We start from the raw sequence: 50,285 nt of genomic DNA on the forward strand, positions 1-50,285 counted from the left end.
TTGAACACGACGTCCGGGGGATTCTGTCATATGAGCAATTCCTGTTTTCATATTGATAATTGCGCCATTACCGTTTAACTGATTCGCACCTCTGGTAATGTGGACATTGCCAACGACACGTGCAATGCCTGTATCTGGTACATAGACACCACGATCGCCACGAACCGTTTCAGTTTGCGTTCTGACGACAACATTGCCAAAAGCATTGACCTTTTCAAGTTTACTAGATCGGGTCATGTCATCATTATTATTAGCGGGTGTGTTTGCGGGTGTGCTTTTTGCCTTTGGATCTTTTTCATCAGTGGGTTTGCTATATCCTACCAATACGTCAGCAGTGATACGACGACCATCTTTCAGATTTGTTACCGATGCGTCACCACGTCCAACAGACATACGAGTTTGAGAGTGATATTCCATAGCATCTTTGGCAGTCATTAAATTCTGAGGTGTTGTCAGTTTGAGATTTTTACCTGTTAATACCAATGTTGCTTGGTCGATATCATAAACGGCTTTGTCCCCCCATGCCTGATCTGTATTCGTATAAATATGTACATGGCCATACGCATTTAAACGATAAATTTCATTCGAACCAGAATCATTTTTGGTAATATCTCCACCATTTTTTTGTCCAGCATCCCCTTCGGGTTTGGGCTGTTTATTATCATCTGATCCTGCTTTTTTGCGATATAAAGCGACCAAACGATCGGCTGTAACGGTGACATTTCCCCTGACGGCTTTGGCTTGGTCATAGGCGGTGACAGATTTATTATTTTGATCCCAATCAAATCCACCCAGAGCAGTCACTGTAATTTGCCCCCCATGGGATAAATCAATATTTTGAGCCAATACAGGGGAGAGATTGAATAATCCCACACCCATCAAAGATGTAAAAGTCAAAAATAAAGAGCGTTTCATATTCATGGGGATTATTCCGACGTTTTAGAAGGTTGCGAAGGAGGAGAGGAATTCTTGTCATCATTTAAAATAAGGCGTCCAGGCCCTTTAAATTGAGCAATGTTAGTATGCATATCTAAAAAATAAGCCTGTGCATCTAATTGACCGAAAGGTCCTTCCGCATGTATCCAGTCATTTGCGGTAATTACAGATTGTTTTAAAGCGACATCAGCAATATCGCTATACATAAATAAACCATCGTCACGATATAGTACAACATTCTTATATAAATTTAAATCTTGTTCATGTTGCATATAAATACCATTATTGGCTGTAACCATAATCCAATCATTATTTTGTAATAAAATATCTGCCTTTGGATAAGCAAGACGAATCATATTACTGTTATTTGAATTTTGAATTACTTTACTAGAGGTAATAGTATAGGGTCTATCAGAGGAATCGACACCATGAAAAGTAGCGCCAACCATCGTTCCACTTTCGACTTTAATTCGTGATAATTCGTTGACAACGGCCTTATTGGTGTTGATGAAACGATCGATTTCTGGCCATGCGGCAATAGATCCCAGCAATAACAAAGCAAGAGCAGGCAATACCCATTTAGTCCATTTGATAAGTTTCTTACGTCGTAGAATGTCTTTTTCATTTGGCACTTGTCGTCTGGTAACGACAGTATTCGCACGCTGTTTTAAATATTTTTGCTTTTCTTGAAAGTCGGTTCTTTCAATTTGTGCGGATGAATTTGGTTGATCTTGTTTCTTTTCGGTCATGCTATTCCTGCACGTAAAAGATCGTGAATGTGTAAGACACCAATGGGTTGATGCTGTTGGTTGGTAACAAATAAGCAGGTTATTGGATGTTGATTATTATTCATTAATCTCAAAGCTTCTGCGGCTAATATATCTTCTTGAACAGTCATAGGATTAGTATTCATAACATCTTTAGCGGTCAATTTACGGATATCTTTATCTAATGTTCTTCGTAAATCGCCGTCTGTGATTAAGCCAACTAGTAATCCTTCGGTAGTGACAATACCAATACACCCTAATGCTTTTCTTGTCATTTCCATAATAGCCTCAAGAATGGGCATATCAGGTGATCCCAAAGGAATTTCTTGGTTTGTGTGCATAAGATCACGCACAGCCTTTAATTTACTGCCTAAACGTCCGCCTGGATGATATATCCCAAAATCGGACGCAGAAAAATCACGTTTTTTTAAAAGCGTAATTGCCAACGCATCTCCAAGTGCCAATTGCATGATTGTACTCGTCGTTGGTGCCAATCCATATGGACATGCTTCTTTAGATTTTGGCAAAGTCATCGAAATATTCGCTGCTCGAGCAAGGGTTGATTGGGCATTAGTGGAAATTGCAATCAAAAAAATCCCAAATCTTTTAGTATGTGAAATTATACTGGCCAGTTCTGCAGTTTCACCAGAAGCAGAAATGGCAAGGACAACGTCACCAGGTTGAATCATTCCTAAATCACCATGGGCAGCCTCAGCAGGATGAACAAAAAAAGAAGCCGTTCCCGTAGACGCAAGGGTAGCTTGTACTTTTTTGGCAATATGTCCTGATTTTCCAATCCCAGTTAGGACAACGCGTCCTTGTAATGTAGAAATTTTTTCGATAGTTTGATTAAATGCTGCTGATAAATTATTATCATTCTGCAATGAAGTTATAAGCTCTTGAATTCCTTGTTTTTCAACAAGCAAAGTTTCGCAAGCAATATGAATATCATTATCAGTGATAGAAGTCATTTATTTTTGCACTTAAAAAATAATGGGTCGAACATGAAGGTTATTATATAAAACGATTATGAATTGCGATCAAATATAACTTTACTAATAACTGCGATGTTGGAAAATGTCAGGCTCTTCATACCCCAAAATATCTAAGTCAGCACGGGTTGATAAGAAAGAAAAACAAGATTGCGCAAGTTCTAGACGATTTTCACGGATCAAAAGCTCTTTTAAAGCAGTCCATAATTGATGTAAATATAAGACATCAGATGCAGCATAAACAAGTTGTTCAGTGGTAAGGGTTAATGCCCCCCAATCAGAGCTTTGTTGTTGTTTGCAAAGTTCGATTTTTAAAATATCTCTACATAACGCAGCTAAACCATGTTTATCAGTAAATGTTCTTACCAATTTTGCAGCGATTTTTGTGCAAATGACAGATTGTAGTTTAATATTCAACGAATGTTGTAAAATACCTACATCGAATCTGGCAAAATGCATTATTTTTGTAACCGCCGAAGAACCTAAAAGTTTTTTAAGGTTTGGGCAGGCTAAAAATCCTTTTCCGCCAAGATGTTCTGGGATGAATTGCACCAGATGAACTTGACCATCTCCGCTGGAGATTTGCACTAAGCATAAACGATCACGATAATGTTTCAAACCCATAGCTTCTGTATCAATAGCCACGATTGATCCCAAATCCAGATCATTTGGTAAATCATGTTGATAAAGATGAATATAGTCAGGGATTGATGTTTCGTTTATAGCCATAAAAAATTCCAATGAAATGATTAAACTTATTTATTATATAATACGTGTTGAATAAAATATAAACGTTTTTATTTGTCTATATCTTGACTTGAAACTTGCCCTAATTGACAGAGTAATTGCCAATGCTCAGGTGTGATGGACATGACTGATAAACGAGATTGTTTAATCAGGCTAATTTCTTGTAATTCTGGGATTGTTTTAATTTGTTTTAATGTGACGGGAACTGGAACAGTGCATACTGTTTGGACATCGACGCAGCACCATTTATGATCTGGGTCGGTGGGGTCTGGATAAAATTCTTTAACGATACGGACAATTCCTACAATCTCTTTGCCCACATTGGAATGGTAAAAAAAGGCTAAATCACCTGCTTTCATAGATTGAAGATTTTTTTTGGCTTGATGATTTCGAATGCCTGTCCAGGGTTCTATGTTATTTTTCAATTGTTCTTGCCATGAATATGCATCAGGTTCTGATTTAACTAACCAGTAATTCATCATTTTTTCCTTATTTTCGAAATTTTCTAATGTATATATTTTATGTAAAAGGATATTACATCGTTTCGTCAGAATATATATGTTTTATAAAAGAATAAGGAGAATTTAAGATTATTTTATAGCTAAATCTTTGAAATTACATACATACCAAATCGAGACTGCTTCAGCACGTTTTGCTAGGCGAGGATAAAAGAAAAAATATGTAGAATATATTCCGCAGCATCTGGTTATTCAATTTTGAACTACCACAAACCAGCATTTGCAAAGCAGAACGGGATGTAGAGATGTTTTAAGCGACAAAAGCACCAACACGATCGCAAGTTAACTCTCTACTGCGAGAATAAGCTTTGCCTAGGAAATGAATGAGATGTCCAGGAAGTTGTAAAAAATGTTTCAAACCATTCAAATGATCCGTTACATGATAACCAAGCTCATGATCGATCACAAACCAAATCTATTCATCATCATCATTAGTTTCAATGATTGCTGATATAATGCTATTAGAGTTGTAAATAAGAGCTTGTGGAGCTTTTTTAAACTAACCTATCTTGCACCATAAACAAAATGGTCAAAAGATTTGTGAGATATTTCCTTGAAGAATATCTATCACGAAAGATGGTACAAATAACCCTCATAAAATACAATTAAAAACAAATAAAATATTGTCATATTTCTTTACTTTACGGTGTCTTATATCTGCTATTTTAAACTACACAGTAACCTCTTAATACTTGAATATTTTTGATATTTTATTTTGAAATATATTTACTTAGGGTTACGTAAAAAAAGTTATTTATTTTATAATTCATCAAAATAGTTACGAAGATGAAAATTTTGTGTGATAAAAAAATCACTTTTTTCATATTATGTATATGTGATGGTTGTGTTTCCAGGATGTTATTGATAATAATTCTTAATAACATAAGGTAATAATAATCATTCTTAATATTATGAAGAGTAGCAGCGTATGGAAAAAGTTGGTATAAAAAGGATTGTTCAGCCCATTTCTTTGGCAACGGTAATGGTCGGATTGATGAATAGCCCTGCCATTGCGCAGGAAACAGATATCAATCTAAAAGAGGGAAAAGAGGTCGAAAAACAAGAGAGTGTTGCTGAAAAATCTGGTAATTCTACAACAAATGAACACATTCTCGTCCGTGGAAAAAAAACATCAAATATTTTAACTCATGAAACTGGGGTTGATTTGATGCCACAAGATGTGATGCATACTCCACAAAATATTAACGTTGTGCCACAAAAGATTTTGCAAGAGCAAAATGTCAAATCACTCGAAGAAGCATTAAAGAATGTTCCCGGTGTTACCTCATCCGTTGGTGAGGGACGAGGAGGAATGTCAGGAAACCAGTTTCTCATCAGAGGGTTCCCAGCACAAAATGACATCTACGAGGACGGGTTAAGAGATTTTGGCGTTTATACCAGAGATAGTTTTAACTATGAGAGCGTAGTTGTTATTAAAGGCCCTTCTTCTTCTGTCTTTGGGAACGGCACCACTGGTGGGGCGATTAACGTTGTTACTAAAAAACCTATTCTAAAAGATCGTTATGATGTTAATTTTACAGGAGGAAATGGTGATTATTACCGTGGTACGGTTGATATCAATAAAAAAATCACAGATTCAATAGCCGCCCGTATTATCGGTGTAGGGAATAGTAATAATGCAGTAGGTAGAGATTACATCTATTCTCATCATTGGGGATTAGCACCTTCGATTGCTTTTGGTCTTGGTAAAAAACTTAGTTACGTTGTTCAATATGTATACCAACAAGATGATCGTATTCCAGATTATGGCGTTCCCGTTGTAACCAAGCCAGGCACCAGTATTGCAAGACCTATTACTGAATATGGTATCAGAAGGGGTAATTGGTACGGAAATAAGATGGACAGTGATCAAACACAAGACCATCAATTAACGGGACGCTTAAAATATGATGTAACCCCAGATATTGTAATTCATAATGATACACGTTATGGAAATTATCGTCGTGAATTCTCTGTGACACGCCCACAATGTCAGGCTGCAAATTGTGTGAGACCATATTTCTCCGGTCGTCCGCAAGATGCGATTATTTCAACAGCAGGTCCATCCCCTTATCGTCAACGCACATGGTCGTTTCAAAATGTATTATCCACAGTTGCGAATTTCCATACATGGGGCATAAAGCATCAGCTTATTGCTGGGGTTGATTTTTCTTATGCCAGTGAAAATAGGGCATATGGACAATTTTCATCCCCATTACCGAATAATAGCTTGGTTAATCCAACACCGAATATTAATTATCCAATTTCAATTTTACCAGGAGATCCAAAGGCAACTTCTGGCGATCCAGTGTTAAGAAAAGGACATACACGTGATGTTGGTGTCTTTATTTACGATCAGTTTTGGATGACAGAGCAATGGTCAATTAAAGGCGGTGTGCGTTATGATAACTGGAATGCCAAATATGGTACAGAAGGGGGCGCTGGCATGTGGGGTGCCAATAATATGGAAACGACAAATAATATCGTAAATCCAACGGTCAGTCTGATGTTTAATCCAACAGAAAATCAAATGTATTATTTTACATGGGCGATGTCTACGACGCCTTTGGGGATGTATTTGACAAATTCATATGCGCCTATGCGTGATAATCAAGGGGGAATGAAACCTGAACGTAGTCGTTTATACGAGTTGGGGGGTAAATGGAGCCTACTTAATCAGCGTGTTGGCATAACCGCAGCTTTATTCCGATTGGATAAAAGTAATCAAATTGTCAGTGATCCAATTTCTGGTGATGTTACCAGCTCAGGAGATACGGTTCGAAATGAAGGAATCGAGTTGGGAATCTCTGGTAATGTATTGAAAAACTGGGATGTTTACGGTGGATTTGCTGCTTATCATAGTGATGTAAAATCTTCTCAAACTGCGGGTGCTAAAGGTAATCGTGTTCAGTATGTCCCAACACAACAAGGGAATTTGTGGACGACATATAAGATTATGCCAGACACACCTTATAATTTGACTGTTGGCGGTGGGGTGACTTGGCGAGGCAATGTTTGGTTAAACAATACGAATAACGCAAAAGCCCCTGCGAATGTCAGTATTGATGCGATGCTTTCTCATCAATTTGATGAACATTGGAAAGTTGCATTTAATATTTACAATATTACTAATCGCTTGAATTACGATTCTTTGTTTGGGAATCGCGTTACGCCGTCTACAGGCAGAGCATTTTTATTTAGTTTAAATATGTTGCAATAATTTAGCGATATATAATGCAATCAGGGGGAGCAAGATTGAAACATGATTATTCATATTCCAGAGGTTTTAAACTCAGAAGAATTATCCTATGTGCGTTCTGTATTTGCCAAAGCGACTTTTGTTGATGGAAAAGTCACCGCAGGCGAACAATCAATGCAGGTAAAGAAAAATGTGCAAATTGATCAGTCTTCTCCTGAAAGTAAAGAATTAGGAGAAATAGTTCTGAAAGCATTAGGGCGCAACCCGATTTTTAACTCAGCGGTGATGCCGTATCGTGTGGTGCCTCCTTTGTTTAATCGATATGATACGGGGATGGAGTTCCCCGATCATGTTGATAATGCGTTGCGTCCTATTCCAGGAACAAATATGCGTATTCGAACGGACGTGTCATCAACGTTATTTTTAAACGATCCCAAAGAATATGAGGGTGGAGAGTTAATCATTCACGATCACAGCGGGGCTCAGGCAATTAAACTGCCTGCAGGGGATATGATTGTTTATCCCACGTATAATCTTCATTCTGTCAGTAAGATTACCAAAGGCAGTCGTTGGGCATCTTTTTTTTGGACGCAATCTATGATTAAAGAAGCGGACAAACGCAAAGTGTTGTTTGATCTCGATATGACAATCATCAAACTTCGTACCAGGATGAATGATAATGACCCACAGATCCTAGAATTAACGAATGTGTATCATAATCTCATGCGTTTATGGTGTGAGTTATAATCAACTTAATTTTGCTTTTAATCCCACAATCAGCTTGTGGGATTGATTTTTTTTGATTGGTTTTTAGTTTTCTACTTGTTTAATGATTTGATCCATATCTTTAATTTTTAAGTCTTGCTTTAAATAGGATTCTTTATCAGAAAGTTTAATATCTAAGGACTGTATAACTTCATAAGACAAAGTACCTTGAGAGATTGAAAAATCCATCATATGCCCGCCCAAAGTCTTTTCTGTGTTAATAAAATGCAAATGAAACCCTGCAACAGAAATATTTTGAAAAAATTCAGGCGTCCAAAAACCGATCAAAGAACCTTCTTTATTTTCAAAATGATCGACCACTTGATCTTGCGAAACTTCAAGAGCTGTTTTGTAGGCTTTGTTGTGGTTTTTTGGTCTTCTTATTTGCATTGTATCAAAAACACCTTGGATTTTAACTGCAACAAAGACATTGTCCAAAAGGGTATATTTGGCAAGCTCGTTATAAAGATTACTTTTGTTAACATCCGTAAAATTGACGATTTTATCGGGATTAAAGGTCGTAATCTGAGCAAAAGGCATATGCTCTTGGTCTGACATATCTCTTAATGGTGTATCGCTTTTTGCTTCATAAAAGTGACAGCAATCGATAATGACTTCACCCGCTAGTCCATCAGAGCAACCTAAGCCAAAATCACCATATTGTTTAATTTCAGAGATAGGAAATAAGCCTTCAAATACACCAGCCATTAAAGAGTTAATACCAGAAAATTGATGAATATGTTTTTTCATTTGAATATACCTTTTTCTTATTTATTAATAACGAACCAAACCACCATCAATATTGAAGGTCACACCATTCACATAATTCGCTAGATCAGAAGCTAAAAATACAACCCCATTAGCGATATCTTGTGGAAAGGCATGTTTTCTAAGCGGAATAGATTCTATGGCTTTTTTGTAAATTTCTTGATCCATATTTTCGCTAATAATTGAAGTGCCAGTCATGCCAGGGCAAATCGTATTGGTTGTTATATTATATGGACCAGCTTCTCTGGCGATGCCTTTGCTGAAAGACATGATAGCGCCTTTGGTAGCTCCATAACAAGTATTGCCCAGAAAACCACCGCCAACTTCTCCAGCGACTGAAGAAATATTAATAATTCTGCCCCATTTATTTTTCATCATGTGAGGAAGGGTTTTTTTTGTTAACATAAAGACACTTTTTACATTAATATCAAATAGTTTTTCCCATTCACTGATAGAAACATTAATAACATCACCAGTACAAATAATTCCAGCGTTATTAACCAGAATATCTAAAGACTTATCTTGTTTAATAATATTATCAATAAGGATCGTTGTGTCTGTATCAGAAGAAACATCACAATAGATAAATCTTGCATTATAATTTTCTTGTTGAAGTTTTTTTACGGCTTCTTCACCAGCAGCTTTATTGATATCACTGATAATGACCTGAGCACCTGCTTGGCATAATGTTTTAGCAGTTTCGAAACCTATACCTTGGGCCGCACCGGTAACCAAAGCAACTTTGTTATTAAGATCAATTTTCATGTTCATATCCTTATAGTGAGTTGATATGTTCATCATATCGTTGATAGAATTGTCCTCAATCTATAAAAACTAAACCTTGGTGAAGCAGAACTTAAACAGGATGATGATAGTGAATATTCCCTTAAACTTATTTAATGTGTTTTTAGCATCTGCTGAGCAACAATCCTTTAAAGCTGCTGGTGAAAAGCTTTGCTTAACAACCAATGCGGTCAGTCAATCCATTAAAAAACTAGAGGATCTTTTGGGTGTATTATTATTTCATCGCAAAACAAACGCGGTGGAGCTAACACCTTCAGGCGTTGAATTACTGGAATATGTTAAGGCTGGAATCAATGAGATCGAAAAGGGCATTCAGTACATTACCAAACAGAATGATACGATTTCTATTTTTTGCCCTCCTGGTATAGCGTCAGAGCTGTTATCGCCATTTATGTTCAAAATTATTGCAGAGGGCTTTCAAAATATACGCATTGAATCTAATGAACAATTTTCCTATAACACTTACAGTCAATATGACCTTGCCATCATCCTAGATGAAACCGAAAAACAAGCTAAAAATACGCTTTATTTAGGGCCTGATTATTACTTTCCCTTTTGTCATAAAACGATATATGACCAAATTAATTCTATTGATGATTTGTATAAGATGTTCCTTTTTCATCATGATTTCAGCAGGATTAGTTGGAAGGAATGGTTCGCGTATAATGATATTACCTATACACCCCAGAAAACCCTAACGTTTACCCGAGCTGCACAACTTTTGTCTTCAGTAGATAATGGGTTAGGGGTTGGGCTTGAATCCTCTAGGTTATTGGCGAAAAAATTAGTTTCAGGTGACTATCGTTTATGTAACTTGCCCAACCTCAAACCAGTTAAAAAAGATATTACGTGGCTTTATATCAACCCCAATAAAAAAGAGAATAAGCAAATACTCTTCTTAAGAGATCTAGTATTAGAATATTGTTCAACAGACATAGAGGGGAGGCTAAAGTGTTTAGGTTAGATATGATTATACAATTAACCAATCAAAGCTATAATATGTTTAATATTTTTAGTGATTTATAAGTTAAATCATTACGTAAAGAAAGTGGAAGATTAGGTTTCATTTTAAGGTTTAATGAAAAAGAAATTTTATTGCCATTAGGCTTTTCAACCCATCCTGTTAACCAACCTATCCGTGGATTTTTATTCACGCCTAAGCCACTTTTTGCGTAAATTTTATTTCCATTTTTCTGAGTAATAAAGACCATTTGTTGTACATCGTTTTGTACTTGCTTTTTAAATGGCAGTTGTTGGTATGCAAACTGATAAGCAAACTGAGCCTCTTGCACAGGAGTTATTTTTAGTGGTCCTACTAACCAAAATTCATCAACTTGATTACCAATTGTTTCATTTCCATAGTGGATACGTTTAATTTCTTTTTGCATCAAAGATAATCCTGTTCGGCGTGCCAATGCCTGATAAACAGGCACTGCAGATAGTCGCATTGCCTCGCCAAGGGTCATGTCTTTTTCCCAAGAGGATAGCATATGTTTTTTGCCATCCCATTTAAAGATTTCATTAGGATTGGCAATATTATTTTCCAAGCCGATTAATGCATTGACCATTTTAAAAGTAGATGCCGGAACATAATAGGTTTGAGCTCGTTGTAACGCATTTCCAAAAGTTTGAATTACATTTTTATTATCGATAACCAAAACACCTTGAATATGTGCTTGATTAAAAAGTTGTTGGATATCGTTTTGTTGCTTATGTGTATAGTCGATATTTGTTTGTTGGCTATGGGCAACAGGCACGAATGCACAAATACCATATATTGCAACAACCGTCTTTGAAAGCATCCATGTTTTTTTCATTTTGATCTCTTATTAAATATTTATAACTACCGTTTATCAAAACATATTTAATAATCGATAAATATAATCTAAATCTTTATTGGAACGATTAGGATCATCCGCTCTCTTTCTCAGTTCTTCTTCGATTTGTCTTGCATTGGATGCATTTCCTGATAAATCAATTGGATTATTATCTTGATCCTGAGATCTGCCTAGAGGATCGTGCTTTTTATCAGGAGAAGCTTTATTTGCAGAGGAGGGATCTTCCTTAGGATTACTTGCGCTGAAAACAGGAAAGAAATTAGTGAAGCGTTGTGCTTGTTGTTTCATCGTTTGCTTTGCTGATTGCTTACCTTTTTGTAAATCAACAAGCGCTTTTTGTTGAGCCTCCGAGGCTTTGAGATCATCTTTATTTTGTAAATATTGGTGTGCCGTATTCATGTCTTTTTGAGCATCATCAAGGCTTTTAATCGGTTGCTTCGTAATTTCTTGCATTTGTGCTTGCAGCTTTTTTAATGAATCGATTAAATCTTGTTGTTCTTGCGTGCTTTGTTCAACAGATGGGATAGATTTTTCAGCTTTCTCTTCTGTTTTTTGAGGCGTGATTTGTTTTAGTAGTTCGGGTGTCGAAAGTTGATTTAACTCTTGGTTAGGACGCAGTAGAATAGGAACGGATTTGTTCAATCTGGCATAAGTTTGGTTTAATAAATCTTGTTGTTTTTTGGTCAGTAATTCGAGTTCTTTAGTCAGTTTTTCCATTTCTTTTTGAGATTTAACATGGTCTTCCAGCTTTTTTAAATCTTCAGCAGTGGCATTGCGCATCGCGCTTAAGACTTGATTGGTATATTCCAGCTGTTGCATGGCTTTATCCATATCACCATTTTCCATGTTTTTGGACATCTCTTTGAACATATCTTGAAAAGAACGCGTGCTGGTAAATTGCACCTCTTTACCATCGGAATCTTGAGGTTGATCCTTGGCATTTTGTTTTGCCATTGCCATCATTTTTTGTGCAACGGCATTTTGTAAGCGCTCTAATCTTCTGTTTAGCTCTTGCCGATCTTGATTGGTGATTTTGTCTTTTCCTAAACGCTGCATTTTATCGAGTTGCTCTTGCACACTGGCTTGGGCAGCACGAATTTCTATGTTTGCTTTGGCAATATCAGAATTGCTATTCTTTCTTTCTTCTGTATCAAGAATCAAATCCCATAAACGGGATAAAGTTTGAGCTTTAACTTGCGCTGTATTGGTATGAGCATTTTCAAGATAATAGATAATACCAACATAGTTCAGAAATAAGTCATAGTCACTAAAAGCATTTTGGATTTTTTGTAACTCTATGAGTGCTGTGATCGTATCATTTTTAGAAATTTGATCTGTTCCATAAGCTTGTCGAATTTGGTTCAGCTTTTGCGCAATGGGGGAAGGAAATATTCGTTTAGGTAAAGTAAAATCAATTGTTTTACTGTTCGCTGTTTGTCCTGTGACGTCCGTGGCACTGAGCGTTGCTTGGGCATTACTACCAGCCCAAATACTACTGGATAAATCTTGATATAAAGTTTGAGTAATGTTTTTCGGATGATCGCCCAAAGGTAATGTTAAAGAGAGAATACGCTCTTGAGGATGATTATTATCTTTGGGCAAATTAACGGTTAACTGTAAAGATTCAATACCGTAATGTTGTGTTGCTTTGAAAGCAAACGCAGTTTTCCAATCATATTGACTTTTTTGGATCGGACTGGTCCAAGTGATTTTTGGGGGAAGATTATCAGGAAGATTAAAAGTCCAAACTGCTATAACTCGACCTCTGCTTTTAACTTGTAATATACCAGATTTTTGAATAGTCCCTTCAACTTGCCATTGATTATTTTCAAGCTGTTGAATGGAAACTTGATCAAGAACAGTATTTTTCTCAGGATTAATAAGTTCAGGCGCTTGTTTCAGATCAGACAAAGCAATATGTAAACGCCCTTTTGGATCAGTAGCAATTGTCTCTGTTCTGGGTTTAATGTAAATAGGTGCAGCCCCACTATAAGTAGGGGGAATAATCCATGCTTGGATTTTGGGTAGAGCCATTGTTGCATCGTCATATCCAGGACGCATAGCTGATAACAAGCGCGAAGATGAAATATAATGATGATGAGACACAAAGAGCGCTGCAAAGAGACATAATGTAACAATAGCTACACGGTTTAGACATAAATATTTTTTAAATATTTTTGGAAAACCAACTTTTAAGCTCGGAAAATCTTTGTAAATTCTTTGTAAATGATTATTCCAGACGGTCTTACCGTCGGTTTGCGTTGGCGTGTCATATAAGGTTTGTAATGGTTGGTGGGACAGATTATTGATCTGTTCCAATCTTTGCAATATTTCTTTAAAAGAAGGTAACGAAATATGCTTTACTTGATAAATAATAGCTCCAATGCTGCTAATACCTAGGATAAAGAGCAGGAACCCACGAAGAAAATCAGGTAAAAGCTGAGGAAGCCCCAGTAATCCCAAACATAGATATATCCCCCATAAAGAAGAGAAGGTTAAAAAAATAGGCCAATATTTCTCAATAACAGTATTTGTATTGGTTAGAAAAATGGCTTTTTTAATCTGTGCTTTATGGTCTGGGGATATATTCATTAATTTACAAAGCAGGTTAAGAGTTTTTGGGATACCAAGAAGGAATAATTTCATCCTTCCATAAATCTTTGATGGTTTGACGCGGTTGAATAATGGCAGATTGATTGCCAGAAGTCATAATTTGTGCTGCCATAGGACGCGCGTTATAAGTAGAGCTCATTACGCTTCCATAAGCACCTGCATCTAAAATAGCTACAAAATCACCAGGTTGCAAATTGGGCAATAAACGATCTCTGGCAAAAATATCGCTGGATTCACAGATAGGACCATCAATATTTAAAGATTGATAAGGACGTTGATAGATTTCTGGATTGATTGGCAAAATACCATGCCACGCATCATACATGGCAGGACGAACCAAATCATTCATTGCAGCATCGATGATAATAAAAGGTGCTACATCAGAGCCATTGCTTTTATGCATGACAACTTTGCCGATCAGAACCCCAGATGGGCCGACAAGCCATCGCCCAGGCTCTATGCCAAGTTTCAGATCTAAAGGCGCCAATACTTCTTTCATTAAGGCAGCAATGGCACTAGGGCTGGCTTCTTGCTCATCATGATAAGAAATACCAAACCCACCCCCACAATCCAATGTTGAAACTTTTAATCCTTGATTGCGCGCTTCTTTAATCAGATCAACCATTTTGACGAACGCTTGACGATAAGGATCAGTTGAAGAAATCTGACTGCCAATATGGACATCAAATCCTAATGGAGTAATATTTGGCAATTTGTAGGCTTCTTTATAAACTTCAATCGCTTGTTTATAAGCGATACCGAATTTATTTTCTGCCAGTCCTGTTGTGATTTTGTGATGAGTTTTCGCATCTACATCAGGGTTAATACGTAAACAAATGGCTGCATTTTTACCCATCGATTGAGCAATTTTTGATAATAAATGTAATTCCTCGCGGCTTTCTACATTAATTTGTGCAATTTGTGTTTCAATTGCTAGGCGTAATTCATCTTCAGTTTTACCAACACCAGAAAAGCAAATCTTTGAAGGATGTATTCCTGCTTTCAAGGCACGTTTCAATTCTCCGCCACTAACAATATCAGCCCCAGCACCTTCTTTCGCCAGTAGATCTAAGATCGCTAAATGTCCATTGGCTTTCATAGCGTAATGAATAGAAACATCTAGCTGTTCTGCTTTAAACGCTTGATCGAGTTTTTGATAGCGTAATTTCAAAATATCTGCATTCATTACCCATGTAGGGCTGCCATATTCTTGAGCAATTGCTTTTAAAGAAGTTTGTCCAAAGTATAATCCTTCTTTTGCATCAATGATAAAATCTGGATGATGTTGCAAAAGTGTTTGTAGGCTAGGGGGAAGCGATTGAATGGGCGAACTCATGGAAGTAAAAAGCCTTTACTATAGAATATACAAATGAAGATAATATTATTATGATTACAGAAAGATAAAAAAGTAAGTGTATCTATTCTTATCTAAACGTGCAAATCAGAAGTCAAGAAATAACGATTATTTTGATAAATAAAAAGAGATTGATGATGACTTTATTTAAAGTTGTTTGCGTTTTAAGCCTTATACTCATAGGAAATGTTGGTTTAAGTGCTAAATATACAAAGGCACAGGGTAATTCTGAGCCAAAATTACCTGGTTTAAATAAAAATGATGAACATCGTCAGGAAGTAAATGTATCAGAAACGCCTTGGAGGATTATTGGACGAGTACAAACAAATGCAGGTCAAAAATGCACTGGATTTCTGATTTCCCCTCGGATTGTTGTAACCGCAGCACATTGTTTATGGATCAATAAAACTAAACAGTTTTTTGCGCCTCAATCACTGCATTTCTTATTAGGATATCAACGACAAAAATATAAAATAGCATCTCGCGTTCAACAGATTCTTCCTTCAGAGCCATATCATCAGTTGATGTTAAGTAACAAGGATAATGATATTGTTTCAGATCGAGTTTATCTATTATTACCCAAAGATATTTTGCCTGCATCGCAGTTGGTATCACTTGCCAAAGAGTTACCAAAGGAAAATACAGCGATTTGGCTGGGAGGATACGAGCAAGATCGTAAAGAAGTTTTGTATGCTGATAAAAATTGTTTTATTCAAGAGCGTGTTTATTACACAGATTCACCCTCTAAATTATTCCATTCTTGTCAAGCAACATATGGGAGCAGCGGTGCGCCTTTATTTGCAAAAGATTCAAACGGGAAATGGACGATTATTGGCATACAAATTGCTGCCTATGGAAATAAAGCAGGGGGCATCGCTGGTTCTTTGATAGAAGGAACCCATCAATAAACGTGCTTTATAGAATTGTCTATAAAGCACATTAGATCATCAGTCAGCCGGTGGATAGCTGCGAGGATAAGTGATTTTATCTGCTGGACCTGGTGGTTTAGGCGAGCCTTTGCGTCCACAACCAGAAAGTTGAATGGTAACGATGGTTAAACAACTGAGTACCAAGCATAAAGAAATATATTTATTCATGATTAATCCTGTAATAATTGTATCCATTTTTGAGCTTGGGCGCTGACATTACTTGGGGCAGTACCACCTTCACTAGTGCGCGATGCTAATGAAGATTCAACGCTTAGAACTGAAAAAATGTCGTTGGTAATGTTTGGTTCTATTTTTTGCATATCTTCCAATGAGACCTGATCCAATGTCAGATCCTTTTGTTCAGCCAAGCTAACGATTTGACCTGTCACATGATGTGCAGTACGAAACGGCATCTTTAATTTTTGCACCAACCAATCTGCTAGATCCGTCGCTGTCGAGAATCCAGACCCAGCCCAATGACGCATATTGTCTTTGTTGGCTTTTAAATCCCCAATCATGCCAGAACAAGCTGCTAAACAAAGCATCATGGTGTCGGTTGCGGCAAATACTTGTTCTTTATCTTCCTGCATATCTTTGGCATAAGCTAAGGGAAGCCCCTTCATGACCGTTAATAACCCAACTAAAGCCCCAGAAACACGACCAATTTTTGCACGGACCAGTTCAGCGGCATCAGGATTACGCTTTTGCGGCATAATGGATGAGCCAGTTGTATAAGCATCGGACAATTTTACAAAAGAAAATGGTGAAGAACACCAAATCACAATTTCCTCTGCTATTCTGGATAAATGCATTGCCATAATGGAAAGGGCGGATAAATATTCCAAAGCAAAGTCACGATCAGACACTGCGTCCAAAGAATTTGTCATTGGGCGATCAAAGCCTAATAATTGAGCGGTCATTTGACGATCAATTGGAAAAGAAGTCCCAGCTAATGCAGCAGCTCCCAGAGGGCTTTCGTTTAATCGTTTACGTGCATCAAGCAAACGGCCTGTATCGCGGGATAGCATTTCAACATAGGCCAGTAAATGATGCCCAAAAGTAACAGGTTGTGCAGATTGTAAATGCGTAAAACCTGGCATTGGTGTGTCCGCATATTCTTGTGCTCGTGTTGCCAAAGTAAGCATCAAGTGCTTTACAGACATTACCATCTCGTCAATATTGTCACGTACCCATAAACGAAAATCTGTGGCAACTTGATCGTTTCTCGAACGTCCTGTATGTAATCTTTTACCAGCTTCACCAATATTATCAGCCAGCCGAGCTTCTATATTCATATGGATATCTTCAAGGGCACGACTAAATTGAAATTGATTATTTTCAATCTCAGTTTTGATCTGTTGTAAACCTTCGTGAATAGATTGCTTATCTTGTTCAGAAATAATACCAACTTTTGCCAACATTTCTGAATGTGCCAGTGATCCTTTGATATCTTGCTGCCATAATCTTTTATCGAAATCAATGGATGCATTAATCTGTTCCATAATCGCCGAAGGGCCTTCGGCAAAACGACCGCCCCATTGCTGATTGGCTAGTTTTTTGTTGTTATCTTGTGTCAAAAAATATAGCTCCTAGAATATGTGTATATATTATTATGATTTTTGATATATTTGGAATCATAACAGTAAATATTTCAAAAGTCATTTGGATACAACGTGTGACCCGTAACGAAAACCCATTTTATATTAAAAGTGAACATAAAATAAAATCAAAAGAAAAATATGCTTTTTCTGATAAAGAATTGTTGGAAGAATTGTCAAGATGGATCCGTGTTAACAAAAACGTACCGGACTGGCCAAATTCTATTTTGTCGCGCTTTGGTTCGTTGCCTGCAATGTTACTGGCCAGCAAAGACGAATTGCAAAATGGGTTAGAGCTTTCTGAAAAAGAATCCGCAAACATCAAGTTATTTCGCGAAGTTTGTATACGTTTATTAAAGGGAAAAATTTATAATTGTGATATTTTAGAAAACAAGAAAATGTTAATCAATTATCTAATTGCACATTTATCCCGTAAGCAAACAGAATGTTTTTATATATATTTCTTAGATCACAAAGGAGTGGTTCTCCAAGAAAGTTTACAAGGCATTGGAACGGTAAATACGACGTCTTTGTATATTAGAGAGGTTACTAAAAGTGCGCTGCAATGTAACGCATCACAGATAATCATGGTTCATAATCATCCTACCGGTGTTGCAAAACCATCTGAAGTCGATATTAAATTAACCGAGATGGTTGTGCATGCATTAAAGGTCGTTGATATTAAGGTTGTAGATCATTTAATTATCGGAAATGGCTGCTATTTTTCTTTCGAAGAAAATAGCTTGATTACTCCTTCGAATATAAATCCTGCAACATAGCTCGAATCCCAAACTCGCCAGGTAAGCTGTTATAAGGAAAGAGAATATTGACATGCCCCATTTTACGACCTGGTTTGGCAATCTCTTTGCCATATAAATGACCGATAAGACCTGGCGTTGCCATGATTTTAGGCCAAAGCGCCATATCTTCTGGACCGATAAGGTTTTTCATCACTGCATCAGAATGTCTGATTGCTGGGGGTAACGGAAGACCTGTTACGGCACGAATATGCATTTCAAATTGGTCGATAGGGCAAGCATTCATTGTCCAATGGCCAGAATTATGAGGTCTTGGCGCAATTTCATTAACCAGAATTTTTCCGTCACGATCTATAAATAATTCAACTCCAAGAATACCAATCAACTCTAATGCATTAGCAAGGTGTATAGCCAACTCTTGCACTTGCTGTCTGAGATCAGGTTGAATACGTGCAGGAATGAGAGTCAAATCTAGAATACTATTCTTATGCTGATTTTCAGCGACATCAAATGTCTGCACGACACCATGAATATTACGCACAACCATGACGCTGACTTCACAAGCAAAATCTACTTTTTTCTCAGCAATTAAGGGATGAGGTTTTAAAGTGTGAAAGGCTGCTTCAAATTCATCTGGGTTATGTATAACGGCTTGACCTTTGCCATCATATCCAAGGCGAGTGGTTTTTAGAATAAAAGGATAACCGAACTTTGCCCCTGCTTTTTCTCCATCACTTGGTTGTTCAATTTTCAACCATTTCGTAGTAGGGATATCATGATCGTTTAGAAATGATTTTTCTAAGATACGATCTTGGCTAATCCGTAAAATATGGCCAGAGGGATGAACAAGGCGTATAGATGACAAAAGGTCGATCCCTTTAGCGTCTATATTTTCGAACTCAAAGGTAATGACATCAACTGCGTTAGCAAAGGATTCCAATATTTGTGGATCATCATAAGCACCAATTGTGGTATGTGAAGCCACTTGCCCAGCGGGTGGATCGGGAATGTCTGACAAGATATGGGTTTTAAAACCAAGTCGAGACGCAGCAACAGCTGACATACGTCCTAGCTGCCCTCCGCCAACTATACCAATGGTAGAATTAGGAGAAAGCATTGAAAACCTCTTTATAAATAAATGTCGTGATTATACGGGTGTTAACGTAACAGATTCTGTTTGATTGGTGCGCCATTCTATCAAGCGTTGCTCGATATCTGAATTAGATAATGCAAGAATAGATGTCGCCATAATCGCTGCATTAATGGCCCCAGCTTTACCAATAGCTAATGTTCCGACTGGAATACCCGCGGGCATTTGAACAATAGAGAGCAAGCTGTCCTTACCACTTAAGGCATGGGTTTGCATGGGAACACCTAATACGGGGAGATGTGTCCAAGCAGCAGTCATTCCAGGCAAATGTGCAGCACCGCCAGCTCCAGCGATAATGACTTTGATGCCTTTTGATGCTGCGCTTATTGAATATTCTCTTAAACGATCGGGGGTGCGATGAGCAGAAACAATATTAACTTCGTGAGGAATGTTAAGTTCTCGAAGAAATGTAACCGCGTTACTCATAACCTCCCAGTCAGATTGGCTGCCCATAATGATACCAATAAGTGGCGCGTTCTGTTCAGATATGGACATATTCTACTCTTGTTCTGAAGATTCAGCTTTATCTGAATATCCTGCAAAGATTTGATTTATATCATATTCTGGTTCTTGCTTAGAAGAAGAGGGCGGTGCAGCAAAAGCATCTTCTAACGATTCAGCAGCTGGAACAACAGGCGTTTCAATACCTTCTTTAGCAAATCGTTCATTGCCCTCGGCAATCGCAGCATTTAGATCCATTTGGCTACATAAGCCTAGAATTACAGGATCACGAGGTTTAATATTAGGAGAATTCCAATGTTGTTTGTCTCTGACTTTAGCGATTGTATCTTTGGTTGTTCCCAGCAATTTTGCAATTTGTTGATCGAGTAGTTGAGGGTAATTACGAAGAATAAATGCAATTGCATCAGGACGATCATTCCGTTTGGAAATAGGGGTGTATCGCGCCCCTTTAGAGCGTCTGACGATTTGCATTCTTGATGAAGACAAGCGTAGCTTGCGAGAAGAATCTGCTTCGCATCGAGAAATTTCTTCTTGTGTTAATTGCCCATTAGATACTGGATCGTAACCAATTATACTTTGTGCAACTTCACCATCAGCGATTGCTTGCACTTCCAAAGGGTGCATACCGCAAAAATCTGCAATTTGGGTAAAGGTTAATGCAGTTTTTTCAATTAACCATACTGCAGTTGCTTTTGGCATAAGAGGTAAAGTCATAATCGTCCTATGGAATAATTTAAAGGTATAATTAGATAATTATTATATAAAACAAGATATATACACCCTAATTTATATAATAATTATCATGGTAAAAGCAAATAAAATTAGAGTTAAGAAAAGGGAGACTCTTCTTAACTCTAAAAAAACCTTTTGATAATAATCATCAAAGAAGAACCTATTAGCTCTTTTTTTGACCAATACCAGCAAAACGTTTATTAAATTTAGCAACTTGACCACGAGAATCATTGATACGTTGCACACCAGTCCAAGCTGGATGAGACTTTGGATCAATATCAAGACGTAAGGTATCACCGCTTTTACCATAGCAAGAGCGAGTTTTAAATTCAGTACCATCTGTCATGACAACAGTAATTTCGTGATACTCTGGGTGAATATCGGCTTTCATGATTTTCTCTTAAACAGACTATAAAAACTCCGTTCGTTGACGGAGAAACAGGTTACCTTATAAACTTTTTATAAATTGAAATCAATCCATTCAATATAATCTTTTTTAATTTTTACTTTTTTTTTATTATTGGCAATACATATATATAAGAATATTGTTTATCTGATATGGTTTTTATATAGAAATAAAGGAATAAAATTATGAGTGACGAACCAATTTCAAGTAAATCTAGAACCCCCAAATGGTTATTGGATTTTCAAGCGTTTATTATGCGTGGAAATGTGATTGATTTAGCTGTCGGTATTATTGTTGGTGCTGCTTTTACTGGAATAGTCAATAGTTTAGTCAAAGATATTTTAAACCCAGTAATTGGTTTAATTATTGGAGGTATCGATTTTAGTAACTTATTTTTTACGTTAAAAGGGCAACATGTTCAAACTTTGGCAGAAGCACAAAAAATTGGTGCTGTTACCTTAAATGTAGGTGTATTTTTAAACGCTGTTATTCAATTTATTATCGTTGGTTTTGCAGTTTTTTGGTTCGTACGAATTTTGAATAAATTTTATGTAAGCTCTAAAAAGAAAGAAGCAGAAGCACCTAAGAAACCATCAAATGAAGAGGTTTTGTTGGGTGAGATCAGAGATGCTTTGGTTGCACAAAGTAAAAATAATCGTTAAATAAAATTACCTATAAACGATATGCAAAGTTTTAATGAATGAAAAGAATTAAGCATTTGTTGATTATTGCTCTTTTGTTGTTCCCATCTGTGGGATGTCAAATGGATAGAGCAAGCAATTCCCTTGATGAACCAACATTGCGTTCAGTTGCAAAAAATTATTTATTTGTTCACGGAATGTGTATGGGATATTTACAAAACCCATCGGTAACAAAAGATCAATTTAATGCGTTGTTTCAATTAGATCAACAGGCTAAACTATCGGTAATTAAGGCGCTTAACAGTCCAAATAAGACTAATTTAGAGCAGGCTCAATATTTAATGAAACAAATTATTGCTTTTCTTACAGTTAATAAGGCATAGCGCTATTGATAAAAAAAGTAGCTTAAAATAAATAAGCTACTTTTTTTGTTTAACTTAATTTGTTATGAATTTTTCTTTGAACGTCTTCTTAGGCTGCCTTCTTCCATAAATAACAATAATGGTGCAGCGATAAATATTGAAGAGGATGTCCCCACTACAATACCAAATAACATTACCCAAGCAAAACCTGACAATGAAGCCCCACCAAAAAGCGCAAGAGGTAATGCAGCCAAAAATACGGTTGAGGATGTCGCCAAGGTTCGGCTCAGCGTTTCATTGATTGACATATCAATCAACTCACGAATGGGCATAGAATGATATTTGCGTAAATTTTCTCTGACACGATCATAAACAACGACTTTATCGTTAGTGGAATATCCTAAAATCGTTAAAAGCGCAGCAACCATTACCAAATCAAATTCAAAATGAGTAATGACTAGAAAACCAATTGCTTTGGTAAGGTCTAATACAAGGGTAATAATCGCACTGACGGCGAACTCCCATTCGAATCTAAACCAAATATAGAGCATAATCATCAGCAAGCTGAAACCCAATGCCAGCAAACCATGTCGAAATAATTCCGAAGAAACAGAGGCTCCAACTGCATCAGCACGAACAATTTTTGTGCCATCTTGTGCAGAGGTTACCGCTTGTTTTACTTGATTAATCAAGGTTTGTGTCGCTTCGGTATTGTTTTCTTTGGGTGCATCCAAACGAATCAACACGCTGTTCTTAGCCCCAAATTGTTGCAAGCCAGCAGCAGAAATATGAGCTTGATTTAACTCCATCCTGATTTTTGCAAAATCAGCAGGGCCTTGAGTTTGGGCTTCAACAACGATACCGCCGCGAAAATCCAGCCCAAGCGTTAAACCTGGGTGAAAAAAGAGGATCAAAGACGCAATAGAGAGAACCGCAGAAGTAATTAACCCAATAAAGCGCCCACGCATAAAGTTAATTTTAGTGCCATTGGGGACTAAATGTAATAAAGGACGTCCTAGCATGTTCTTTCTTTCAAACTGGTAATTCTTTGGGACGAGTAACCGCATACCAGCGGATAATCAACATCCAAGACAAACATAAAGTCGTAAAGATTGTGGTCACAATACCAATGGTAATGGTCAATGCAAAACCACGAACCGGTCCTGTACCAAAAATAAAGAGCATTACGTGAGATAAAAATGCGGTCACATTACTATCAATAATGGTGCTTAACGCTCTGTCAAACCCTGCTTGTAAAGCATTCAAGGGGGTTCTTCCGTTACGAACTTCTTCTCTGATACGTTCATTAATTAAGATGTTCGCATCAACAGCCATACCAAGGGTCAATAACATCCCCGCCATACCTGGCAAGGTCAATGTTGCTTCGAACAAAGACAAAATAGCTGTCATTAAAATAAGGTTAGCAAATAACGCAACGTCTGCATAAAATCCAAAACGACCATAAAAAACAAGCATAAAGACGATAACCAAAGCAAAACCAACAGCAAGGCTGATCGCGCCAGCACGGATTGCGTCTTCACCCAAAGAAGCCCCAATTGTACGTTCTTCGATGATTTTCAATGGTGCTGGCAAAGCCCCAGAACGTAGCATTAATGCAAGGTCAGTGGCTTTTTGTACTGTAAAGCCACCAGTGATTTGGCCACTACCACCAGGAATAACGCCTCTGATGACGGGGGCTGTAATGACTTGATTATCCAACACAATCGCAAAAGGTTTACCAATATTGTTTTTGGTTACATTGGCAAAAGCTTGGGCACCAGCGGTATCAAATTGAAAGTTAACTGCATATTCGCCACTTTGTTGATCCATTCCCGCACTGGCATTGGTAAGCTCTGAGCCATCAACTTCAACATGGTCACGAATAGGCAGTTTTCTGGATGGATCTTCCATCATTGGCATAAAGGTTACACCAGGTGGAGGGAAGTCAGGGTTGGTTGCATTTTCATCCAACAGATGAAATGTCATTTTGGCCGTTGTACCCAATAGTTTTTTAATACGATCAGGATCATCAACACCAGGAAGCTGAACAACAATACGATCTTCGCCTTGACGCGTAATCGAAGGATCAACAGCTCCTGTTGCATCAATACGTTTTCTGACAATCTCAATCGATTGTGCAATGGCATCGCTGCCACGTTGTTTCATCGCGTCTCCGGAAAGGGTCAGCGTAATTTGATCATTCGGCGCAGCACTGATGCTAAATTCATTAATAACCGCTTTGGGCATTGCATTTAATGCTTTTAACACAGCGTCTTTTTCAGAAGAGCTGCGCAAAGTAAAGCTGATCGTATGATCTTTGTCAGAGCTGTGAATATCTTTATACCCCAAATCTTTGGAGATCAGAGTTTGGCGTATATTATCGCTGAGTGTTTGCAGTCGATTTTTGGTAAGCGCATTCAAATCAATTTGCATTAATAAATAAGAACCACCCCGTAAATCCAACCCAAGATGGACTTGACGCCACGGAATTTTGGGTGAGGGAGCAGACATAAAATTCGGTAAACATAATAATAGCCCAATAAAACAGGTAAGAATAACCAGGGCTAGCTTCTTGCGGCTGTAATACATCATCGCAGTAACGACTAAATCCTTATTTATAGACCATAATGGACTAAAAATGGTTGATGAAAACGCTTAACGACGATGTCGTTATGACGCATGGTGTGTAATAGTGTTTTAGTAAACAGCTAAAATTTAATAAGATACAAGCTATATAAAACAAAATTGAACAGTATAAAATAGAATAATATAAATTTGTTACTCATTTACACTATCATAAGCAAAAAAAATATAATGAATTAAAAATATGTTGTCAGTAATTTCTATATCTACATCAGTTTGAAGGCTGTGTGGCTATGCCTTTGAGAGATCAATTGTAATAAATATATAATGATAATTTACTGTGAATAATTTTAGCTATCTATAGTGTGAAATCAGGCATCAAGTAATAAATTAGAATTAATACTTTTCAAAGGAAACTAAAATAGACCTAGAAACCAAAGAAAAATATTTTTATTGTGTTTATGGTATGCCATCATGATTTTAAACAATTATTAATAATTACAGTAAAATACATTTGAAAAAAAGATTTCAGCATGAAAGAAAAAACAATGTTACGAGTAGGAATTGCAGGGGCAGGATATTTTGGACGATTTCATGCGTTAAAGGCGGCTGCGTCTAAACGTGAAGAGTTGATTGGGATTTATGATCCGATTATTGAGAATGCCGAGCGTGTTGGCAAAGAGGCTGGAAATGTGCCTTATATGCCTTTGGACGAATTATTGGATCAATGTGATGCGTTGATTATTGCTGCCCCAGCTGAGGAGCATTACAGGTTGGCGGTTCAAGCCATTCAAGTGGGTAAGCATGTCTTGATTGAGAAACCGATTGCTTCGACCCTAGAGCAGGCAGATCATTTGATCGAGCTTTCCAAAGAAAAAAATGTTGTTTTGCAAGTGGGTCATTTGCTGCGTTATTCTGCTGAACAAAAAGCCATTACGGAACGAATTAAACGCCCACTTTATATTGAAACGACACGCATAGCACCATTTAAACCTCGAGGGGTTGATGTTTCTGTGGTTCTTGATTTGATGATCCATGATTTGGATTTGGTGATGGCGATTGTGAATTCTCCGATTGATAAAGTTGATGCGTTAGGGGCTGCGGTGACTTCGGAATTTGAAGATATCGCCAATGCAAGGGTGACTTTTGTTAATGGTTGCGTTGCCACGATTGCTGCCAGTCGGATTTCTTTGAAAACAGAGCGTAAAATGCGGATTTTCTCGGAAGAAGGATATTTATCGGCAGATTTTATGGAAAAACAACTCGTGATGATCGGTCGAGAAAAAGGTTTGCCTCTGCCTGGCACCAATGGGTTCAGACGCGAAGCCGTCAAATGGAAAGATCATGATAACCTGGAACAAGAACACGCAGCCTTTGCAGCTTCTTGCCTTGATGGCGCACCTGTGATTGTCGATGCTGTGGCTGGACGAAATGCGTTGGAAGCCGCTTTGGCAGTGATTAGTAGTGTTAAGGAATCAAGAGAAAGAATGCAAGCATCAGGGTTGTTAAGCTCGAAGAAGATGAGTTTTTGATTTTAAATGGAAGAAATCAACCTTTCCATTTGAAAGATAGGTTGATGAACTATATTTCTTTCTGATTAACCCGTTTTGACAATTCTTCTGCACTTTCGATGCGTTCAGAATAGCGGTTAGTTAAATAATTACTTTGTCCCCTGGTTAGTAATGTGAATTTATATAGCTCTTCCATCACATCGACGATACGATCATAATAAGGAGATGGTTTCATACGGTCTTGCTCATCAAATTCTAAAAAAGCTTTGGGAACAGAGGATTGATTAGGAATAGTAATCATCCTCATCCATCGTCCTAAAATACGCATTTGATTCACGGTATTAAAGGATTGTGATCCACCACAGACTTGCATTAATGCCAAGGTCTTGCCTTGAGTATTTCGAATAGCTCCAGCAGCTAATGGGATCCAATCAATTTGAGCTTTTAAAATAGAGCTCATCGAGCCATGACGCTCGGGAGAACACCATACCATGCTCTCTGACCATGCTAATAATTTATAAAGTTCTTTGACTTTTGGATGAGTATTGTCTGCGTTTTCGGGCAAAGGCAATCCTTTGGGATGAAATATTTTTACCTTACCACCAAAATATTCTAGAATTCGGCCTGCTTCTTGCACTGCCAACCGACTATAAGATTTCTCACGGTTAGAACCATAAAGTAATAAAAAACGTGGTGGATGGGTTAAGTTTTTAGCTTGCACTTTGTCAAAAGAAGGTTTTTCAATTTGTTCTATATGAATATTTGGAAGAGCCATGCGGATTATTCTTTCTCAAAATATTTGCGGTTAAGGCTTAACGCAACATTTACTAATAAAATCAAAACTGGTACTTCGACCAAAGGGCCAATGACGGTTGTAAAAGCAACGGGTGAGTTAATCCCAAAGGTTGCAATTGCAATAGCCAAAGCAAGTTCGAAATTATTCCCTGCTGCGGTAAAGGAAATTGAGGTTGTAATGGGATATGTATTGCCCATCCTTTTGCTGATAAAAAAGCTAATCATAAACATCAGCACAAAATAAATAATCATAGGAACAGCAATTTTAATGACATCCAAAGGTAAATGAACGATATCTTTGCCTTTAAGGGAAAACATTACAATAATTGTTAATAACAGTGCAATCAGGCTAATAGGGCCGATTTTTGGTAAGAATTGATCTTGATACCAATTTGCATCTTTTATATGGATTAAGATGATTCTAGTTAAAAAGCCTAATAAAAAGGGAATACCCAGATAAATCAATACAGAATGGGTTAGTAACCAAAAATCAATATATATAACTTTTGCTTTGATCCCAAAAAATGGAGGAAGGTAAGTTAAAAAGAACCATGCATATGTGCTGAAAAATAGAATTTGGAAAATACTATTAAAAGCAACCAAGGCTGCGACATATTGATTATCTCCTTTTGCTAAATCATTCCAGACTAATACCATCGCAATACATCTGGCCAACCCGATCAGGATTAATCCTGTCATATATTCATAATTATAACGTAAAAATATAATTGCCAACACAAACATTAAACACGGTGCAATGATCCAATTTAAAATTAAAGATAAAGTTAGTGTTCGTTTATCTTTAAATATTTTGGGTAGGGTTGCGTAATTGATTTTAGCCAGCGGGGGATACATCATTAAAATTAATCCGATAGCAATTGGAATATTGACATTATGAACGCTGGATTGGTTTAAAAAATGTGGAATTTGTGGAATAAAATTTCCAATTATAATACCGATCGCCATGGCTATAAAAATCCATAGCGTTAGGTTGCGATCTAAAAAAGAGAGTTTTGATTTAGACATATTGCTTTTTATACTATGGGATGTTGCGAAAGAGTGGTTAAAATTTCTTTTGCCCAAATGGGAAGGTCTGGATTTAAACGATAATATACCCATTGACCTTGGCGTCGATCCAGCAAGATCGCATGAGTTCGCAGTAATGCTAGATGACGAGAAATCTTTGGCTGGCTAAAAGCAAGTTGTTCTGTGAATTCGCAAACGCAAATATTATTCTTGCTGATTACCATTTTTATGATTTGCAAACGGGTAGGGTCAGAAAGGCATTTGAAGAAATCTGTTTGGTTCATTGATATATCCTTTAATATTGATATATGTATATACGAATAATCATATATATTCAATGAGAAGATTGCTTTTCGATTTAAAGGCGTTTTTAAATCAGACTAACTTTGCTTCAATTCTTCTTGTAACATTTCTAACTCCAACCAACGCTCTTCCATTTGATGGTGTTCTTGATGGGCTTTAGTAAGTTGTTCTGTAAATTTATGAAAAGATTGTGAGTCTTTTTCATAAAGAACAGGATCAGCAAGTTTTTCATTTAATAATGCAATTTGCGCACCTAGTTTCTCAATTTTCTCTGGTAAATGATCCAGCTCATATTGATCTTTATAAGAAAGTTTTTGCGTCTTACTCTTGGCAGGTTTAGCGGAACCATCAGTTTTAGAGGCTGCTTTTTTAGCAATGTCAGCTTCTTTTTGATTTTGCTTGCGCAAAGCCATCATATCTGAATAGCCACCAGCATATTCCAACCATTCTCCGTTCCCACTAGCTATCAAGGTCGAAGTCGCGACACGGTCTAAGAAATCACGATCATGGCTGACGACAAGAACCGTGCCTGGATAAGAGGCGAGGAGCTCTTGTAATAAGTCAAGGGTTTCTAAATCTAAATCATTCGTCGGTTCGTCAAGGATCAATACATTCGAAGGTCTTGCCAACGCGCAGGCCAACAATAATCGAGCTTTTTCTCCGCCAGATAAAGCATGAACAGGGGTCTTGGCTTGTTCTGGGTTGAACATAAATTCCTTCATATATCCAACGACATGGCGTTTTTCATCGCCAATTTGCACATAATCGCCACTGCCGTCCGTCATCGTATCAGCCAGCGTTTTATTAGGGTCTAATAATCTACGTTGTTGGTCTAGTGTATTGACTTCTAAATTAACCCCGATTTTAATTTCACCACTATCAGGGGTTTCTAAGCCTGTCAAAAGACGCAAAAGCGTTGTTTTTCCAGCCCCATTAGGGCCAACAATTCCTAAACGGTCTCCACGTAATACCCGTAAATCAAGGTTTTTTACAATAACTTGGTCACCATAAGATTTATTAATTTGCTCTGCCACGACGACTAATTTGCCAGAAATATCCGCCTGACTGGCTTGCAAGGAGGTCATGGATGGGTTTTTAATAATGTCTTGGCGTTTTTTGCGTAAATCTGCAAGCTCTGCCATACGGCGCACATTGCGTTTCCGTCGAGCGGTTACACCATAGCGCACCCAATGTTCTTCTCTGACAATTTGGCGATTGAGTTTATGCTGTTCAACGGCTTCTTGTTCAAAGAATTCTTCTTTCCATTGTTCAAACTGAGAGAATTTTTGTTCTAATTGTCGAGTTTGCCCCCGGTCTAACCAAATAATACCATTGGCCATATTTTCTAAAAACCGTCGATCATGGCTGATGATAATCATAGCAGAGGAAAGCGATTTTAACTCAGCTTCTAACCATTCAATTGCAGGGAGGTCTAAATGGTTTGTTGGCTCATCCAATAATAACAAATCAGGCTTGGGAGCCAATGCTTTGGCCAATGCACAACGACGAGCTTCCCCACCAGATAAATTTTTAGGATTTTCAGTTCCATTTAACCCGAGCGCATCTAACAAAATCCGCGCACGATAATGATCTTCATGGTCAGGTAACACAGAACAAACATAGTCAAATGTTGTATTATATTCTGAAAGATCAGGTTCTTGTGATAAATATTGCACGGACGTGCCAGGTTGTAAAAAGATATTACCTGAATCTGCGTGCTGTTGCCCAGTAGTAATCTTTAACAAGGTTGATTTACCAGACCCATTGCGACCAACCAAACAAACACGTTCTCCAGCAGAGAGGCTGAAGCTTGCGTTATCAATTAATGGTTTTCCACCAAGGGTAAAAGAAACATCTTGGAGTAGTAAAATAGGTGTGGACATAATGAACCTCAGTGAATAAGTGGGCTAGATACTACGTTAATTATAATCTGGGGGCAATGTCATTATTTGTAGAATTATTTAATTCTTTTGAATATAACGGTGTTCGTAAATAATTTATGATTTTGACCAAATGCTCATGGCTAAGCTAATGCGTTATAGGTAGCTTTACAAACCAACCTTTGGGCCATATTTCAATCTTAATATTAGGGGTTTGTTTCCATAGTTTAACTTGTTCTCGCCAGGGGGTAACTCCATAGGAATGAGAAACAAAATAATAATAATTGTGATAATTAATAATTAACAACCAAACACTCAATAGACCACATATATATCGACCTTTTTTCGGCAGGGTATAAATAAAATATGTCAGCAAGACACACATTAATGATTGATTGATAAAAGCATAACGCTGATTAAAGTAAGGTTCAAAAAACCAGTAGCTTGGTCCAATTGCACCAAAAGTCGCAAGAGCTAAATTTAACAAATTATAACCTAGTAAATAACTTGCAAGTCTGGTATTTGGGTATTTATAAAAACAATAAACAATTGTGAGTAGAACAAAAATACTAACGCTGCATGCAAAGATAGGAATTTGTTGTGCTTTAATAAGCGATTGAAGGTACAGTAAATAAGAATTGGATAAGGAATTATTTCCAAGAAAAGGAATATATAAATCTTTTGCAAAAAAAATACTGAGAAAATCAGTCATCGAAAAATAATATTTTCGATCATGAAATGATTCATAAAAACAAGAAAATTGAATCAAATTTCCAATTAATAATATAATAAATTGTTCGAACCTCAGAAGCTCTTTGTCCAATAAACAACGTAATAAATATAACGGGAGAAGAGTGATACTCATCACTCCTGAAAGTGTTGTTAATAATAAAATATTTATTTTAAAATATCGTTGATGTCTTGAGTCGGTATCTAGGATCAAGATAATAGCAGCAGCTAATGTAAGTTGAAATTGAATATGCAGGCTTTGTAAAGATATTTCCAAAGATTCAGGTACAAAAAGCAATAAGAGTGCAAGTAGTAAGCGGATCTTAAAAGATGAAAGCCATTTATCCCTCGCTGTGAGGAGTAAATAAGTGGGTAATAGTTGAAACAATACCCCGATACCCATTGTAACGTAAGGTGCATATATCAAAGGCACACACCATCGCGCGATTAAAGTCGCAGCATTAACAGGAAGATTTAAATATCCACCGTAAGAAAAAAATAATGCTTTTAAAGGAGGCATCACCCAAGCATTTTCAAAGAAAATCTTTTCTTCAGCCCAAAAGCGACTATTCATCAATACTTCTGGGGAACGTGTTAAGTGAATAAGTGCAACAAATAACAATAACGCAAAGGTCTGAACATTTTGCTGTTTGAAATATTCTTTTATCATTGTCATTACTAAACTATTAATTACTTTTTAGGCGCAAATATTGAGTTTGAAAATTGTTCGGGGACAACTATATACCAACCGCTGCTCCATATTTTAGGACGATAATCGGAATTTTGTTTCCACTTTTGTAACTCTTGTTTCCATATATGTCCACCACCATCTTTGGCTTCTGGCAATAACTGAAAAAAATTGAAACTCCCCACGATAAGTAACCAAAGAATAACAATCTTAGTAATAATTTTTCCTGTTTTTGGTAAGCTAATGGAAAAGTAAAGGATCATGATTACAAATAATGCTTGACTTAAAAACGTGTATCTTTCTGTAAAATATGGATTAACAAGTTGAATAGTTCCCCCAATAACCCCATAAACAGCCAAAGATAAAGTTAATAAAGCAGTAATATAGAGGATAAAAGCTTTACGTGTGGATGGGTATAGAATAAAAATACTTGAAACACCACCCAAGAATATACACGTGATAACACAAGACCTAATTGATACTTGATTGATTTCTAGATGATGAAAAACATCTGCCATAATGATCATCGATGTTTCAAAATTACTGAGATAGTAAGGATGAGCAAAAAGAATGGTTTTGCCGATGACACCATAAACAACAAAGAAGATAACCAAGCATGTTGTTATATAAATGACTAACAAACTGCGTATTTTGGAGTATTTAATCGTGCAAATCAACACAATGATTAAAGATAATCCTATGATAATCAATATGGGAATAAAAAGATGGTGCGCTTGTAGTTCATAATATATTTTGACAATTACTTTAATAATAACATCATATCGATGTCCTAAAAATGGAAAGACCAAATCTCGAACATAAATAACGCTGCACAAATCAGTAAAAGAAAAATGCCCTTGGCGTGCTATTGTTGTACTATTAATATCAATATTGATTTTGATGTTATAAAGATAAAAACCAAGCTGGATGAGACTACCCAAGAATAACGCAAAGAATTGTTCTATTCGTTGATAATTTTTGTCGTTTATGAATTGAATAAGATAAATTGGGAGCAAAATAATCGGTAATAAACCACATATAGGCGCGAAAAAAAGCAACATTAGTTTAAACCAACGCTGATATTGAGCGTCCGTTTTTAAAATAGCAATAAACGCACATGCAAGTGTCAGATGGAATTGGATATGTAAACTTTGTAATGAAATTTCTGAAGATTCGGGGACGAATAAAAGTAACAAAGTTGCTAATAAACGAATATGAAAGGAACCTAACCATTCATCTTTAGCGGTTAATAACAGGTAAATTGGTAGTATTTGAAAAAATAGCCCTGTAAAAGTCGTGACATAAGGAGCATATTCAAGGGGGATATGTAAAAGCCGAGCGATTAAAGTCGCACCACTGGCACCAAGATTGATATATCCACCGTAGACCACAAATAAAGCATGTAGAGGATTCATATTATATGCGTTTACATAAAATATATTTCCTTCCTCTGCCCAAAAGCGACCCTGTATTAAAATATCAGGAGCACGTATAAATAGAAAAAAAACATATAAAAACAGTAATAAAATTGTCTGGTTATTGCGTTGTTTTAATATTTTGATAGACAAAATATGGAGCTTTCACTGTTAATAAAGAGAAAGAGCTTAGTTTTGTTTAGGAGAGGCAGGAAGTTTAAAAATTTTATTCATAATTTTCCCTAAATGCCAAACAAGTATACCTGTTCCAATAAACGCAACTGCAAGTAAAAGATGTTTAATAGAGGCAATATGCTGCGTTTGTAAAGAGCTGATCTCAGTATTGGCAATATGTCCCATCACAACATATCCAAGTAAAGCAGGAAGAGATGCCAAGGTACCTAACAAATATGAACGTAATGAAATAGAAGTTAACCCTAATGCATAGCTTGTTAATGCAAATGGCATAATGGGTGATATACGTAATAAGCACACTAATTTCCATCCTTCTAAATGCAGTAAATGGTCTAGTTTTTTCATTCTAACAGATCGCTTTAGCATTTTTTCAATATGTAATCTAAAGATTGAACGGCTGAGATAAAAAGAAATAAAAGCACCGATTAACGTAGCAACAGCGGATAAAATAAAACCTTTCCAAATACCATATAACATCCCTGAGCCAATAGCCGCGCTCGATGCGGGTAAAACTCCACAAAGTGCTATTATAATTTGGACAAATTCACTAAGAATAAGACCCTGAATTGAAGAAGTCTGTTGAATATTCTTATAAAATTCTATTAGATGATTAAAAGTGTCAGCATAATGGCTCATTATTATACCTCCACCTATCATAACAAGAATGACCAAAAGGAAAGTTAATAAGCCAATTGTTTTTGTAAAGCTGTTTTTAGACATCAGTGTTTGTTTTTTTGTCGTTTGTTTGAAACTAATCCCAATTTACTTAGACGGTACTCAACTGAAGTTTTTAACACACCTAAACCATAAATCATGCTACGCTTAAAATTAATTGACGACGCTTCTTTAAAATACTTAGTTGGGCAAGAGATTTCGCCTATGCGAAAATCGTGATAAATTGCTTGGGCCATCATCTGGTTGTCAAAGATGAAATCATCGGAATATGTTTCTAGCGGAAGAGATTCTAATACTTCTTTTGTCCATCCTCTGTATCCGGTATGATATTCTGACAGTTTATAATTTAACAAAATATTTTGAACAAAGGTTAATCCTCTGTTGGCAATATATTTATAAAGCGGCATACCGCCAGCCAAAGCTCCTTTCCCCAGAATACGAGAGGCAATTACACCATCATAATGACCAGAAACTAACATACAAACCATGGCGCTTAATAGTTTTGGACTATATTGATAGTCGGGGTGTAGCATAATAATAATATCTGCACCTCTGTCCAAAGCAGCTTTGTAGCAAGTTTTTTGATTGGCGCCATATCCTTTATTGGTCTGGTGGATAATCGTATGGATATTCAGCTGATGGGCTATTTCAACGGTTTTGTCTTTACTGGCATCATCAGTTAGAATAATATCATCGACAATATCATGAGGAATTTCATCAAAAGTTTTTTGTAAAGTCAAGGCAGCATTATACGCAGGTAATATAACAGCAATTTTTTTGTTATTTATCATGATACATCATTCTTATTTATGATCTGTGTAATATTGTTTTACATAAGAATGTTATGGTTTAAAAGAACTTAAAAATAAGATTAAATATAGTTGTTTTATTTGGGTAACAGGTAAAAAATTAATTTTACATATAAAGTTATTCGATTAATAGATAAATATGTATTTTCAATGACAAATATTCGATCTTCTTTATTGGACAAAGCGAATCTCGATGCAAAATAATAAAGCACAAATTAAAATTTGGACGAAACTACAGACAAAAACTGGAAAAAGATCTGTTTTTCCTATGGTTATTTTGGGGATATTTTCCAGTTTTATTGCAGTGGGATTGGCATGTTGTATTGCACAAATTCTAGGGATGCTATTAGTTCCCTCATTATCTCAATCGATTGGGTTTAGTCCATTCATGCTGTTAATCAGCTTTGTGATTTTATTTCTATTAAAAGGACTTATCGTTTATAGTGAAGATTTGATTGCAACAAAAATTGGATTAAAAGCACGACATCGATTACGTTCAGAGTTTGTCCAACATATCATGCAAATTGGACCTTCTATTTTATATCGCCAGTCAGGTGGCGGATTAGCGAGCTTAGTGGTCGACCAAGTAGAAGCATTGGACGGGTATTTTTCTCGATGGTTGCCTGCGTCTATTCTATGGTTTGTATCACCTTGTATTATTTTAGTTTGTATTTTCTTTGTGCAACCGTGGGCAGCATTAGTCATTGGTATTTGTGGGTTGATGGTTCCAATTGCTCAGGCAATTTTTGGAATTGGCGCTGCGGTTGCGGCTCGCCAACAATTTCTGGCAATGACCCGTTTGCAAGCACGATTTTTAGATCGTATCCAAGGGATCGCTACGATTGTCCTAGCAGGCAGGGCAGAGGACGAGGCAAAAAAAATTGCTGAATCAGCAAATGAATTACGAATAAGAACGATGAAAGTACTCCGTGTAGCATTTTTATCTTCAGCATCGATCGATTGTGCAATGATTATTGCTATTCTTTTAGTTGCGTTGATGGACGTGCAGCATTTTACCTCTGTTGGGGGTGAGCATACTATTCCCGTCGTGCATGCGTTATTTGCTTTGTTAATCATACCAGACTTTTTTGCGCCTTTACGTAGCCTTGCCCTGGCTTATCAAGATAGAGCAAAATTAGCAGGTGCAGCAGCCTCGGTGGTTGAATTGCCAGAAGTTCCAGAAAAATCAGAATCCAATCATATTTTCAACGAGAACAACTCTATTCATATCACTTTTAATAAAGTTTATTATGTTTGGGATGAGAAAAGAGGTAATGCTATTGAAAATATCAGTTTTGAAGTGGCTCCTAGTAGTACAGCAATATTAATTGGTGCTTCGGGTGCTGGTAAATCGACGATTATCAGTATGTTGCTTGGGTTTATTAAACCGACATCAGGTCAAATTTTGTTTAATGGTGTCGATCTTACAACAATTAAGCATAAATCTGTATCTGCGTTAACTGCTTGGATCGGTCAAAAACCAGTAATATTTTCAGGAACAATCAGAGAAAATATCTTATTTGCTAAACCTAATGCAACAGAAACGGAACTCAAAAAAGCAGTGCAAGGCGCAGCGATTGATCAATATCTGTCTGCTTTGCCGAATGGATTGGACACGATGATTGGTGAAGGAGGATACGGTCTTTCAGGAGGGCAAGCACAGCGAGTTGCTATCGCCAGAGCATATTTAAAAGATGCACCTTTATTATTCCTTGATGAACCTACTGCGCATCTTGATCCCGTTACAGAACAGGATATATTTACGAGTTTGATCCAGCTCTCACAAAATAGAACTGTTATTCTTGCAACCCATTCTGCATTGGGACAACGACTACAAGGCAAGCATATACAATTGGATCATGGGCGTATTATCGCTGAAACAGAGGTAGAGTAAGATGTCAGATATTCAAGATCCTTTGAGACAACAAGAAACGCCTAAAGCAGCATTTCAGCAGATTTTTATTGTTTGGAAGCCCCACATCGCTTCTTTAACCATTGGGATTATTTTCTCTTTAATCGCACTGGCTTTGGGGTTAACATTGATGAGTTCAGCGGGCGGTAAGATTGCTTTTGCAGCTATGGGAATGCTGGTGATTAGTTCAGTATTCTTAAAGTTATTAGGTGGTGGTCGCCTTCTAATGCGTTATGTCGAGCGTTTATACACACATAATGTCATGTTTAAAGCGATTGCTGATCTTAGAGTTTGGTTTTTTGCAAAACTATCCAAAGGGGCTGCAGCGGGATTAGGATTTCGTCACAGTGGTGATGTTTTATCGCGGTTAGTGTCGGATATTGAAACACTTGACGGATTATATTTGCGATTAATGCTGCCTTTTGCAGGTTCTATCCTCACGTTTCTAGTGCTTGCTTTCGTTATTGGTTCAGTTCATTTGCCATTGGCGTTTTGCATAGCGTTTTTATATATTTTGGCTGGATTTGTATGTCCGCTTGTTTCAGCTTTAATGACAAAAAAATATGGGCAGACTATTTTAAATTCCGTGGCTCAACTCAGAATAGGTGTTCTTGATTTTATTCAAGGGTTACGAGAAATCAGAGCCTTTGGGGCGGAAGATCGGATCACTGCCTTACTTGATGCTCGTGAGAAAAAACTATTTGAAAAACAATTTAAGCAAGCAAAAGTGATTGCTTTGATGAGTTTTTTATCCTTTATATCCAGCCAAGTTGCAGTTTTGCTTATTTTAGCAGCTGCCTTAGATATAGGATTTCATGGGATAGGGGCTGCACATATTGTTGTATGTCTATTTTTAACAATCACTGCTTTTGAAGTCGTCGTTCCTTTAACTAAAGCAGGTGGATTGGCTGGTCAAATTATTAACGCAGCAACGCGAGTTGTTGGGGTGAATAAGGGACATGGTTACGATGTGCCTAAAGGTAGCGAAGAAGCGCCAAAACAAACAGATATTGAACTGAACGATATCGGATTTCAATGGAATAAAGATCGTCCTTTTGTTTATCGCCACCTAAATTTAAAAATTTCTCAGGGTGAAAGAGTAGCAATTATTGGTCCATCGGGTGCTGGAAAATCAACTTTGGCTGCATTACTTTTAAAAGTAATCGCTCCACAAGAAGGTAAAATTACCCTTGGTAGCAAAGATTTAGCTGTGTTAACCGAAGAATCTGTTCGTAAAAAAATTGCTTGGTTATCTCAAAATACTCATTTATTTGATGATACGATTCGGCAAAATTTGTTGTTGAGTTATCCTCAGGCCACAGATGACGAGTTATGGCAAGCATTATCAGAAGCTGCTGTTGCTGATGTTGTCAAAGCGATGCCAGATGGATTAGATACTTGGCTGGGTGAGGGTGGAATTAAAGTGTCTGGTGGACAAGGTCGTCGTATTGCGCTGGCAAGAACTTTACTATCCAAAGCACCGATTCTGTTGCTTGATGAGCCAACAACGGGATTGGATGCAGACACTGAAATGGAGTTTTTTAAAATACTTAATCAAATTTCATCTGATCGTACAATTATTTTAATTGCTCATCGTCTTACAGGCACAGAAAAGTTAGATAAAGTATGGCGTTTATCTGACAGTTGTTTGATTTGTGAAAATTAAAAATATTTTTATATTTTTTATGTTAAAATATGAGTATGTTACAAACTAAGTTTTTTAATATTGTGCTTTGAAGTTAAGGAAAATTCAATGCGTCGTTTTTTACCAATTGTATTTGGCTCTTTGATGTTGGCAGCTTGTTCACAAACACCAACCCTAACGCCGAATAATGACAGAACTTATGTTGTTTTCTTTCCCTTTGCATCCAGCGAATTGGATGATGCTGCGATGACGACCATAGACCAAGCTGTCAGATATGCAAAAAGCTTCCCAGATAAGCAAGTTTATGTTGAGGGATATGCAGCAGTTTATGGTGATTTGTCTTTGGACGAAATGATGGCAGCTCAGCGCACTCAGGCGGTTGCACAAGAAATCGTTGCCGAAGGTGTTGACAAATCTCGCGTACATGATGCACCTCAACAACCTGAAAATAGACGCAGTCAAGTTGCTGCACGTCGTGTAGAAATCGAAGTTAAATAATAGTTTTGATTAATGAAATATCCATCTTTATTGACTGATTATGATCCAACAAAGATGGATATGACTCCAGAAACCGTTTTAAAGCACGTTTTTGGATATGATAACTTCCGGGGATTGCAACAGCAAGCGATCGACTGTGTGATGCACGGTCAAGATGTATTATTGTTAATGCCAACGGGTGGCGGCAAAAGCATTTGTTATCAAATTCCGTCCTTATGTAGATCAGGCATGGGATTGGTTATATCCCCTTTGATTGCTTTGATGGACGATCAAGTGGCTGCTTTAAGGCAGTTGGGGATTAATGCAGGCGCATTACATTCAGAGTTAGAGCCACAAGAAGCGGCTTCAATTCGCCAAGATATGCTCAACGGGTCACTCGATTTATTATATATTTCGCCCGAACGATTACTTTCTGATGAAATGTTACGATTTCTTGATAGAATTCCATTATCTTTAATCGCCATTGATGAAGCCCATTGCGTATCCGTTTGGGGGCACGAATTTCGCCCAGAATATCGATTGATGACGAATTTGTCGTCTATGTTTCCAGGAGTGCCAAGGATTGCGCTAACCGCTACTGCGGATCCCATGACGAAAGAAGATATTATTGCTTCTCTGGGCATGCCTGAGGCGACCATATTACAAGCAAGCTTCCATCGAACGAATTTATTTATCAGAGCATTACCCAAAGATGGTGAAACCAAACAGCTACTAACGATTTTACAAAAGCATAAAGATGCCGCCTCTATTATTTACTGTGGCAGCAGAAATAAAGCAGAACGTGTCGCCAATATGTTAACCGACCGTGGATTTACGGGGCTTGCCTATCATGCTGGATTGTCGGCAATTGAGAAAAGAGCCGTTCTAATGCGTTTTCGTTCGGGTGAGCCTTTAGTTGTTGTGGCAACGGTTGCATTTGGTATGGGGATTGATCGGCCTGATGTAAGGTTAGTTGTGCATTTAGACATGCCAAAAGGACCAGAGCATTATTACCAACAAATTGGCAGAGCGGGAAGGGATGGTGATCCCGCTGAAACGGTATTGCTATATGGTGGTGAAGATATTGTTAAAGCAAGATATTGGTTGGAACAATCAAATAGCGATGAAGAACAAAAGAAAATTGCCCGGTCTCGATTAAATACTATGATTGCTTTTGCTGAAACCGCAGATTGTCGCACACAGATTTTATTGCGTTGTTTTGGGGAAGAGTTAAGCGAGCCTTGTGGGCATTGTGATAATTGCAAACAACCTGTTTCATTAATGAACGGGACGGTGGCTGCTCAAAAAGTATTATCGGCAGTATATCGAACGGGTCAACGATTTGGCGCATTACATATTATTAATGTCTTAAGGGGCAAGAAAAGTGATAATATAGAAAATTATCAACATGACCAGTTGTCTTTATTTGGTATCGGTAAAGATAAACCCAATCAATTTTGGCGGGCGGTTATTCGACAATTAATGGCCAAAGATGCGTTAAGGCAAGGTGCTGAGCATTCAAATTTGTTTCTCAACCAAGATAAAGCACTTCCTTTGTTAAAAGGAAATGAACAATTATATTTGCGAGAAGATATCGTTCAATCAAGAGTTGAAAAATCAGTTTCTTATTCTCAACAAATTGATCTTACCGAAGCACAACAAAAGATATTTGACCAACTAAAAATATGGCGCTTATCCGAGGCGAGGGAACAAGAAGTTCCACCTTATATTATCTTTCATGATGCAGTTTTACGTGAAATTGCAATTACTTGCCCTGGAACTTTGGAAGAGTTAAAAATGATCAAAGGAATTGGGGACAGTAAAATTGATCGGTATGGCAAGGTTCTATTAGAATATACAATTTCTAAGTGATGTAATTTTGAAAAATGGGAGAATGAGCTCCCATTTTTTAATGATGATCTGAATGCTAGATATGAGTAGCTCTTTGCATGGCTGATAAAATAGCTTCATGCATTGTTTCTGATAAAGTCGGGTGAGGAAAGATGACTTCGGCCAAACTTTCATCGGTTGCCTCTAATGTTTTCGCAATGGAAAATCCTTGAATAAGCTCAGTCACGTCATGCCCAACCATATGCACCCCTAAAATCTCACCTGTATCTTGATGGATAATTGTTTTTACAAAACCAACAGGGTCATTCATGGCCAGTGCTTTCCCATTGGCTTGAAAAGGAAAGTTTCCGATGCGGACAGGGTAACCTTTCTCTGTGGCTTGCTGTTGGGTTAATCCAATGCTGGCGACTTGAGGGTTGGTGAAAATACATCCTGGAATGCGCGTGCGATCCAAAGGATGTGCCCCATGCACTCCAGCTATTTTTTCTACACATAGAATGGCTTCATGGCTGGCTTTATGTGCTAAACAAGGCCCACCTGCGACATCACCGATGGCGTAAATACCGACAACATTTGTTTTACACCACTCATCCGTTTTAATGAATTTCTTATCGAATTCCACTCCTAATTCTTCTAGTCCAAGTCCTTTTGAGTTGGGCGTTACCCCAATGGCAGAAAGAACGTGGTTCACCAGAATGGTTTGTCTTCCTTGCGGTGTTTGAATATCGCATTGGACTTTTCCATCAATGATAGAAGTTTTCTGTAAGGCAGATTGCGTTAAAATGGTAATGCCTTTTTGTTCAAATTGTTTTTGAACATATGCTGCAACTTCATGATCTTCTGTTGGCATGATTTGAGGGGCAATATCAATCAAGGTGACTTGAGAACCTAAATCATGATAAAGGCTCGCAAACTCGCTGCCAATTGCGCCAGAACCAACAACCAATAAAGATTCTGGTAAATGTTCAGGGATTAATGCTTCTTTGTAACTCCAAATATATCGCCCATCAATGGGTAACTGGGGCAAAGTCGTCGCTTTTGCACCTGTGGCGACGATAATATGTGGGGCGGAAAGAATTTGTATTTGTTCTTTATCATCCATCACTTCTAGTTTTTCTTTGGCAATCAATTTAGCGGTGCCTTTAAACAAAGTGATGTTATTTTTTTGTAATAGATGTCCAATGCCTGCCACTAATTGTTTTGAGACATTACGGCTATGTTGCACCAACTTTTTGATATCAAATTGAACATTATCTATTTCAAACCCAAATATAGAAGCATGTTGGATTTTTTGTGCCAATTCTGCGCCACCAATCATGGCTTTGGTTGGGATACAGCCCCAATTTAAACAAATCCCTCCCAAGTCCTTAGCTTCGATAATTGCGGTTTTCAATCCCAATTGAGCAGCACGAATGGCTCCAACATATCCACCTGGACCTGCTCCAATGACAATCAGATCAAATCGTGTTTCTTGCATGTTCTGCTCCTATGCCAAGAAAGCCATGGGATTTTCAACGAATTCTTTTAAACTGGCCAAGAATTTCGCACCTGTTGCCCCATCAATGACTCGATGATCGCAGGACATGCTTAAAGTTACCATAGGGCGAATGGTAATGACATCATCCCTGACAACAGCCCGTTTTTCCACAGCTCCTAGGGCTAAGATGGCTCCTTGAGGCGGGTTGATAATGGCTTCAAACTGTTTAATGCCAAACATACCTAAATTAGAAATACAGAAACTACCCCCTTGAAATTCGTCAGGGGATAATTTGCCCGTTTTTGCACGCGTTGCCAAATCGCGCATTGTCGTCGATATGTCAGATAATGCTCTTTTGTTCGCAGCTTTAACAATAGGGGTAATTAATCCGTTGGGAATAGCAACAGCAACAGAAATATCGGCTTGATCGAATTGTAATATTTGTTGATTCTCAACGTCATATTGCACATTAACCTCAGGTACTGCGATTAATGCGCTGGCAATCGCTTTTAGGAACATGTCATTAATTGAAATTTTGACACTGGGTAGCTTACTATTTATATCCGTACGAAGTTCCTGTAATGCACTGACATCAACATCTATTGTCAGATAGAAATGAGGAATTTCCGATTTTGCAGCCTGAAGTCGTTCAGCAATTGTTTTACGCATACCGTCCATTGGTATAGCGGTAAAGTCAAGTTTTGTGGGTTCAGGCTGTGTGGCAGCTGGTAATGAAGGAGAGGAAACAGGACGATTACGATAATAAACAGCCTCAACATCTTCTTTGCAGACACGACCACGGCTGCCTGAAGCCCTGCAATCATTAAGATTAATATTCCATTCTTCTGCCATACGCCTTGCTAGTGGCGTTGCTAGAATATGACTATCATCAGCGGTGGACTTAGCAGGCGTTTTAGCAGGTTGATTTTTAACATCAGGCCATTGACCGCCTGCGGCAATGACTGCTTTTTGAATATCGTTGATGCTGACCCGTTGCTGAGGGCCTGATCCATGGATTTTATCAAGATTAACATTGTGCTTTTGCGCCATGTTTATTGCATGAGGTGTAGCAAAGAGATTGCTATTTTCTTGATACCCTTGTAAATCGGAAGGGATTAAAAAATTATCATTTACTATCGGTTTAGTTGACGTTGGCGTGTCCAACTTGGATGTGGTTACAGTCGGTGTCGATGGTGATTTTGCTTGTTGAGGTTCGGTTGCTTTAGATACAACTTTTTGTTCTTGAGGTTCATTCTCTTTGTTAGAAGGTAAAGATTGAATAAATTGCTCAATTTCTTGATCTGAAACAGATGTGTCCGCACAAACGCCAATAATCGCACCAACCTCTAAAACCGATCCATTTTTTCCTATGATACGTCTTAATGTACCATCAAATGGCGCTTCCAAAGAATTTGCAATTTTAGTGGTTTCTATAACGCAAATTTCTTGCCCTTTTTTAAAGGAATCACCCTCTTTGATGGTCCATTGGGTAATTTTTCCCTCTTGCATCGACAGCCCCCATTTGGGGACTTCTAAGGTTTGAATATTACTCATATTATACCTCCAAAACTTTACGAACAGCAACTTCTATACGTTCAGCGCTGGGCAACCATGCTTGCTCTAGAACATTTGAAAATGGAACTGGTGTATGAGGTGGTGTTACTAGTTCAATCGGCGCTTTTAATGAATAAAATCCTTTTTGTGCAATCAGGGCGGCGACGTCATGTGCAAATCCACAGCGTGCAGCAGATTCATCAACAATGACAACTCGACCTGTAGAAGCCACAGATTCTAAAATACCTTCTTCATCTAATGGGGAAATAGTGCGCGGATCAACAACTTCGACAGAAATTCCTTCATTAGCAAGGTTATCAGCGACTTCATTGGCACGATGAACCATTAAACTCAGGGCGATGATGGTAACATCGGTACCTTGTCGCGTATAATTTGCGACACCAAAAGGAATAGTATAATCATCATCGGGAACTTCACCTGTAATATCATAAAGTAATTTATGTTCACAAAATACGACAGGATCATCATCTCTGATCGATTGAGTCAGTAAACCTTTGGCATCATAAGGACTGGAAGGAACCACGACCTTTAACCCAGGGGTAGAGGCAAAAATATGATAAGGAGATTGTGAATGTTGTGCTGCCGCCGAAAATCCTGCACCAATCATACCTCGTACAACCATTGGAGCTTTGGCTTTTCCGCCAAACATATATCGAAATTTAGCGGCTTGATTATATAACATATCATAACAAACCCCATAAAAATCCATAAACATCAAATCTGCAATTGGCCGTAATCCTGTTGCTGCGGCACCAGCGGTCATCCCAATAATGGCAGATTCAGTAATCGGGGTGTCAATAACACGTTCCGAGCCAAATTCAGTCCATAACCCTTTGGTAACGCCTAATACGCCGCCAAAACCTTCAAGTTTATTTTCTTCTGTATTTTTGGCTCCATGCCCACCACGGACGTCTTCACCAATAACCACGACGGTTGGATCACGACGCATTTCAAATTCAATGGCTTCTTTAATCGCATTTCTATAGCTTTTTTTTGACATGACATCTTCTCCTTAATAAGAAACATAAACATCAGTATATAATTGAGAAACCTCAGGGTTCTTTGCTGCACGGGCTTTTTTTACAGCATCATCGACTAACGCTTTTGAGTCTTTATCAATTTGATCGAGTTTTTCGTCACTGACTTGTCCTTTGACTTTTTGTCGGAAGATTTTCAAAGGATCTTTATGTTCTCGGATATATTCAATTTCTTCTTTAGATCTGACCAGACCAGGGTCTCCCTCAAAGTGACTATAAAAGCGATTAGTTGTCGCTTCGATAACGCTGGGACCTTTTCCTTCGCGTGCACGTTCAATGGCTTTATGTGCAGCTTCATAAACCGCAAAAAAGTCTGTACCATCCACTTTTTCAGCAGGCATTCCAAATCCAGCGGCACGTCCAGCAATATCTTTGCTGCCAACGGCATAGTCACATCCTGTGCCCTCGCCAAATCCATTATTTTCAAAGATAAAAATTACAGGTAATTGTAAAACAACAGCCATATTCATGGCTTCGAACGTCAGGCCATGGTTTGATCCACCATCCCCTGTAAAGGATAATCCTACGCCACCTGTTTTTAACGTTTTGGCGGTCAGTGCAGCACCGACTGCAAGTGGAGGTCCACCCCCAACAATTCCATTCGCGCCCAGCATCCCTTTATCTAAATCAGCGATATGCATAGAGCCACCTTTACCACGGCATAGACCTTCGTCTTTACCAAAAATCTCGGCCATCATGGCGTGTATATCGCATCCTTTGGCAATACAATGACCATGACCACGATGGGTAGAGGTAATATAATCTTTATCTGTTAAATTTTCACATACACCAACAGCAACAGCTTCTTCACCACTATATAAATGGATAAATCCAGAAATATCCCCTGTGGTGTTTTCATCATGAAGGCGCTCTTCAAATTCACGAATATCGCGCATATGTTTATAAGCATCAAGCAATTGATTTTCTGTTAATTTCATGATGTTACCTCCTTAATATGAATTGGTGATAACTTAATCATACATGAATATTATTTATCTTTTAGAACAATAAATTCAATTTATTGTTATGATATGTGGAGTTTGTAGAGATATAGGTTTGTTTGTGAAAATTGTGTAGACTTGTGTTTGCTTGATTTTCCATTGGATAATAGAAGTCAGTTTAAGTTATAAATTACGGAGGGAGAAGATAAACGGAATAGTTACCTCTGAAGTTCATTTAATAATATAAAAAAAAGTCCCTATTAATGGGACTTTTTTTATGACGCTCGATATTTAGGTTACTGAAGTAACATTTTACGAATTATAAGATTAGGGACAATGATTGCCACCTGTAACACCAAAGACTTCGGCTGTTACGTAACTGGACTCTTGAGAGGCTAAGAAAACGTATAGACTGGATAATTCTACAGGTTGACCAGCTCTACCAAGTGGTGTGTCTGTGCCGAACTCTGGAAGATCTTCTTGGAGCTGCCCTCCACAAACTTGTAAAGGTGTCCAAATGGGTCCAGGGGCTACAATATTTACTCGAATACCTTTAGGTGCTAATTCTTTGGCTAGGGCCTTACTGAAGGTTGTAATAGCTCCTTTAGTTGATGCATAATCTATCAAAATAGCACTTGGTTGGTATCCTTGGATGGAAGAAGTCGTGATAATGCTGGCCCCTTTAGGTAGATAGGATAGCGCTGCTTTTATTGTCCAAAATAAAGAAAACACGTTAATTTCATAAGTTTTACGCATTTGCTCTGTTGATATGTTCAAGATACCATCTGTGGCTTGTTGTTTACCAGCGACTAAGGCAAGAATATCCAATCCGCCAAGCTTTTGGTAAGCCTCATCAACCATTTGTTTATTGAACCCTTCGTCACTTAGATCTCCAGGTATTAAGACAGCATTCCGACCTTCAGACTTAATAATATTGGCTACTTCCTCTGCATCACTTTGTTCGGCAGGTAAATAGTTAATGGCGACATCTGCTCCTTCTCTTGCATAAGCAATAGCAGCGGCCCTTCCAATGCCTGAATCTCCTCCTGTAACTAAAGCATTACGTCCAGCTAATTTATTACTTCCTTTATAACTTGTTTCACCACAGTCAGGTATTGGCTGCATTTTGGATTGTATCGCTGGAGCTGGTTGTGATTGTTTGGAAAATTTATCATGATAGAACTCAGTCGTTGGATCTTGCATTTTGTAGATATCTTGATGTGACATGGTCTATATACCTATTAATATATGAATGGATAATACTTAATTAACATTTATGAACGCTTGCAATTTAGTCAAGGAATAGTATTGATATCATTAAGTAATATGTTGAAAATATATTTTAATCATATCTTGGATTATTTGTATATCATTATAATAATAATTACCATTATTTAATGAAATTTAACGGTAAATGTATGAGCAACTACCTTCACTGCTAATGAACTCAGATTTATAATTTATAAAAATTAGCAGTGCAGTTTTATGTTTTAGTAGTTCTATTTATCTTAGATTTATTTCGTATAATGAGAAGAAGTTGAAATTTACAAAGCCAATCAGTTAATTGATATCCTCTTCACAGACACTGGATGTTACCCACCGCAAAAAAAATATGTTTAATGGATTTGAACCACCGTAATGTTAAGAGATAATTACTCGCTTGATATAATCAAGCCTGATTGAGTGAAGCGATAAAAAAAATATCATTAAATAACAATATTTGATGATATTGGCACGGAATCTGTTTTAAATTTCGTGGAATTACTACTAAAATAATAGCAGGAAGCTAATATTCTTCGTTAATTTTAAGTCGAAAAACGTATGTAATAAACTAGTGTGGTAGAATATCATTTGTCCTTGTACGCCAATTTATTAAAAAGAAATTTTTTTAATATTGTTGAAGATAAAATAATGTATAACAACAAATAAAATATTATTTTGAAAATCGAATGCAAGTAAGATGACAACAAACACCTCTAATTTTTCACACATAGCCTCAGTTTTATGGTCTGTAGCAGATTTATTGCGTGGGGATTTTAAACAATCGCAATATGGTAGGATTATTTTACCTTTGACGCTATTGCGGCGCTTGGAATGTGTATTAGAGGAAAATAAAAAAAATGATGAGTAAGTAAATCAATGATGAGCAAGAGATGGACAGCGAAGATATTTTACAAGAGACCATTGCGGCCAGAAAAGGATCTCGTAATATCAGTTATTTTGCTTTTACGGCCACTCCAAAAGCCAAAACTGTTGAATTGTTCGGACGTAAGCCAGAGCCAGATCAACCTGCAAGTGCCGAAAATAAACCCCAGCCATTTCATGTTTATTCTATGCGTCAAGCGATTGAAGAAGGCTTTATCTTGGATGTATTGAAAAATTATACTTCTTACAAAACAGCTTATCAATTAGCACAAAAAAATCCAGATCAAGATTATGAAGTAGATAGTAAAAAGGCCAGTGCTAAAAAAAAATGGGTTAGGTTACATCCCCATAATATCTCGCAAAAAGTAGAAATTATTATTGAGCATTTTAATGCCGAGGTTAAATCGATGTTGGGTGGAGAAGCCAAAGCCATGGTTGTGACCTCTGGTCGGTTGGATGCCGTTCGTTATAAAGTTGCATTTGAAAAATATACTAAAAAACAAGGATATCACGATATTAATGCCATGGTTGCTTTTTCAGGTGAAGTGACTGATCCAGATTTTCTCCGACCATCCTTTTACCGAAAGTAACATGAATCCTAAATTGAATGGCCGAAATATGCGCAAAGCATTCGATAGCCAAGTTTATCAAGTAATGATCGTAGCAAACAAATTTCAAACAGGATTTGATCAACCTAAATTGGTTGCAATGTATGTTGATAAAAAACTGAAAGGGGTTGAATGTATTCAAACACTCTCTCGGTTAAACAGAACCTGTAATGAAAAAGGTAAAGATACAACTTTTGTTTTGGATTTTATTAATAATCCACGGGATGTGTTGGATGAATTTAAGGTTTATTACCAAACCGCAGAGTTGATGGACGTATCTGATCCAAATATCATTTATACCCTTATGGAAAGTATCACTGATGCAGGCATTTTTTATTGGGAAGAAGTAGAACGTTTTGTGGAGGCTTTTTATAATAAAAAAACAAATCAGGCTCAATCAATTAATATTTGTAAACCTGCTATTGATCGGTTCAAACAAAAATATGGTGAGGCTGCTCATAGCATCGAAGAAACACAAGGTAACTTAAAGCATATTACAAGAGATTCAGATCAGATAAATACTCAAAGATATGAAATACAACTATCAAAAGTTAAAGAGCGTAAAGATCGTCTTGATATTTAAAAAAAACGTTCTATCTTTTGGTAGATATTATGTATTTATCTCTCAGATTGTTGATTTTAACGATATAGAGTTAGAAAAACTGGCTTTTTTTACAAAATATTTATATCCATTATTGAGATTAGATAACGTTGAAGATAGTATCGATTCAAATAATATGATGATGACTCATTATCGTATTTCTAAACAAAAGCAAAAAGAAATAGATCTTACCAAGGGGAATAGCATTACTCTATACCCTGCAAAAGTTGGTGAAGGTGAAACTCCAAAAGACAGACACACTGAGTTTTTATGTGAGATCATCCAAAAAATGAATGATTTATTTGCTGGAGAAGATTTTTCAGAAAAAGATTTTTTAAATTATGCCAATGTGATTCTAGGTAAAGTAAGTGAAAATGAAAAAGCTATGGCTCAGGTAAAAAATAATACTAAAGAACAGGTAATGTTGGGGCAATTTCCTGTTGAAGTAGAAAAGGCTATAATTGAAAGTTCAAATATTCACAAAATTATTGCTTATAAAGCGCTCGCAAATAAAGAAATTGCAAAGGATATAGCAAGTATTATTTTTGATATGCTTATGCAAAGACAATTTGCGAAAATGTCAAAGTGAGATTGAAGGATAAAATAGATTACGTGAAATTGGATATTTGTACTAATGGCGGAGAGAATGCTTGCTTAGTATAATTTAAACAAAGAACAATGAACGCCCTTAGATGCTTCAAAAATTAACAATCGCTATCTCGTCAGTGATAGTGGTTTTTTATGGGGATCTAAACGAGGAAAGACAAACAATGTGGGTGTATCCATTAGTACAGTATAATGATCGACACACCATGAACAGTGATCTTCAGACGCAGTTGAAGTTGTAAAAAAAACGAATCTGATTTTATCAGATGATCAAGTTCTTGTCTTAAGAAATGTCAACAGCGGTGGAACAGAAGTTTATAAAGCAACATTGAATAATTTAGATTGTGAAGTTGCATTAATGATTATGGAGAAAGCTGTGCAAGTTATGTCCAGAACGGATCCATCTGATGGTTGTTCATTGTGGATTGATGATGGGTTTGTGCGGATTGCCTCTGGTGATCC

General features: G+C 37.3%; 47 protein-coding genes and 1 pseudogene (1 of these 48 only partly in view). 16 read left to right on the forward strand and 32 right to left on the reverse strand.

Going from position 1 to position 50,285, the window contains the following annotated elements; translation table 11 throughout:
• The 6 genes from PQG52_RS07700 to PQG52_RS07725 all read right to left on the reverse strand — a co-directional run.
• Positions 1-879, reverse strand: the 5' portion of a protein-coding gene (locus tag PQG52_RS07700) for an LptA/OstA family protein (RefSeq protein WP_271828896.1). The gene continues 42 nt to the left of window position 1, outside the view; 879 of the gene's 921 nt are visible here — the first part of the coding sequence; its start codon is at positions 877-879; the stop codon falls past the left edge of the window.
• Between the two features lie 47 nt (positions 880-926).
• Entirely contained in the window at positions 927-1,685 is a 759-nt protein-coding gene (gene lptC, locus PQG52_RS07705) for an LPS export ABC transporter periplasmic protein LptC (protein ID WP_271788581.1), read from the reverse strand.
• Positions 1,682-2,674 (reverse strand): KpsF/GutQ family sugar-phosphate isomerase, encoded by a 993-nt coding sequence (locus PQG52_RS07710; RefSeq protein WP_271788582.1) that lies wholly within the window; start codon positions 2,672-2,674, stop codon positions 1,682-1,684. Before PQG52_RS07710 ends, lptC begins: the two co-directional genes overlap by 4 nt.
• Before the next feature lie 84 nt (positions 2,675-2,758).
• Positions 2,759-3,424, reverse strand: coding sequence for a ribonuclease D (locus PQG52_RS07715; RefSeq protein WP_271828847.1), 666 nt, complete (start codon positions 3,422-3,424; stop codon positions 2,759-2,761).
• Between the two features lie 68 nt (positions 3,425-3,492).
• Entirely contained in the window at positions 3,493-3,921 is a 429-nt protein-coding gene (locus PQG52_RS07720) for an EVE domain-containing protein (RefSeq protein WP_271789518.1), read from the reverse strand.
• Between the two features lie 289 nt (positions 3,922-4,210).
• Entirely contained in the window at positions 4,211-4,366 is a 156-nt protein-coding gene (locus tag PQG52_RS07725; RefSeq protein WP_271828848.1) for a M48 family metalloprotease, read from the reverse strand.
• Positions 4,367-4,888: 522 nt separating this feature from the next.
• On the opposite strand from PQG52_RS07725, the gene PQG52_RS07730 reads away from it, so the two are divergent.
• Positions 4,889-7,180, forward strand: a complete 2,292-nt coding sequence (locus PQG52_RS07730) for a TonB-dependent receptor (RefSeq protein ID WP_271828850.1) — start codon at positions 4,889-4,891, stop codon at positions 7,178-7,180.
• 42 nt (positions 7,181-7,222) lie between these two features.
• Complete coding sequence (locus PQG52_RS07735; protein WP_271828852.1) at positions 7,223-7,906, forward strand: Fe2+-dependent dioxygenase; 684 nt, start codon at positions 7,223-7,225, stop codon at positions 7,904-7,906.
• A gap of 63 nt (positions 7,907-7,969) precedes the next feature.
• On the opposite strand, the gene budA is transcribed toward PQG52_RS07735, so the two are convergent.
• A complete protein-coding gene (budA, locus tag PQG52_RS07740) occupies positions 7,970-8,674 on the reverse strand; it encodes an acetolactate decarboxylase (RefSeq protein WP_271828853.1) in 705 nt (234 codons plus the stop codon).
• Between the two features lie 24 nt (positions 8,675-8,698).
• Positions 8,699-9,457 (reverse strand): SDR family NAD(P)-dependent oxidoreductase, encoded by a 759-nt coding sequence (locus tag PQG52_RS07745; protein WP_271828854.1) that lies wholly within the window; start codon positions 9,455-9,457, stop codon positions 8,699-8,701.
• A 109-nt stretch (positions 9,458-9,566) separates the two neighbouring features.
• Between PQG52_RS07745 and PQG52_RS07750 the strand changes: the two genes are divergently transcribed.
• Positions 9,567-10,460, forward strand: a complete 894-nt coding sequence (locus tag PQG52_RS07750) for a LysR family transcriptional regulator (RefSeq protein WP_271828855.1) — start codon at positions 9,567-9,569, stop codon at positions 10,458-10,460.
• A gap of 28 nt (positions 10,461-10,488) precedes the next feature.
• Here PQG52_RS07750 and blaOXA read toward each other — a convergent pair whose 3' ends face one another.
• From blaOXA to lysA, 3 genes are read right to left on the reverse strand one after another with little or no spacing between them, the layout of a single operon-like run.
• A complete protein-coding gene (gene blaOXA, locus PQG52_RS07755) occupies positions 10,489-11,313 on the reverse strand; it encodes a class D beta-lactamase (protein ID WP_271828858.1) in 825 nt (274 codons plus the stop codon).
• 36 nt (positions 11,314-11,349) lie between these two features.
• Positions 11,350-13,980, reverse strand: a complete 2,631-nt coding sequence (locus PQG52_RS07760) for a DUF4175 family protein (RefSeq protein ID WP_271828859.1) — start codon at positions 13,978-13,980, stop codon at positions 11,350-11,352.
• Positions 13,943-15,283 (reverse strand): diaminopimelate decarboxylase, encoded by a 1,341-nt coding sequence (lysA, locus tag PQG52_RS07765; protein ID WP_271828860.1) that lies wholly within the window; start codon positions 15,281-15,283, stop codon positions 13,943-13,945. The genes PQG52_RS07760 and lysA overlap by 38 nt, the downstream gene beginning before the upstream one ends.
• Before the next feature lie 152 nt (positions 15,284-15,435).
• Here lysA and PQG52_RS07770 point away from each other — a divergent pair, with 152 nt between their 5' ends.
• On the forward strand, positions 15,436-16,209 hold the full coding sequence (locus tag PQG52_RS07770; protein WP_271828861.1) for a trypsin-like serine peptidase: 774 nt from the start codon (positions 15,436-15,438) through the stop codon (positions 16,207-16,209).
• A gap of 39 nt (positions 16,210-16,248) precedes the next feature.
• Here the strand turns inward: PQG52_RS07770 and PQG52_RS07775 are convergent, their stop codons facing one another.
• Both PQG52_RS07775 and argH read right to left on the reverse strand, forming a co-directional pair.
• Positions 16,249-16,398 carry a hypothetical protein gene (locus PQG52_RS07775; RefSeq protein ID WP_271828863.1) on the reverse strand — a complete coding sequence of 50 codons (150 nt, stop codon included), beginning with the start codon at positions 16,396-16,398 and terminating at the stop codon, positions 16,249-16,251.
• Between the two features lie 2 nt (positions 16,399-16,400).
• Complete coding sequence (gene argH / locus PQG52_RS07780) at positions 16,401-17,807, reverse strand: argininosuccinate lyase (protein ID WP_271828864.1); 1,407 nt, start codon at positions 17,805-17,807, stop codon at positions 16,401-16,403.
• A gap of 98 nt (positions 17,808-17,905) precedes the next feature.
• Here argH and PQG52_RS07785 point away from each other — a divergent pair, with 98 nt between their 5' ends.
• Entirely contained in the window at positions 17,906-18,607 is a 702-nt protein-coding gene (locus PQG52_RS07785; RefSeq protein ID WP_271828865.1) for a JAB domain-containing protein, read from the forward strand.
• Here the strand turns inward: PQG52_RS07785 and PQG52_RS07790 are convergent.
• The 4 genes and pseudogenes from PQG52_RS07790 to rpmE all read right to left on the reverse strand — a co-directional run bounded on the left by PQG52_RS07790 (position 18,576) and on the right by rpmE (position 21,321).
• A complete protein-coding gene (locus PQG52_RS07790) occupies positions 18,576-19,703 on the reverse strand; it encodes a 5-(carboxyamino)imidazole ribonucleotide synthase (protein ID WP_271828867.1) in 1,128 nt (375 codons plus the stop codon). The genes PQG52_RS07785 and PQG52_RS07790 overlap by 32 nt on opposite strands.
• Before the next feature lie 30 nt (positions 19,704-19,733).
• The gene (purE, locus tag PQG52_RS07795) at positions 19,734-20,231 is read right to left on the reverse strand and encodes a 5-(carboxyamino)imidazole ribonucleotide mutase (RefSeq protein ID WP_271828870.1); all 498 of its coding nucleotides are present in this window, start codon (positions 20,229-20,231) and stop codon (positions 19,734-19,736) included.
• 108 nt (positions 20,232-20,339) lie between these two features.
• Positions 20,340-20,912 (reverse strand): annotated as a pseudogene (locus PQG52_RS07800) (DUF1013 domain-containing protein); the annotation flags it as partial.
• 181 nt (positions 20,913-21,093) lie between these two features.
• Positions 21,094-21,321 (reverse strand): 50S ribosomal protein L31, encoded by a 228-nt coding sequence (gene rpmE, locus PQG52_RS07805; protein WP_271788600.1) that lies wholly within the window; start codon positions 21,319-21,321, stop codon positions 21,094-21,096.
• 200 nt (positions 21,322-21,521) lie between these two features.
• Here rpmE and mscL point away from each other — a divergent pair, with 200 nt between their 5' ends.
• The gene (gene mscL / locus PQG52_RS07810) at positions 21,522-21,998 is read left to right on the forward strand and encodes a large-conductance mechanosensitive channel protein MscL (protein ID WP_271788601.1); all 477 of its coding nucleotides are present in this window, start codon (positions 21,522-21,524) and stop codon (positions 21,996-21,998) included.
• Positions 21,999-22,036: 38 nt separating this feature from the next.
• Entirely contained in the window at positions 22,037-22,360 is a 324-nt protein-coding gene (locus PQG52_RS07815) for a hypothetical protein (RefSeq protein WP_271788602.1), read from the forward strand.
• A 62-nt stretch (positions 22,361-22,422) separates the two neighbouring features.
• Here PQG52_RS07815 and secF read toward each other — a convergent pair whose 3' ends face one another.
• Both secF and secD read right to left on the reverse strand, forming a co-directional pair.
• A complete protein-coding gene (gene secF, locus PQG52_RS07820) occupies positions 22,423-23,361 on the reverse strand; it encodes a protein translocase subunit SecF (RefSeq protein WP_271801254.1) in 939 nt (312 codons plus the stop codon).
• A 10-nt stretch (positions 23,362-23,371) separates the two neighbouring features.
• Positions 23,372-24,931 (reverse strand): protein translocase subunit SecD, encoded by a 1,560-nt coding sequence (gene secD / locus PQG52_RS07825; protein ID WP_456304937.1) that lies wholly within the window; start codon positions 24,929-24,931, stop codon positions 23,372-23,374.
• A 524-nt stretch (positions 24,932-25,455) separates the two neighbouring features.
• On the opposite strand from secD, the gene PQG52_RS07830 reads away from it, so the two are divergent.
• The gene (locus PQG52_RS07830; protein ID WP_271788604.1) at positions 25,456-26,454 is read left to right on the forward strand and encodes a Gfo/Idh/MocA family protein; all 999 of its coding nucleotides are present in this window, start codon (positions 25,456-25,458) and stop codon (positions 26,452-26,454) included.
• Positions 26,455-26,503: 49 nt separating this feature from the next.
• Here PQG52_RS07830 and arsH read toward each other — a convergent pair whose 3' ends face one another.
• The 8 genes from arsH to PQG52_RS07870 all read right to left on the reverse strand — a co-directional run bounded on the left by arsH (position 26,504) and on the right by PQG52_RS07870 (position 34,930).
• Positions 26,504-27,217 (reverse strand): arsenical resistance protein ArsH, encoded by a 714-nt coding sequence (gene arsH / locus PQG52_RS07835; protein WP_456304912.1) that lies wholly within the window; start codon positions 27,215-27,217, stop codon positions 26,504-26,506.
• Positions 27,214-28,254: an ACR3 family arsenite efflux transporter gene (gene arsB / locus PQG52_RS07840; RefSeq protein ID WP_271788606.1), complete on the reverse strand. Its 1,041-nt coding sequence runs from the start codon at positions 28,252-28,254 to the stop codon at positions 27,214-27,216. Before arsB ends, arsH begins: the two co-directional genes overlap by 4 nt.
• 8 nt (positions 28,255-28,262) lie before the next feature.
• Positions 28,263-28,538 carry a metalloregulator ArsR/SmtB family transcription factor gene (locus PQG52_RS07845; RefSeq protein WP_271788607.1) on the reverse strand — a complete coding sequence of 92 codons (276 nt, stop codon included), beginning with the start codon at positions 28,536-28,538 and terminating at the stop codon, positions 28,263-28,265.
• Positions 28,539-28,634: 96 nt separating this feature from the next.
• On the reverse strand, positions 28,635-30,443 hold the full coding sequence (locus PQG52_RS07850; RefSeq protein ID WP_271801439.1) for an ABC-F family ATP-binding cassette domain-containing protein: 1,809 nt from the start codon (positions 30,441-30,443) through the stop codon (positions 28,635-28,637).
• A gap of 142 nt (positions 30,444-30,585) precedes the next feature.
• Entirely contained in the window at positions 30,586-31,842 is a 1,257-nt protein-coding gene (locus PQG52_RS07855; protein WP_271828872.1) for a hypothetical protein, read from the reverse strand.
• Between the two features lie 14 nt (positions 31,843-31,856).
• Positions 31,857-33,422: a hypothetical protein gene (locus tag PQG52_RS07860; protein ID WP_271828873.1), complete on the reverse strand. Its 1,566-nt coding sequence runs from the start codon at positions 33,420-33,422 to the stop codon at positions 31,857-31,859.
• A 36-nt stretch (positions 33,423-33,458) separates the two neighbouring features.
• A complete protein-coding gene (locus PQG52_RS07865; RefSeq protein WP_271828875.1) occupies positions 33,459-34,100 on the reverse strand; it encodes a TVP38/TMEM64 family protein in 642 nt (213 codons plus the stop codon).
• A gap of 83 nt (positions 34,101-34,183) precedes the next feature.
• Positions 34,184-34,930, reverse strand: coding sequence for a glycosyltransferase family 2 protein (locus tag PQG52_RS07870; protein ID WP_271801260.1), 747 nt, complete (start codon positions 34,928-34,930; stop codon positions 34,184-34,186).
• 211 nt (positions 34,931-35,141) lie between these two features.
• On the opposite strand from PQG52_RS07870, the gene cydD reads away from it, so the two are divergent.
• The 4 genes from cydD to recQ all read left to right on the forward strand — a co-directional run bounded on the left by cydD (position 35,142) and on the right by recQ (position 40,854).
• Complete coding sequence (cydD, locus tag PQG52_RS07875) at positions 35,142-36,842, forward strand: thiol reductant ABC exporter subunit CydD (RefSeq protein WP_271828876.1); 1,701 nt, start codon at positions 35,142-35,144, stop codon at positions 36,840-36,842.
• 1 nt (position 36,843) lies between these two features.
• Positions 36,844-38,526, forward strand: coding sequence for a thiol reductant ABC exporter subunit CydC (cydC, locus tag PQG52_RS07880; protein WP_271828878.1), 1,683 nt, complete (start codon positions 36,844-36,846; stop codon positions 38,524-38,526).
• Between the two features lie 87 nt (positions 38,527-38,613).
• On the forward strand, positions 38,614-39,003 hold the full coding sequence (locus PQG52_RS07885; RefSeq protein WP_271788614.1) for an OmpA family protein: 390 nt from the start codon (positions 38,614-38,616) through the stop codon (positions 39,001-39,003).
• Between the two features lie 12 nt (positions 39,004-39,015).
• Positions 39,016-40,854: a DNA helicase RecQ gene (gene recQ / locus PQG52_RS07890; RefSeq protein WP_271828879.1), complete on the forward strand. Its 1,839-nt coding sequence runs from the start codon at positions 39,016-39,018 to the stop codon at positions 40,852-40,854.
• 55 nt (positions 40,855-40,909) lie between these two features.
• Here recQ and lpdA read toward each other — a convergent pair whose 3' ends face one another.
• The 5 genes from lpdA to PQG52_RS07915 form a co-directional block, all read right to left on the reverse strand.
• On the reverse strand, positions 40,910-42,310 hold the full coding sequence (gene lpdA, locus PQG52_RS07895; protein ID WP_271828880.1) for a dihydrolipoyl dehydrogenase: 1,401 nt from the start codon (positions 42,308-42,310) through the stop codon (positions 40,910-40,912).
• A gap of 9 nt (positions 42,311-42,319) precedes the next feature.
• Positions 42,320-43,864, reverse strand: coding sequence for a 2-oxo acid dehydrogenase subunit E2 (locus tag PQG52_RS07900; RefSeq protein ID WP_271828881.1), 1,545 nt, complete (start codon positions 43,862-43,864; stop codon positions 42,320-42,322).
• 1 nt (position 43,865) lies between these two features.
• Positions 43,866-44,885: an alpha-ketoacid dehydrogenase subunit beta gene (locus tag PQG52_RS07905; RefSeq protein ID WP_271828882.1), complete on the reverse strand. Its 1,020-nt coding sequence runs from the start codon at positions 44,883-44,885 to the stop codon at positions 43,866-43,868.
• A 12-nt stretch (positions 44,886-44,897) separates the two neighbouring features.
• Positions 44,898-45,860 carry a thiamine pyrophosphate-dependent dehydrogenase E1 component subunit alpha gene (locus tag PQG52_RS07910; RefSeq protein ID WP_271828883.1) on the reverse strand — a complete coding sequence of 321 codons (963 nt, stop codon included), beginning with the start codon at positions 45,858-45,860 and terminating at the stop codon, positions 44,898-44,900.
• 330 nt (positions 45,861-46,190) lie between these two features.
• Positions 46,191-47,090, reverse strand: coding sequence for an SDR family oxidoreductase (locus PQG52_RS07915; protein ID WP_271828884.1), 900 nt, complete (start codon positions 47,088-47,090; stop codon positions 46,191-46,193).
• A gap of 733 nt (positions 47,091-47,823) precedes the next feature.
• Between PQG52_RS07915 and PQG52_RS07920 the strand changes: the two genes are divergently transcribed.
• From PQG52_RS07920 to PQG52_RS07935, 4 genes are read left to right on the forward strand one after another with little or no spacing between them, the layout of a single operon-like run.
• The gene (locus tag PQG52_RS07920) at positions 47,824-47,994 is read left to right on the forward strand and encodes a type I restriction-modification system subunit M N-terminal domain-containing protein (RefSeq protein ID WP_271828885.1); all 171 of its coding nucleotides are present in this window, start codon (positions 47,824-47,826) and stop codon (positions 47,992-47,994) included.
• Between the two features lie 22 nt (positions 47,995-48,016).
• A complete protein-coding gene (locus PQG52_RS07925) occupies positions 48,017-48,598 on the forward strand; it encodes a hypothetical protein (protein ID WP_271828887.1) in 582 nt (193 codons plus the stop codon).
• Between the two features lies 1 nt (position 48,599).
• The gene (locus PQG52_RS07930) at positions 48,600-49,199 is read left to right on the forward strand and encodes a type I restriction enzyme subunit R domain-containing protein (RefSeq protein WP_271828888.1); all 600 of its coding nucleotides are present in this window, start codon (positions 48,600-48,602) and stop codon (positions 49,197-49,199) included.
• A complete protein-coding gene (locus PQG52_RS07935) occupies positions 49,189-49,806 on the forward strand; it encodes a hypothetical protein (protein WP_271828889.1) in 618 nt (205 codons plus the stop codon). Before PQG52_RS07930 ends, PQG52_RS07935 begins: the two co-directional genes overlap by 11 nt.
• The last annotated feature ends 479 nt before the right edge of the window (positions 49,807-50,285 follow it).

The sequence above is a fragment of the Commensalibacter communis genome, from assembly GCF_947179105.1.
GTDB lineage: Bacteria > Pseudomonadota > Alphaproteobacteria > Acetobacterales > Acetobacteraceae > Commensalibacter > Commensalibacter communis.

What these genes read in the sequence shown, in the direction of transcription:
- arsB (WP_271788606.1), bottom strand. Translation starts at nt 28,254, where the DNA reads ATGTCTAAATCAAAACTCTCTTTTTTAGATCGCAACCTAACGCTATGG.
- PQG52_RS07845 (WP_271788607.1), bottom strand. Translation starts at nt 28,538, where the DNA reads ATGAACCAAACAGATTTCTTCAAATGCCTTTCTGACCCTACCCGTTTG.
- rpmE (WP_271788600.1), bottom strand. Translation starts at nt 21,321, where the DNA reads ATGAAAGCCGATATTCACCCAGAGTATCACGAAATTACTGTTGTCATG.
- budA (WP_271828853.1), bottom strand. Translation starts at nt 8,674, where the DNA reads ATGAAAAAACATATTCATCAATTTTCTGGTATTAACTCTTTAATGGCT.
- secD (WP_456304937.1), bottom strand. Translation starts at nt 24,931, where the DNA reads ATGATGTATTACAGCCGCAAGAAGCTAGCCCTGGTTATTCTTACCTGT.
- PQG52_RS07720 (WP_271789518.1), bottom strand. Translation starts at nt 3,921, where the DNA reads ATGAATTACTGGTTAGTTAAATCAGAACCTGATGCATATTCATGGCAA.
- PQG52_RS07760 (WP_271828859.1), bottom strand. Translation starts at nt 13,980, where the DNA reads ATGAAATTATTCCTTCTTGGTATCCCAAAAACTCTTAACCTGCTTTGT.
- lpdA (WP_271828880.1), bottom strand. Translation starts at nt 42,310, where the DNA reads ATGCAAGAAACACGATTTGATCTGATTGTCATTGGAGCAGGTCCAGGT.
- lysA (WP_271828860.1), bottom strand. Translation starts at nt 15,283, where the DNA reads ATGAGTTCGCCCATTCAATCGCTTCCCCCTAGCCTACAAACACTTTTG.
- cydD (WP_271828876.1), top strand. Translation starts at nt 35,142, where the DNA reads ATGCAAAATAATAAAGCACAAATTAAAATTTGGACGAAACTACAGACA.
- lptC (WP_271788581.1), bottom strand. Translation starts at nt 1,685, where the DNA reads ATGACCGAAAAGAAACAAGATCAACCAAATTCATCCGCACAAATTGAA.
- blaOXA (WP_271828858.1), bottom strand. Translation starts at nt 11,313, where the DNA reads ATGAAAAAAACATGGATGCTTTCAAAGACGGTTGTTGCAATATATGGT.
- PQG52_RS07910 (WP_271828883.1), bottom strand. Translation starts at nt 45,860, where the DNA reads ATGAAATTAACAGAAAATCAATTGCTTGATGCTTATAAACATATGCGC.
- PQG52_RS07930 (WP_271828888.1), top strand. Translation starts at nt 48,600, where the DNA reads ATGAATCCTAAATTGAATGGCCGAAATATGCGCAAAGCATTCGATAGC.
- PQG52_RS07770 (WP_271828861.1), top strand. Translation starts at nt 15,436, where the DNA reads ATGATGACTTTATTTAAAGTTGTTTGCGTTTTAAGCCTTATACTCATA.
- PQG52_RS07905 (WP_271828882.1), bottom strand. Translation starts at nt 44,885, where the DNA reads ATGTCAAAAAAAAGCTATAGAAATGCGATTAAAGAAGCCATTGAATTT.
- cydC (WP_271828878.1), top strand. Translation starts at nt 36,844, where the DNA reads ATGTCAGATATTCAAGATCCTTTGAGACAACAAGAAACGCCTAAAGCA.
- PQG52_RS07885 (WP_271788614.1), top strand. Translation starts at nt 38,614, where the DNA reads ATGCGTCGTTTTTTACCAATTGTATTTGGCTCTTTGATGTTGGCAGCT.
- PQG52_RS07745 (WP_271828854.1), bottom strand. Translation starts at nt 9,457, where the DNA reads ATGAAAATTGATCTTAATAACAAAGTTGCTTTGGTTACCGGTGCGGCC.
- PQG52_RS07920 (WP_271828885.1), top strand. Translation starts at nt 47,824, where the DNA reads ATGACAACAAACACCTCTAATTTTTCACACATAGCCTCAGTTTTATGG.
- secF (WP_271801254.1), bottom strand. Translation starts at nt 23,361, where the DNA reads ATGCTAGGACGTCCTTTATTACATTTAGTCCCCAATGGCACTAAAATT.
- PQG52_RS07900 (WP_271828881.1), bottom strand. Translation starts at nt 43,864, where the DNA reads ATGAGTAATATTCAAACCTTAGAAGTCCCCAAATGGGGGCTGTCGATG.
- PQG52_RS07855 (WP_271828872.1), bottom strand. Translation starts at nt 31,842, where the DNA reads ATGACAATGATAAAAGAATATTTCAAACAGCAAAATGTTCAGACCTTT.
- PQG52_RS07815 (WP_271788602.1), top strand. Translation starts at nt 22,037, where the DNA reads ATGAAAAGAATTAAGCATTTGTTGATTATTGCTCTTTTGTTGTTCCCA.
- PQG52_RS07790 (WP_271828867.1), bottom strand. Translation starts at nt 19,703, where the DNA reads ATGCTTTCTCCTAATTCTACCATTGGTATAGTTGGCGGAGGGCAGCTA.
- PQG52_RS07915 (WP_271828884.1), bottom strand. Translation starts at nt 47,090, where the DNA reads ATGTCACATCAAGATATCTACAAAATGCAAGATCCAACGACTGAGTTC.
- PQG52_RS07730 (WP_271828850.1), top strand. Translation starts at nt 4,889, where the DNA reads ATGGAAAAAGTTGGTATAAAAAGGATTGTTCAGCCCATTTCTTTGGCA.
- PQG52_RS07870 (WP_271801260.1), bottom strand. Translation starts at nt 34,930, where the DNA reads ATGATAAATAACAAAAAAATTGCTGTTATATTACCTGCGTATAATGCT.
- PQG52_RS07775 (WP_271828863.1), bottom strand. Translation starts at nt 16,398, where the DNA reads ATGAATAAATATATTTCTTTATGCTTGGTACTCAGTTGTTTAACCATC.
- PQG52_RS07735 (WP_271828852.1), top strand. Translation starts at nt 7,223, where the DNA reads ATGATTATTCATATTCCAGAGGTTTTAAACTCAGAAGAATTATCCTAT.
- PQG52_RS07865 (WP_271828875.1), bottom strand. Translation starts at nt 34,100, where the DNA reads ATGAGCCATTATGCTGACACTTTTAATCATCTAATAGAATTTTATAAG.
- PQG52_RS07715 (WP_271828847.1), bottom strand. Translation starts at nt 3,424, where the DNA reads ATGGCTATAAACGAAACATCAATCCCTGACTATATTCATCTTTATCAA.
- recQ (WP_271828879.1), top strand. Translation starts at nt 39,016, where the DNA reads ATGAAATATCCATCTTTATTGACTGATTATGATCCAACAAAGATGGAT.
- mscL (WP_271788601.1), top strand. Translation starts at nt 21,522, where the DNA reads ATGAGTGACGAACCAATTTCAAGTAAATCTAGAACCCCCAAATGGTTA.
- PQG52_RS07710 (WP_271788582.1), bottom strand. Translation starts at nt 2,674, where the DNA reads ATGACTTCTATCACTGATAATGATATTCATATTGCTTGCGAAACTTTG.
- purE (WP_271828870.1), bottom strand. Translation starts at nt 20,231, where the DNA reads ATGTCCATATCTGAACAGAACGCGCCACTTATTGGTATCATTATGGGC.
- PQG52_RS07925 (WP_271828887.1), top strand. Translation starts at nt 48,017, where the DNA reads ATGGACAGCGAAGATATTTTACAAGAGACCATTGCGGCCAGAAAAGGA.
- PQG52_RS07830 (WP_271788604.1), top strand. Translation starts at nt 25,456, where the DNA reads ATGAAAGAAAAAACAATGTTACGAGTAGGAATTGCAGGGGCAGGATAT.